Annotated in this window: 78 protein-coding genes and 3 tRNA genes (1 of these 81 running past the window's edge); 52 read left to right on the plus strand and 29 right to left on the minus strand. The window is 34.1% G+C overall.

Annotated features, from left to right (window positions below):
- The 16 genes from DSQ20_RS02250 to DSQ20_RS02325 all read left to right on the plus strand — a co-directional run.
- Window positions 1-437: the 3' portion of a superoxide dismutase gene (locus DSQ20_RS02250; RefSeq protein WP_179365871.1), read on the plus strand. 184 nt of this gene lie to the left of the window's left edge; the window shows 437 of its 621 coding nt (coding positions 185-621); its start codon lies beyond the left edge, outside the window; its stop codon occupies window positions 435-437.
- Between the two features lie 106 nt (window positions 438-543).
- Window positions 544-969 (plus strand): prefoldin subunit alpha, encoded by a 426-nt coding sequence (gene pfdA, locus DSQ20_RS02255; protein ID WP_048109401.1) that lies wholly within the window; start codon window positions 544-546, stop codon window positions 967-969.
- Window positions 970-973: 4 nt separating this feature from the next.
- Window positions 974-2,359 (plus strand): signal recognition particle-docking protein FtsY, encoded by a 1,386-nt coding sequence (gene ftsY / locus DSQ20_RS02260; protein WP_179365872.1) that lies wholly within the window; start codon window positions 974-976, stop codon window positions 2,357-2,359.
- Window positions 2,356-3,267: an ornithine carbamoyltransferase gene (gene argF / locus DSQ20_RS02265; RefSeq protein ID WP_179365873.1), complete on the plus strand. Its 912-nt coding sequence runs from the start codon at window positions 2,356-2,358 to the stop codon at window positions 3,265-3,267. Before ftsY ends, argF begins: the two co-directional genes overlap by 4 nt.
- 36 nt (window positions 3,268-3,303) lie before the next feature.
- Window positions 3,304-3,786: a 50S ribosomal protein L18 gene (locus tag DSQ20_RS02270; protein ID WP_179365874.1), complete on the plus strand. Its 483-nt coding sequence runs from the start codon at window positions 3,304-3,306 to the stop codon at window positions 3,784-3,786.
- Between the two features lie 2 nt (window positions 3,787-3,788).
- Window positions 3,789-4,505 (plus strand): 30S ribosomal protein S5, encoded by a 717-nt coding sequence (locus DSQ20_RS02275; RefSeq protein ID WP_179365875.1) that lies wholly within the window; start codon window positions 3,789-3,791, stop codon window positions 4,503-4,505.
- 6 nt (window positions 4,506-4,511) lie between these two features.
- A complete protein-coding gene (locus DSQ20_RS02280; protein WP_179365876.1) occupies window positions 4,512-4,979 on the plus strand; it encodes a 50S ribosomal protein L30 in 468 nt (155 codons plus the stop codon).
- Between the two features lies 1 nt (window position 4,980).
- Window positions 4,981-5,406 (plus strand): uL15 family ribosomal protein, encoded by a 426-nt coding sequence (locus tag DSQ20_RS02285; protein WP_179365877.1) that lies wholly within the window; start codon window positions 4,981-4,983, stop codon window positions 5,404-5,406.
- Window positions 5,399-6,829: a preprotein translocase subunit SecY gene (gene secY / locus DSQ20_RS02290; RefSeq protein WP_179365878.1), complete on the plus strand. Its 1,431-nt coding sequence runs from the start codon at window positions 5,399-5,401 to the stop codon at window positions 6,827-6,829. Before DSQ20_RS02285 ends, secY begins: the two co-directional genes overlap by 8 nt.
- Entirely contained in the window at window positions 6,807-7,394 is a 588-nt protein-coding gene (locus tag DSQ20_RS02295; RefSeq protein WP_255458301.1) for an adenylate kinase, read from the plus strand. Before secY ends, DSQ20_RS02295 begins: the two co-directional genes overlap by 23 nt.
- 1 nt (window position 7,395) lies before the next feature.
- Window positions 7,396-8,031 (plus strand): EMC3/TMCO1 family protein, encoded by a 636-nt coding sequence (locus DSQ20_RS02300; RefSeq protein WP_179365880.1) that lies wholly within the window; start codon window positions 7,396-7,398, stop codon window positions 8,029-8,031.
- The gene (locus DSQ20_RS02305) at window positions 8,028-8,588 is read left to right on the plus strand and encodes a cytidylate kinase family protein (RefSeq protein WP_179365881.1); all 561 of its coding nucleotides are present in this window, start codon (window positions 8,028-8,030) and stop codon (window positions 8,586-8,588) included. The genes DSQ20_RS02300 and DSQ20_RS02305 overlap by 4 nt, the downstream gene beginning before the upstream one ends.
- Window positions 8,585-9,583, plus strand: a complete 999-nt coding sequence (locus DSQ20_RS02310; RefSeq protein ID WP_179365882.1) for an RNA-guided pseudouridylation complex pseudouridine synthase subunit Cbf5 — start codon at window positions 8,585-8,587, stop codon at window positions 9,581-9,583. The genes DSQ20_RS02305 and DSQ20_RS02310 overlap by 4 nt, the downstream gene beginning before the upstream one ends.
- A gap of 27 nt (window positions 9,584-9,610) precedes the next feature.
- Complete coding sequence (locus DSQ20_RS02315; RefSeq protein WP_179365883.1) at window positions 9,611-10,057, plus strand: hypothetical protein; 447 nt, start codon at window positions 9,611-9,613, stop codon at window positions 10,055-10,057.
- 68 nt (window positions 10,058-10,125) lie between these two features.
- A tRNA-Ser gene (locus DSQ20_RS02320) sits at window positions 10,126-10,226 on the plus strand.
- A 169-nt stretch (window positions 10,227-10,395) separates the two neighbouring features.
- Window positions 10,396-10,536 (plus strand): hypothetical protein, encoded by a 141-nt coding sequence (locus DSQ20_RS02325; RefSeq protein ID WP_179365884.1) that lies wholly within the window; start codon window positions 10,396-10,398, stop codon window positions 10,534-10,536.
- A 25-nt stretch (window positions 10,537-10,561) separates the two neighbouring features.
- Here DSQ20_RS02325 and DSQ20_RS02330 read toward each other — a convergent pair whose 3' ends face one another.
- From DSQ20_RS02330 to DSQ20_RS02345, 4 genes are all read right to left on the minus strand, one after another.
- The gene (locus DSQ20_RS02330) at window positions 10,562-11,086 is read right to left on the minus strand and encodes a hypothetical protein (RefSeq protein WP_179365885.1); all 525 of its coding nucleotides are present in this window, start codon (window positions 11,084-11,086) and stop codon (window positions 10,562-10,564) included.
- 87 nt (window positions 11,087-11,173) lie between these two features.
- Window positions 11,174-11,617 (minus strand): cyclic nucleotide-binding/CBS domain-containing protein, encoded by a 444-nt coding sequence (locus DSQ20_RS02335; protein ID WP_179365886.1) that lies wholly within the window; start codon window positions 11,615-11,617, stop codon window positions 11,174-11,176.
- A 128-nt stretch (window positions 11,618-11,745) separates the two neighbouring features.
- On the minus strand, window positions 11,746-12,288 hold the full coding sequence (locus tag DSQ20_RS02340; RefSeq protein ID WP_007549807.1) for a hemerythrin domain-containing protein: 543 nt from the start codon (window positions 12,286-12,288) through the stop codon (window positions 11,746-11,748).
- A 52-nt stretch (window positions 12,289-12,340) separates the two neighbouring features.
- Window positions 12,341-13,651: an NAD(P)/FAD-dependent oxidoreductase gene (locus DSQ20_RS02345; protein WP_179365887.1), complete on the minus strand. Its 1,311-nt coding sequence runs from the start codon at window positions 13,649-13,651 to the stop codon at window positions 12,341-12,343.
- Window positions 13,652-13,733: 82 nt separating this feature from the next.
- On the opposite strand from DSQ20_RS02345, the gene DSQ20_RS02350 reads away from it, so the two are divergent.
- Together DSQ20_RS02350 and DSQ20_RS02355 are read left to right on the plus strand one after the other, a co-directional pair.
- Window positions 13,734-14,021, plus strand: a complete 288-nt coding sequence (locus tag DSQ20_RS02350; protein ID WP_179365888.1) for a hypothetical protein — start codon at window positions 13,734-13,736, stop codon at window positions 14,019-14,021.
- A gap of 21 nt (window positions 14,022-14,042) precedes the next feature.
- The gene (locus DSQ20_RS02355) at window positions 14,043-14,417 is read left to right on the plus strand and encodes a ChuX/HutX family heme-like substrate-binding protein (protein WP_179365889.1); all 375 of its coding nucleotides are present in this window, start codon (window positions 14,043-14,045) and stop codon (window positions 14,415-14,417) included.
- A gap of 206 nt (window positions 14,418-14,623) precedes the next feature.
- On the opposite strand, the gene DSQ20_RS02360 is transcribed toward DSQ20_RS02355, so the two are convergent.
- Window positions 14,624-15,595 (minus strand): D-glycerate dehydrogenase, encoded by a 972-nt coding sequence (locus tag DSQ20_RS02360; protein WP_179365890.1) that lies wholly within the window; start codon window positions 15,593-15,595, stop codon window positions 14,624-14,626.
- A gap of 53 nt (window positions 15,596-15,648) precedes the next feature.
- Here DSQ20_RS02360 and DSQ20_RS02365 point away from each other — a divergent pair, with 53 nt between their 5' ends.
- From DSQ20_RS02365 to DSQ20_RS02380, 4 genes are read left to right on the plus strand one after another with little or no spacing between them, the layout of a single operon-like run.
- The gene (locus DSQ20_RS02365) at window positions 15,649-15,789 is read left to right on the plus strand and encodes a hypothetical protein (RefSeq protein WP_007549812.1); all 141 of its coding nucleotides are present in this window, start codon (window positions 15,649-15,651) and stop codon (window positions 15,787-15,789) included.
- A 49-nt stretch (window positions 15,790-15,838) separates the two neighbouring features.
- Window positions 15,839-17,749, plus strand: a complete 1,911-nt coding sequence (locus DSQ20_RS02370) for a 2-oxoacid:ferredoxin oxidoreductase subunit alpha (protein ID WP_179365891.1) — start codon at window positions 15,839-15,841, stop codon at window positions 17,747-17,749.
- Window positions 17,739-18,701, plus strand: coding sequence for a 2-oxoacid:ferredoxin oxidoreductase subunit beta (locus tag DSQ20_RS02375; RefSeq protein ID WP_048109417.1), 963 nt, complete (start codon window positions 17,739-17,741; stop codon window positions 18,699-18,701). Before DSQ20_RS02370 ends, DSQ20_RS02375 begins: the two co-directional genes overlap by 11 nt.
- Window positions 18,702-18,755: 54 nt before the next feature.
- Window positions 18,756-19,190 (plus strand): hypothetical protein, encoded by a 435-nt coding sequence (locus DSQ20_RS02380; RefSeq protein ID WP_007549815.1) that lies wholly within the window; start codon window positions 18,756-18,758, stop codon window positions 19,188-19,190.
- On the opposite strand, the gene DSQ20_RS02385 is transcribed toward DSQ20_RS02380, so the two are convergent.
- A complete protein-coding gene (locus DSQ20_RS02385; RefSeq protein WP_179365892.1) occupies window positions 19,191-19,718 on the minus strand; it encodes a hypothetical protein in 528 nt (175 codons plus the stop codon).
- Window positions 19,719-19,819: 101 nt separating this feature from the next.
- On the opposite strand from DSQ20_RS02385, the gene DSQ20_RS02390 reads away from it, so the two are divergent.
- Window positions 19,820-20,149 carry a hypothetical protein gene (locus DSQ20_RS02390; protein ID WP_179365893.1) on the plus strand — a complete coding sequence of 110 codons (330 nt, stop codon included), beginning with the start codon at window positions 19,820-19,822 and terminating at the stop codon, window positions 20,147-20,149.
- Between the two features lie 28 nt (window positions 20,150-20,177).
- Here the strand turns inward: DSQ20_RS02390 and DSQ20_RS02395 are convergent, their stop codons facing one another.
- Together DSQ20_RS02395 and DSQ20_RS02400 are read right to left on the minus strand one after the other, a co-directional pair.
- Entirely contained in the window at window positions 20,178-20,726 is a 549-nt protein-coding gene (locus DSQ20_RS02395) for a hypothetical protein (protein WP_179365894.1), read from the minus strand.
- 49 nt (window positions 20,727-20,775) lie between these two features.
- Window positions 20,776-21,552, minus strand: a complete 777-nt coding sequence (locus DSQ20_RS02400) for a coenzyme F420-0:L-glutamate ligase (RefSeq protein WP_179365895.1) — start codon at window positions 21,550-21,552, stop codon at window positions 20,776-20,778.
- Between the two features lie 91 nt (window positions 21,553-21,643).
- Between DSQ20_RS02400 and DSQ20_RS02405 the strand changes: the two genes are divergently transcribed.
- From DSQ20_RS02405 to leuD (DSQ20_RS02420), 4 genes are read left to right on the plus strand one after another with little or no spacing between them, the layout of a single operon-like run.
- On the plus strand, window positions 21,644-22,915 hold the full coding sequence (locus DSQ20_RS02405) for a 3-isopropylmalate dehydratase large subunit (RefSeq protein WP_179365896.1): 1,272 nt from the start codon (window positions 21,644-21,646) through the stop codon (window positions 22,913-22,915).
- Window positions 22,912-23,397, plus strand: coding sequence for a 3-isopropylmalate dehydratase small subunit (leuD, locus tag DSQ20_RS02410; protein WP_179365897.1), 486 nt, complete (start codon window positions 22,912-22,914; stop codon window positions 23,395-23,397). Before DSQ20_RS02405 ends, leuD (DSQ20_RS02410) begins: the two co-directional genes overlap by 4 nt.
- A 7-nt stretch (window positions 23,398-23,404) precedes the next feature.
- Window positions 23,405-24,820, plus strand: coding sequence for a 3-isopropylmalate dehydratase large subunit (leuC, locus tag DSQ20_RS02415; protein ID WP_179365898.1), 1,416 nt, complete (start codon window positions 23,405-23,407; stop codon window positions 24,818-24,820).
- Window position 24,821: 1 nt separating this feature from the next.
- A complete protein-coding gene (gene leuD / locus DSQ20_RS02420) occupies window positions 24,822-25,406 on the plus strand; it encodes a 3-isopropylmalate dehydratase small subunit (protein ID WP_179365899.1) in 585 nt (194 codons plus the stop codon).
- On the opposite strand, the gene DSQ20_RS02425 is transcribed toward leuD (DSQ20_RS02420), so the two are convergent.
- The 11 genes from DSQ20_RS02425 to DSQ20_RS02475 all read right to left on the minus strand — a co-directional run bounded on the left by DSQ20_RS02425 (window position 25,401) and on the right by DSQ20_RS02475 (window position 29,909).
- On the minus strand, window positions 25,401-26,108 hold the full coding sequence (locus DSQ20_RS02425; protein ID WP_179365900.1) for a nucleotidyltransferase family protein: 708 nt from the start codon (window positions 26,106-26,108) through the stop codon (window positions 25,401-25,403). The two genes, leuD (DSQ20_RS02420) and DSQ20_RS02425, sit on opposite strands and share 6 nt — an antisense overlap.
- 3 nt (window positions 26,109-26,111) lie before the next feature.
- Window positions 26,112-26,561 (minus strand): 30S ribosomal protein S9, encoded by a 450-nt coding sequence (gene rpsI / locus DSQ20_RS02430; RefSeq protein WP_007549830.1) that lies wholly within the window; start codon window positions 26,559-26,561, stop codon window positions 26,112-26,114.
- Window positions 26,558-27,019, minus strand: coding sequence for a 50S ribosomal protein L13 (gene rplM / locus DSQ20_RS02435; RefSeq protein ID WP_007549832.1), 462 nt, complete (start codon window positions 27,017-27,019; stop codon window positions 26,558-26,560). Before rplM ends, rpsI begins: the two co-directional genes overlap by 4 nt.
- Entirely contained in the window at window positions 27,012-27,359 is a 348-nt protein-coding gene (locus DSQ20_RS02440) for a 50S ribosomal protein L18e (RefSeq protein WP_081470630.1), read from the minus strand. The genes rplM and DSQ20_RS02440 overlap by 8 nt, the downstream gene beginning before the upstream one ends.
- A gap of 45 nt (window positions 27,360-27,404) precedes the next feature.
- Window positions 27,405-28,043: a DNA-directed RNA polymerase subunit D gene (locus DSQ20_RS02445; RefSeq protein ID WP_048109427.1), complete on the minus strand. Its 639-nt coding sequence runs from the start codon at window positions 28,041-28,043 to the stop codon at window positions 27,405-27,407.
- Window positions 28,044-28,277: 234 nt separating this feature from the next.
- Window positions 28,278-28,484, minus strand: coding sequence for a hypothetical protein (locus tag DSQ20_RS02450; protein WP_179365901.1), 207 nt, complete (start codon window positions 28,482-28,484; stop codon window positions 28,278-28,280).
- Window positions 28,485-28,501: 17 nt separating this feature from the next.
- Window positions 28,502-28,684 carry a hypothetical protein gene (locus DSQ20_RS02455; RefSeq protein ID WP_179365902.1) on the minus strand — a complete coding sequence of 61 codons (183 nt, stop codon included), beginning with the start codon at window positions 28,682-28,684 and terminating at the stop codon, window positions 28,502-28,504.
- On the minus strand, window positions 28,681-29,076 hold the full coding sequence (locus tag DSQ20_RS02460) for a DUF6659 family protein (protein WP_255458302.1): 396 nt from the start codon (window positions 29,074-29,076) through the stop codon (window positions 28,681-28,683). The genes DSQ20_RS02455 and DSQ20_RS02460 overlap by 4 nt, the downstream gene beginning before the upstream one ends.
- Complete coding sequence (locus DSQ20_RS02465) at window positions 29,076-29,243, minus strand: hypothetical protein (protein ID WP_179365903.1); 168 nt, start codon at window positions 29,241-29,243, stop codon at window positions 29,076-29,078. Before DSQ20_RS02465 ends, DSQ20_RS02460 begins: the two co-directional genes overlap by 1 nt.
- A gap of 112 nt (window positions 29,244-29,355) precedes the next feature.
- Window positions 29,356-29,640: a hypothetical protein gene (locus DSQ20_RS02470; RefSeq protein ID WP_179365904.1), complete on the minus strand. Its 285-nt coding sequence runs from the start codon at window positions 29,638-29,640 to the stop codon at window positions 29,356-29,358.
- A gap of 56 nt (window positions 29,641-29,696) precedes the next feature.
- Entirely contained in the window at window positions 29,697-29,909 is a 213-nt protein-coding gene (locus DSQ20_RS02475) for a hypothetical protein (RefSeq protein ID WP_048109432.1), read from the minus strand.
- A gap of 167 nt (window positions 29,910-30,076) precedes the next feature.
- Here DSQ20_RS02475 and DSQ20_RS02480 point away from each other — a divergent pair, with 167 nt between their 5' ends.
- The 10 genes from DSQ20_RS02480 to DSQ20_RS02520 are packed head-to-tail and all read left to right on the plus strand — an operon-like array spanning window position 30,077 to window position 35,414.
- Entirely contained in the window at window positions 30,077-30,646 is a 570-nt protein-coding gene (locus DSQ20_RS02480) for a ribosome assembly factor SBDS (RefSeq protein WP_255458303.1), read from the plus strand.
- A 25-nt stretch (window positions 30,647-30,671) separates the two neighbouring features.
- On the plus strand, window positions 30,672-30,755 hold the full coding sequence (locus DSQ20_RS10990; RefSeq protein ID WP_370464198.1) for a hypothetical protein: 84 nt from the start codon (window positions 30,672-30,674) through the stop codon (window positions 30,753-30,755).
- Window positions 30,755-31,435: an exosome complex RNA-binding protein Rrp4 gene (gene rrp4 / locus DSQ20_RS02485; protein ID WP_007549844.1), complete on the plus strand. Its 681-nt coding sequence runs from the start codon at window positions 30,755-30,757 to the stop codon at window positions 31,433-31,435. The genes DSQ20_RS10990 and rrp4 overlap by 1 nt, the downstream gene beginning before the upstream one ends.
- Complete coding sequence (rrp41, locus tag DSQ20_RS02490; RefSeq protein ID WP_007549845.1) at window positions 31,435-32,169, plus strand: exosome complex exonuclease Rrp41; 735 nt, start codon at window positions 31,435-31,437, stop codon at window positions 32,167-32,169. Before rrp4 ends, rrp41 begins: the two co-directional genes overlap by 1 nt.
- Window positions 32,170-32,988, plus strand: a complete 819-nt coding sequence (rrp42, locus tag DSQ20_RS02495) for an exosome complex protein Rrp42 (protein ID WP_179365905.1) — start codon at window positions 32,170-32,172, stop codon at window positions 32,986-32,988. It abuts the gene before it with no gap.
- Between the two features lies 1 nt (window position 32,989).
- Window positions 32,990-33,199 (plus strand): 50S ribosomal protein L37, encoded by a 210-nt coding sequence (locus DSQ20_RS02500; RefSeq protein ID WP_007549847.1) that lies wholly within the window; start codon window positions 32,990-32,992, stop codon window positions 33,197-33,199.
- Entirely contained in the window at window positions 33,186-33,428 is a 243-nt protein-coding gene (locus DSQ20_RS02505) for a KEOPS complex subunit Pcc1 (protein ID WP_179365906.1), read from the plus strand. The genes DSQ20_RS02500 and DSQ20_RS02505 overlap by 14 nt, the downstream gene beginning before the upstream one ends.
- A gap of 24 nt (window positions 33,429-33,452) precedes the next feature.
- Complete coding sequence (locus tag DSQ20_RS02510; RefSeq protein WP_179365907.1) at window positions 33,453-33,884, plus strand: prefoldin subunit beta; 432 nt, start codon at window positions 33,453-33,455, stop codon at window positions 33,882-33,884.
- A gap of 51 nt (window positions 33,885-33,935) precedes the next feature.
- Complete coding sequence (locus DSQ20_RS02515; RefSeq protein WP_179365908.1) at window positions 33,936-34,622, plus strand: ERCC4 domain-containing protein; 687 nt, start codon at window positions 33,936-33,938, stop codon at window positions 34,620-34,622.
- 33 nt (window positions 34,623-34,655) lie between these two features.
- The gene (locus DSQ20_RS02520) at window positions 34,656-35,414 is read left to right on the plus strand and encodes a sulfurtransferase (RefSeq protein ID WP_179365909.1); all 759 of its coding nucleotides are present in this window, start codon (window positions 34,656-34,658) and stop codon (window positions 35,412-35,414) included.
- On the opposite strand, the gene DSQ20_RS02525 is transcribed toward DSQ20_RS02520, so the two are convergent.
- Both DSQ20_RS02525 and DSQ20_RS02530 read right to left on the minus strand, forming a co-directional pair.
- Window positions 35,373-35,879: an NOB1 family endonuclease gene (locus DSQ20_RS02525; protein WP_007549854.1), complete on the minus strand. Its 507-nt coding sequence runs from the start codon at window positions 35,877-35,879 to the stop codon at window positions 35,373-35,375. The two genes, DSQ20_RS02520 and DSQ20_RS02525, sit on opposite strands and share 42 nt — an antisense overlap.
- On the minus strand, window positions 35,869-36,684 hold the full coding sequence (locus DSQ20_RS02530) for an NAD(+)/NADH kinase (protein WP_179365910.1): 816 nt from the start codon (window positions 36,682-36,684) through the stop codon (window positions 35,869-35,871). The genes DSQ20_RS02525 and DSQ20_RS02530 overlap by 11 nt, the downstream gene beginning before the upstream one ends.
- Window positions 36,685-36,776: 92 nt before the next feature.
- Between DSQ20_RS02530 and DSQ20_RS02535 the strand changes: the two genes are divergently transcribed.
- The 4 genes from DSQ20_RS02535 to DSQ20_RS02550 are packed head-to-tail and all read left to right on the plus strand — an operon-like array spanning window position 36,777 to window position 41,018.
- Window positions 36,777-37,622 (plus strand): sulfurtransferase, encoded by an 846-nt coding sequence (locus DSQ20_RS02535; protein WP_179365911.1) that lies wholly within the window; start codon window positions 36,777-36,779, stop codon window positions 37,620-37,622.
- 1 nt (window position 37,623) lies between these two features.
- The gene (locus DSQ20_RS02540; protein ID WP_179365912.1) at window positions 37,624-37,935 is read left to right on the plus strand and encodes a hypothetical protein; all 312 of its coding nucleotides are present in this window, start codon (window positions 37,624-37,626) and stop codon (window positions 37,933-37,935) included.
- 36 nt (window positions 37,936-37,971) lie between these two features.
- Entirely contained in the window at window positions 37,972-38,922 is a 951-nt protein-coding gene (locus DSQ20_RS02545; protein WP_179365913.1) for a 4Fe-4S binding protein, read from the plus strand.
- A 53-nt stretch (window positions 38,923-38,975) separates the two neighbouring features.
- Window positions 38,976-41,018: a cellulose synthase family protein gene (locus DSQ20_RS02550; RefSeq protein WP_179365914.1), complete on the plus strand. Its 2,043-nt coding sequence runs from the start codon at window positions 38,976-38,978 to the stop codon at window positions 41,016-41,018.
- Here the strand turns inward: DSQ20_RS02550 and DSQ20_RS02555 are convergent.
- The gene (locus DSQ20_RS02555) at window positions 41,015-42,532 is read right to left on the minus strand and encodes a chemotaxis protein (RefSeq protein WP_179365915.1); all 1,518 of its coding nucleotides are present in this window, start codon (window positions 42,530-42,532) and stop codon (window positions 41,015-41,017) included. The two genes, DSQ20_RS02550 and DSQ20_RS02555, sit on opposite strands and share 4 nt — an antisense overlap.
- A 407-nt stretch (window positions 42,533-42,939) precedes the next feature.
- Here DSQ20_RS02555 and DSQ20_RS02560 point away from each other — a divergent pair, with 407 nt between their 5' ends.
- On the plus strand, window positions 42,940-44,253 hold the full coding sequence (locus DSQ20_RS02560) for a cation:proton antiporter (RefSeq protein WP_218841292.1): 1,314 nt from the start codon (window positions 42,940-42,942) through the stop codon (window positions 44,251-44,253).
- Window positions 44,246-44,677 carry a hypothetical protein gene (locus tag DSQ20_RS02565; protein ID WP_179365916.1) on the plus strand — a complete coding sequence of 144 codons (432 nt, stop codon included), beginning with the start codon at window positions 44,246-44,248 and terminating at the stop codon, window positions 44,675-44,677. The genes DSQ20_RS02560 and DSQ20_RS02565 overlap by 8 nt, the downstream gene beginning before the upstream one ends.
- 1 nt (window position 44,678) lies before the next feature.
- On the opposite strand, the gene DSQ20_RS02570 is transcribed toward DSQ20_RS02565, so the two are convergent.
- A tRNA-Gly gene (locus DSQ20_RS02570) sits at window positions 44,679-44,755 on the minus strand.
- 63 nt (window positions 44,756-44,818) lie between these two features.
- Between DSQ20_RS02570 and DSQ20_RS02575 the strand changes: the two genes are divergently transcribed.
- Window positions 44,819-45,082 carry a hypothetical protein gene (locus tag DSQ20_RS02575; RefSeq protein ID WP_179365917.1) on the plus strand — a complete coding sequence of 88 codons (264 nt, stop codon included), beginning with the start codon at window positions 44,819-44,821 and terminating at the stop codon, window positions 45,080-45,082.
- Here the strand turns inward: DSQ20_RS02575 and DSQ20_RS02580 are convergent.
- Window positions 45,074-45,583: a 50S ribosomal protein L16 gene (locus DSQ20_RS02580; RefSeq protein WP_179365918.1), complete on the minus strand. Its 510-nt coding sequence runs from the start codon at window positions 45,581-45,583 to the stop codon at window positions 45,074-45,076. The genes DSQ20_RS02575 and DSQ20_RS02580 overlap by 9 nt on opposite strands.
- Before the next feature lie 95 nt (window positions 45,584-45,678).
- Between DSQ20_RS02580 and endA the strand changes: the two genes are divergently transcribed.
- Complete coding sequence (gene endA / locus DSQ20_RS02585; protein ID WP_179365919.1) at window positions 45,679-46,242, plus strand: tRNA-intron lyase; 564 nt, start codon at window positions 45,679-45,681, stop codon at window positions 46,240-46,242.
- Here endA and DSQ20_RS02590 read toward each other — a convergent pair.
- Window positions 46,239-46,892: a DNA repair helicase gene (locus tag DSQ20_RS02590; protein ID WP_179365920.1), complete on the minus strand. Its 654-nt coding sequence runs from the start codon at window positions 46,890-46,892 to the stop codon at window positions 46,239-46,241. The two genes, endA and DSQ20_RS02590, sit on opposite strands and share 4 nt — an antisense overlap.
- 123 nt (window positions 46,893-47,015) lie before the next feature.
- On the opposite strand from DSQ20_RS02590, the gene DSQ20_RS02595 reads away from it, so the two are divergent.
- A complete protein-coding gene (locus DSQ20_RS02595) occupies window positions 47,016-48,428 on the plus strand; it encodes an MFS transporter (protein WP_255458304.1) in 1,413 nt (470 codons plus the stop codon).
- Between the two features lie 36 nt (window positions 48,429-48,464).
- Here the strand turns inward: DSQ20_RS02595 and DSQ20_RS02600 are convergent.
- A tRNA-Glu gene (locus DSQ20_RS02600) sits at window positions 48,465-48,540 on the minus strand.
- Window positions 48,541-48,650: 110 nt separating this feature from the next.
- On the opposite strand from DSQ20_RS02600, the gene DSQ20_RS02605 reads away from it, so the two are divergent.
- Together DSQ20_RS02605 and DSQ20_RS02610 are read left to right on the plus strand one after the other, a co-directional pair.
- Entirely contained in the window at window positions 48,651-49,535 is an 885-nt protein-coding gene (locus tag DSQ20_RS02605; RefSeq protein ID WP_179365921.1) for a hypothetical protein, read from the plus strand.
- A 53-nt stretch (window positions 49,536-49,588) separates the two neighbouring features.
- Window positions 49,589-49,732, plus strand: a complete 144-nt coding sequence (locus tag DSQ20_RS02610) for a hypothetical protein (RefSeq protein ID WP_007549872.1) — start codon at window positions 49,589-49,591, stop codon at window positions 49,730-49,732.
- Between the two features lie 35 nt (window positions 49,733-49,767).
- Here the strand turns inward: DSQ20_RS02610 and DSQ20_RS02615 are convergent, their stop codons facing one another.
- Entirely contained in the window at window positions 49,768-49,932 is a 165-nt protein-coding gene (locus tag DSQ20_RS02615) for a hypothetical protein (RefSeq protein ID WP_007549874.1), read from the minus strand.
- Between the two features lie 80 nt (window positions 49,933-50,012).
- Between DSQ20_RS02615 and DSQ20_RS02620 the strand changes: the two genes are divergently transcribed.
- Together DSQ20_RS02620 and DSQ20_RS02625 are read left to right on the plus strand one after the other, a co-directional pair.
- On the plus strand, window positions 50,013-51,524 hold the full coding sequence (locus DSQ20_RS02620; protein WP_179365922.1) for a peptidase: 1,512 nt from the start codon (window positions 50,013-50,015) through the stop codon (window positions 51,522-51,524).
- A 50-nt stretch (window positions 51,525-51,574) separates the two neighbouring features.
- The gene (locus tag DSQ20_RS02625; RefSeq protein ID WP_179365923.1) at window positions 51,575-51,934 is read left to right on the plus strand and encodes a tetratricopeptide repeat protein; all 360 of its coding nucleotides are present in this window, start codon (window positions 51,575-51,577) and stop codon (window positions 51,932-51,934) included.
- Between the two features lie 5 nt (window positions 51,935-51,939).
- Here DSQ20_RS02625 and DSQ20_RS02630 read toward each other — a convergent pair whose 3' ends face one another.
- Entirely contained in the window at window positions 51,940-52,416 is a 477-nt protein-coding gene (locus DSQ20_RS02630) for a hypothetical protein (protein WP_179365924.1), read from the minus strand.
- An 81-nt stretch (window positions 52,417-52,497) separates the two neighbouring features.
- Between DSQ20_RS02630 and DSQ20_RS02635 the strand changes: the two genes are divergently transcribed.
- The gene (locus DSQ20_RS02635; RefSeq protein WP_179365925.1) at window positions 52,498-53,142 is read left to right on the plus strand and encodes a hypothetical protein; all 645 of its coding nucleotides are present in this window, start codon (window positions 52,498-52,500) and stop codon (window positions 53,140-53,142) included.
- Here the strand turns inward: DSQ20_RS02635 and DSQ20_RS02640 are convergent.
- Window positions 53,123-53,437 (minus strand): nitroreductase/quinone reductase family protein, encoded by a 315-nt coding sequence (locus DSQ20_RS02640; protein ID WP_255458305.1) that lies wholly within the window; start codon window positions 53,435-53,437, stop codon window positions 53,123-53,125. The genes DSQ20_RS02635 and DSQ20_RS02640 overlap by 20 nt on opposite strands.
- Window positions 53,438-53,530: 93 nt before the next feature.
- On the opposite strand from DSQ20_RS02640, the gene DSQ20_RS02645 reads away from it, so the two are divergent.
- Window positions 53,531-53,983 carry a PRC-barrel domain-containing protein gene (locus DSQ20_RS02645; protein WP_179365927.1) on the plus strand — a complete coding sequence of 151 codons (453 nt, stop codon included), beginning with the start codon at window positions 53,531-53,533 and terminating at the stop codon, window positions 53,981-53,983.
- The last annotated feature ends 5 nt before the right edge of the window (window positions 53,984-53,988 follow it).

Consider the following 53,988-nt stretch of genomic DNA (forward strand, 5'->3'; position numbering starts at 1 on the left):
ACATCAACCAAGTACCGGAAGCACAACGTGGTGCCGTTAATTTCAATGGTGGTGGTTATGATAACCACAAGCTATTTTGGAACAACATGAAACCAAAAGGAGGCGGTGAACCAGGAGGAGCAATTGCGGATGCAATCAATAATTCTTTTGGAAACTTTGCAGCCTTTAAGGAGAAATTCTCATCCACTACTGCAGTAATTCAAGGAAGTGGTTGGGGATGGTTAGTATACAATCCTTCAACAAAGAAGGTTGAGTACAAATCTATGCCAAACCAAACTAGTCCAAGAACAGAAGGATTAGTTCCATTATTGGGCTGTGATGTTTGGGAACATGCATACTATCTGAAATATCAAAACAAACGACCAGATTACATTTCATCATGGTGGAATGTAGTTAATTGGGATGAAGTAGAAAACAGATACTCCAAAGTAAAATAAAGTTCTATCTTTATTTTTTTTATTATCATCATTTTTTAATCTGATTTATTTTTCAGAGTAATTTCCATGAATGAATTTATAACCATCTCAGGGTTGTTTGTTGTAAATGAGTGAAGAACAGGCCCAACACTTGATGCAGCAACTCCAAATGCTTGAGACTTACTATGGAGATTTATCACAACGTGAAGCTACACTTGTTAACGTCTTACGAGAGGCCATATCTGCAATTGAATCTATCAAAGCACTTCGCGAAAAACCAGATTCTGATAGTTTGGTACCAATTGGAATGGGAACTTATGTACAGACAAAAATTTCATCATCCAATAAAATAATTTTGAATGTGGGAGCTGGAATTGCTATGGAAAAAACTTATGATTCTTCAATAAACTATCTTGAAGCAAGAATAAAAGAAATTGAAGTTGCTATACAAGACACTACTGCGCGAAAACAAGATGCTATGGCTAGATTGGAACAAGGCAAAGAGCAAATGAATCAACTCATGCAACAAACATCAGAAGATCTTTCAGGATAAAATAATGTTTGATAAACTTCGTAATGCATTTTCAAATGCAGCGAAAAGTCTTGGGGAAAAAGAACTAAACGATAAAGACATTGAAGAAATTCTTTACGAATTAGAAATTTCTCTTATGGAATCTGATGTTGCAAGCGAAGTCATCGATACAATAAAATCAGATTTGAAAACTCAGTTACTGGGTTCCAAAGTAGACAAAAAAGAGATTGAAAAGTTTGTCAAAGACAGCTTGATCTCAAATATATCGTCTTTATTTGATGCTGCAGGTACAGTTGATCTCTTTGAGTTGATTAACGAAAAAAAGAAAACTGTTCAGCCGTTTCTGATTTTATTTGTAGGAATTAACGGAACTGGAAAAACTACATCATTAGCTAAAGTAGCTTACATGTTACAACAAGCAAAATATTCTGTGGTAGTTGCAGCTGCTGATACATTTAGGGCAGGAGCTATTGAACAGTTACGCGAACACACTAATCGTTTGAATCTAAAACTAGTTGCACAAAATTACAATTCTGATCCAGCTGCAGTTGCCCGAGATGCGGTTCTTTATGCAAAATCTCACAAAATGGATTGCGTACTAATTGATACTGCTGGAAGAATGCAAACAAGCAAAAATTTAATGGAGCAGATTGCTAAAATTACTAAAGTAGTAAATCCTGATTTTAAAATATTTGTAGGTGATTCTCTGGCTGGAAATGATACTGTAAATCAAGCTAGGGAATTTTTTGAGCATGTCAAATTTAACGGTTCAATTCTCACAAAAAGTGATGCTGATGCACGTGGTGGAGCTGCACTTTCTATTGTTAAAATTACATCTACTCCAGTGTTATACCTTGGAGTTGGACAGGAATATTCTGATCTCAAACCGTTTGACAAAGAAATCTTTCTAGAAACTGTATTTGGTTCCTTATCTGGCGTAGATCGAAAAGAAACTCCAAAACAAGAATTAGTTGAGAAAACAATTGTTGAATCAAAACCAGAACCTAAACCAGAACCAATTGTTGAATCAAAACCAGAACCAATTGTTGAATCAAAACCAGAACCAATTCCAGAATCAAAATTAAAACCAGTTCAAGTAATAAAACCAGAACCTAAACCAGAACCTAAACCAGAACCAAAACAAATTGAATCAGATGATCCATTTGAAGGAATTGCAGACAAAGACATTACAAAATATTCCGACTTGTATGATATTACTCCGCCAGAAAATGATGATGAGGCAACAAAACTTGGCAATGCAATCCGTCAATGGATTAAGCAGGGACGACCAAAACCTGGAGAAGAAAAGAAACAAGAATCAGATCAAGAGACAGATTCCAAGCACAAACAAGATAAAGAAGAAGAAAAGTCTAAAAAGAAAAGAGGTGTATTTGGATTCTTCAAGAAATGAAACTCAAAACTAAAAATTTACTCACTTTGGCAGAATTATTCCCTAAAGAATTTGTCGCATTAATTGATTATTCAATTGTTTTAAAAAAAGAATTAAAAAAAGGCAACAAGCCGTTGCTAAAGAACAAAACACTTGCAATGATTTTCCAAAAGCCATCAACTCGAACACGAGTAAGCTTTGAGACCGGAATGTTTCAACTTGGTGGACATGCTATTAATCTCTCATCACAAGACATGCAGTTATCACGAGGCGAAACAATAGAAGATACTGCAAAGACATTATCTCGATATGTAGATTGTATCATGGCACGAGTTTATGATCATAATTTACTTGAAAAATTATCTAACTCTTCTAGTGTTCCAGTAATTAATGGACTATCTGATTCATTTCATCCATGTCAAATTCTAGCTGACTTTATGACGATAAAAGAGAAGAAAGGAAAATTCAATGGACTCAAGATTGCTTGGATCGGGGATGGAAACAATGTGTGCAACTCTATGATTTATGGATGTGCATTATCTGGTGCAAAGCTGTCTATTGCAACACCTAAAGGATTTGAACCAGACAAATCAGTACTGAAAGAATCTGCAAAGTCAATTGAGATAGATCTAACAACTGATCCAATAAAGGCAATCAAAGATGCTGATGTAGTAGTTACTGATACATACACTTCAATTCATAACAACGATCAGAAACGAATCAAAAAGTTTCTTCCAAAATATCAGATCAACGATTCATTGATGAATCACGCCAATAGTAATGCAATCTTTATGCATTGTCTTCCAGCAAAACGAGATTATGAAGTTACATCATCAGTAATTGATGGACCTCAATCAGTTGTATGGGATGAGGCAGAAAATAGACTCCATACTCAAAAGGCTTTACTTGCTTCAATAATTCGCGCTTAACGTATATAAGAGCAGTTTCAAACTCGTGTTCTATAGATGGCCTATTCAAACATCCTCAGAAGACTGCGAGAGGAAAAAACTAATTATAAAAAACGTTCAACTCTACTGATAGGTAAGCACGATTTTATCACTGTAAATATTACTAATGAAAATACTCAAGTCCAAATTGTAAAGCCTGGCATGACTGGCGATAAGGTAATCGCTTCTGCTCACTCTAATTATTTGCTAAAAAAAGGTTGGAAGGGCTCAAGAAAAAGTATTCCTGCTGCATATCTTACTGGCTATCTTGCTGGAAAGAAAGCAATGGGCAAGGGAGCAAAAGATGCAGTACTATACACTGGTACTAGAAAATATACACAAAGAATGGCAGCTGCACTAAAAGGTGTTGTAGATGCAGGACTTAAAGTGCCTGCAGGTGCAGAAACTTTTCCACCAGAAGAGAGAATCAATGGCGAACATCTTACAGTAAAAAATGACACTTCAAAAATTAAATCTGCTATTGATAGCGAGGTCAAATAAAAATGAGTCAAACTGCACAAACTAAACCTGGTGGCAGAGGTGGACCTGGTGGCAGAGGTGGACAAAAAGTTTACGGTGGTGGAAAACCAACCAATGGACAATCTAGAAGACCAAGAAGAGAAGAAGAAGAAGAAGTTTGGATTCCAAAAACAATTTTAGGAAAAAAAGTTGCATCCGGCGAAATTAATTCTATTGAAGAAATTATTCAAGACGGTTTAAGAATTCAAGAAGCAGGTATTATCAAAAAATTACTTCCTGATTTGAAAAGTGAAGTAATTGATGTTGGTATTATTCAAAAGATGACATCAAACGGTCAATCAACAAGATTCAAAGCTATTGTTGCAACAGGAAATCAAAATGGTTACCTTGGTATCGGTCAAGGAAAATCAAAACAAATGAGAATTGCAATTGAAAAAGCAACAAACCAAGCACTACTAAATGTTAGTCCAATCAAACTAGGATGTGGAAGTTGGGAATGTAGATGTGACGAAAAACATTCTGTTCCATTTAAGATTAGAGGAAAAGGTGGAAGTGTTACAATTGAAATTATTCCAGCACCACGTGGATTGGGATTGGTTGCTGGTGGTAAAATTAAACGATTACTAGAGTTGGCAGGTCTTAAAGACGCATGGACAACTGCAAAGGGTTCTACTCCAACGATGAACTCTACTTCAAAAGCTATTTTGGACTGCTTAAAGCAGACATTTAGTCAGGGTTGATGTTAAATGGGTAGCGCATATCTTGTAGTTCGAATTAAAGGTCAAGCAGACTGTCCATATTGGGCAACTACTACAATGACATTGCTAAAATTAGATAAAAAATATCGAGCAACTATCTTACCTGCAAAAGATAACACATTGGGAATGCTAAACAAAGTAAAACACTATGTTACTTGGATTGAAATTGATGCATCTTTGGCAAAAGAACTAATCGATAAAAAAGCAAGAAAAGAAGGTTACAAGAAAATTACCTCAGCAGATCTTAAAGAATTAGGATTTGAAAGTTCTGATGCACTTGGCGCAGCACTTGCAGAAGGAAAAGCAACTCTATCTAAATTAAAACCATTAAAACCTTGGTTTGCATTATCTCCACCAAGATTTGGTTTCAAGAAAAGTACAAAAAAGATGTATGGACAAAAAGGAGTCTTAGGACACAACAACGATCTTCCAAAATTAGTGAGGAACATGATGTAACATGGCAACACGATTACGAAAGACAAGAAAACTAAGAGGCGGACGTCACATGGGTTGGGGACAAGTAGGTCAACATCGTGCAAGTGGTCACAAAGGCGGACTAGGAATTGCTGGACTACACAAATATCATTTTAGTACTTTGCTAAAAGAGGTTCCAGATCATTTTGGACACGATTCTACTCACCCACCTCATCCAATCATCACGAGAAAATGGGCAAGTGTCCGTGATCTCGATGATCTATTCGCAAAATTTGGTAAAGAAGAAGGAGGAAAGAAAGTCATAGACCTTGAAGCAGCCGGTTATGACAAACTCCTAGGCGGCGGTAAAATATCTAACGCATATACCGTCAAAATAGCCAGATTTACTGCATCTGCAGAAGAGAAAGTAAAATCTGCAGGAGGAGAGGTGTTATCTGAGAATGGCTGAGGGTACGGTAACTAATCTAATTAGAAAAGTTGTTTTCAAGGCAGAACCATATATTCCTCAAGTCCCAAAACCGAAAAAAAAGATTCCATTACAAACTAGATTACTTTGGTGTGGTGTTGCATTATTAATTTACATGGTAATGGGTCAGACTCCATTATTTGGAGCAACTGCACCAGAGTTTGATTTTCTACAATTTGCCCGAGTTATTTTTGCATCACAACAAGGCACACTTGTTGAGTTAGGAATTGGACCAATAGTTACAGCAGGTCTGTTGATGCAATTACTTCGAGGTTCTGATATCCTAAAATTTGATTTTAAGAAACCAGAAGAGAGAGGAATATTTCAAACTGCAACAAAGCTTGTAACATATGTTGTAATTGTTGCTGAATCCATAGTCTATGCTATAGCAGTTTATGGACCAGGTGTTCCAGAACCGTACGTTTTGTATGTAATGATTGGGCAACTTATGGCCGCATCCATCATAATCATGTTCTTAGATGAACTTATCCAGAAGGGATGGGGTATTGGAAGTGGAATTAGTTTATTCATTATGGCTGGTGTAGCTCAACAAATCTTATGGAGTCTCTTCAGTCCTCTACCAGCTGGCGATGGTGGAACTATTGGTATACTTCCATATGTCGGTCAGTCAATTATGAATGGTGATTTATCAAATGTATTTTTCCGTGCAAATCAACTTCCAAGTGTCTTTGGAATATTTTTGACAGCGGGAATTCTTTTGATTTTGGTATTTACCCAAGGAATGAAGATTGAAATTCCAATTGTATCTACAAAGTACAGAGGTTTTTCAGCTGTATATCCGATTAAACTAATGTACGTATCAAACATTCCAGTAATTTTGGCATCTGCACTTACTGCAAACGCGGTATTTCTAGGCCAAATGTTTTGGGCAAACTTTAACCCGCGAAACAATAACGCGTTTATGAACTTTGTAGCACAGTTTGACCCTACCAGTCCGTCTACGCCTATAGGTGGAATTATCTATTACATTACTCCGCCAAGAGGATTAGAAGTTGCAGTTTTAGATCCAACAAGAGCTGTAGGATACGTTTTGTTTATGGTAGGAATTGTAGTTGTATTTGGTAGATTGTGGGTTGAGCTTGGTGGTTTATCGTCAAAGACCGCAGCTCAAAACTTACTTGATGCTGATGTACAAATTCCTGGATTTAGAAGATCAAATGCGCCAGTAGAGGCATTGCTTGCAAAGTATATTCCATCTGTTACAATTATCGGTTCAATAATCTTGGGTTTGTTGGCAGGAGTATCTGATGTTCTGGGAGTTTTCGGTTCTGGAATTGGAATTTTACTTATGGTAGATATTCTCATCAACTATTACACTCAATTAGTAAAAGAACAAGTCGAAGTTGTAATGCCACGTCTAGGTGCTTTACTTGGTAGAAAGTAGAAAAGTCGTAGTGGTAGGGATACCTGGAGTAGGAAAAACTTCTTTACTGCAAAAAATTGTTGAGATTTTACAAAAAAATAACAAAAGTGTAAGTGTTCATAGCTTTGGAAGTATCATGTTTGATGTTGCAAAAGAAAATGGTGTTACAGATAGAGATGAGCTAAGAAAATTACCACTATCTCAACAAAAAAATCTACAAAAAATAGCTGCAGAAAAACTTGCAATACTAAATGAAGATATTGTAATTATCGATACTCATGCTTTTATTAACTCTCCAGAGGGATACTATCCAGGATTGCCAGAACATGTTTTGCAGATTCTTAAACCATCCAATTTTGTATCAGTTTCTGCAAAACCTGAGGAAATCTATAATCGAAGAATGAAAGATATCACTAGAACTAGAGATAATATCTCAATTGATAATATTAAAAAGGAATTAGACGTTCAATCTGGTATGATATCTGCGTGTGCTGTAATCTCAGGCTCCCCAGTAAAACATGTGCTCAACAGAGAAGGAATGATTGATGAAGTTGCAGAAAAAATAATCAGGACTATAGGATTGTAAAATGGCTCTAGATTCTGTTTTATTATTTTTGAATTCAGTATTTCTTCAAGAAGGTGGTATGTTTGATTTTCTTGGCGGAGGTCATGGTGCATTGGGAAGCGATGATCCTATTATCAAAGGATTAATTTTATCAGCATTTTGCGTTGCTGGATTTGGAATTATTTTAAATGTCTTTAATGCTGGAGTTAGAAAAAAGATGGTTGATCAAACTAAATTAAAACGAATCATGAAAGAGACACGTGCTTGGCAAAAAGAGAGAATGGCTGCAATGCGTTCAAAAGATCAAGCAAAAATTAACGAGCTAAGCAAAAAATCATCTTACATGAACAAGATGTCAATGGAGATGATGCAGATGAACATGAGACCAATGATGATTACATTTGTTCCATTAATTTTGATATTTTACCTAGTACTTCCAGTTCTATTCTCACACATTGTTGCATTATCTCCAATATCACTAAACGTTATACCGGGAGAATTTTTTCAGCTTACATGTACTGCTGAACAAGCAGCAGATATAGAAAACATATGTACTAAAGAAAACGCTTTGTATCTTTGGGCTTGGTATTTTCTTTCATCAATTGCTTTTAGTGGCATTATTATGAAACTAACAAAAACATCAATGGATCTCAGTTGACCAAATCAATTGTAATCTCTGGTCCGCCAGCTGTCGGAAAGACAACTGTTGCCAAAGGATTGGCTAGTGAATTCAAATTAACATATCTTAGCGGTGGTGACATTCTAAAAGAGATGGCAAAAGAGGAAGGTTTTGATGCAGTTGGTGATGATTGGTGGGATACTGAAAATGGAATGAAATTTCTCAGTCAAAGAGAGAATAATTCCGAATTTGATAAGAAAGTTGATAATAAACTAATTCAGCTTTTCAAGAAAGGTGGGATGGTAATTACAAGTTATACTTTGCCATGGCTAGTCGATGACGGCATTAAAATCTGGTTATCAGGCTCACATGATAGCAGTTCACAAAGAATGCAAACTAGAGACAACATGACTTCAAAGGAAGCATATGAGATTACAAAGATAAGATACGACAAAAACCGTGCATTGTATAAAAAATTATATGATTTTGATTTTGGAAATGATATCTCTGTATTTGATAAAATTATTGATACTGACAATCTTAATGCGACTCAAGTAATTAATATTGCAAAAGAAACTGTAAGGGAATTATTATGACTCTAAAGCAACTGGAAAACTTGGTTGTAATTGATCAGGATATTACTGATGATGCATATGGAACGTATTATGATAAAAGAACTTTACAACAATTACTTGATTACGGTCTGATAATTTTAGATAAACCACCCGGACCTACTAGTCATGAAACTGTTGCATGGACTAAACGAATCTTAAAAATTCCAAAAATTGGTCATAGTGGTACACTTGATCCTCAAGTTTCTGGAGTCTTGCCTTTGGGACTTGGGGAGGCAACAAAAGCACTTGGTGTTTTACTTTATGGACCAAAAGAATACCATGCTTTAGGACGATTTCATTCTCTTCCATCAAAACAAAAACTAGATGAAGTACTTGAAATGTTCCGGGGAGAAATTTTCCAAAAACCTCCACAACGTTCAGCAGTTCTAAGACAAACAAGAACTAGAACAATTTATGAATTAGAAGTACTAGAGCAAAAAGAAAGATTACTTTTAACACGAATTTTATGTGAAGCAGGAACTTACATTAGAAAACTATACTATGATATCGGAGAAATTTTAGGACCAGGCGCTACTATGATTGAACTACGAAGAACAAAAGTTGATCAATTTCATGAAGCAGATGGTCTTGTAACGTTACATGAGCTTGCAAATGCTTATGCCCTTTGGGAAGAAAAAAAAGATGAAACAAAACTAATGTCTATGATCAAACCTATAGAATATGCATTAAGTGAACTCAGATCTGTTGTAATTCGTGACTCTGCAGTTGATGCATTATGTCATGGTGCACAACTCGCAATGCCTGGAATTTTGCAAATCTCTCCAAATCTGAGAAAAGGTGACATTGTTGCAATTTATACACAAAAGGGCGAAGCAGTCGCTTTAGCAGAATCACTGATGTCAGAAGAAGAGATACGTGATGCAACAAAAGGATATGCCTTTGAAACAAAACGAATTATCATGGCTCCTAACATATATCCAAAAAAATGGAGATCAAAATCCGTTCCAAAGGATTAAAAAATCAAATAAAAAACTTAATCATAATTGTTAGCAAAAAGTCTTGTGATTTTTATCAGTGTTGGTGTCATAGCTGGTTTTTCATTTGGGTTTTATTTGCTTGAAATAAAAAGTACCAATCAACTCGTGTATGTGGACGGTTCTTCACTTTCTTTGGTTACTGAAAAATCCGATTTTAAGCGAGGCGAAGAAATAAAAATTATTTTAATAAATTCTGGAACAAACCCCTTAACATTTTCAGATACCTCTTACGGTTTGAAGATTAGCGGATTATTTGGTATTGCAAAATATTCTCCTCCTGCATCTCCAGTAATTTCGACACTAAACCCAGGAGAAAAAATTGAATTCGTTTGGAATCAAATGAAAAATGACGGTCTTCCAGTAATTGAAGGTCTTTACAAAATTAATGTAGATGGAATTGATTCTATGGGAATCAAAGTAGAAAAATCAATTACAATTAACATTTGGAAGTAATTTTTTATAATTTCAAGTAACACAATATATAATCAAATTTTCCCAAACAAATCTGTCGTAAGACATGTGCCGGGGTCGCCTAGCCTGGTAGGGCGCGCGCCTGGAAATAATTAACCATAAAGCGCGTTCTCGCAAGGGAACGGGAGTTCAAATCTCCCTCCCGGCGCCATACTTATTTTTTTGAAATTAATTTATCCAAATTAAAACAAATAGTTCAGTTAATGTAAAAGGCATGCCACAATCAAAAAATTATAGTCATATATTGATAAACAAAATAACTTTTTGATTATGATTTTGAATATGTTCCAAAATACACTAAAAAATTATGGAGAGTACAAATGACACCTGGACAAATGGATGCAAGAAAAAGAAAAATGGCGAAAACCATCGAAAATCCACCAAATTATCTTAGTCAGAATACCATTTCTGATAAAAAGAAATGGAAGAATCTTAAGAATGATGGATTACCCCGATACTAATTATTTTAGATTGTTTTTCTTATTTTTATGGTGCTTCATTATTTTTGTATGCAATTAAAAATCCTAAACCGCCACATACAACTCCTATTGCAAGAAAAGCAATAAATCCTCCAATTGGTTCAATAAATGAATCCATAATTGCTGGATATTTTGGACCAAGTTTTCCTTCAGTAAAAATTGAAAGTAGTCCTGTTCCTGCCAACCCTGCATATGTCATAATCATCATTGCACCTGCACCACCTACATTCATTCCAACAAGATGTATTCCAGCTAGTATGTTTGATTTTTTTGTAAATTTTTTCCCCAAAGTGATTTCAAGATGACTGTAAAATAATGCAGTAACTGCAACTGCAACTATGATTATTAAATGAAATATTATTCCTAAAAAGAACCATTTTGCAGTTCCATCAAATGACAGTGATAAGTACTGAATTATGTTAATTTGATTGTTCATCATTTGTATTGTGACAATTACTAGGGCCATAACTGTGATTAATGCCCCTTGAATTATTGCTGCAATTATGAATCTGTCAACCCATCTTAGTTTCATGTTTTGCATCTATCTGTTATTGTACTATCTTTAATTTATATCCCATAGATTATTTTACTAGGCCATTTCTGAGATAAATCAATTATCTTATTTTTGAAATTTTGATAACTGTCTAACTATATCGCTGGTGGTAATTATCCCAATTATTTTGTTGTTTTCAGATACTGCCAGTTTACGAATTTTTTTTGCAGCCATTTGTTTTGCAGCTTCTAAAATTGATTTGTTTGGACTTATTGTCTCTAAAGGAAACGATGCTACCTTTTCTACCGTCATATCTAATGAATATTTGTTTGCTGCAACTTTAATTGCAAAATCTCTATCTGTGATTATTCCCATGGTCTCTGCATCTTTTTTTACAAAAACTGAACCTATTCCTTGCTCCATCATTTTAGAAATTTGATATATTGTCGTAGATTGTGGTGCTATGATCAGTTCTTTTGCCATTATTTCTTTGACAAGAATTTGCGATAGTTCTTTTTCTAAATTATTGTTTGATGCTTCTTTATTTTTCTTTGATCCGAAAAATCCCATCGCATAACTTTAATGAACAAAAACTTAAAGATTTCTAAATTTCATCTGTTCTTATTTGCTTAAAATCATTAATTTTAACGATTCATGCTGAGATTATTATAGGAGTTTTTGATAATTTTTCAAATAACTTATTTCATATACCATGGTCTTGTCTCTAACCAATCAATTTCAGCAATCATCTGTTCTACTTTTTTCACAATTGCTATTACTGATCTGTACTGTTCATACATCTCAGTCTCCTCCTCTTTTGATAACACGTTTGCTTCTGCATCATCAAAGAATTTGTTTTCTTTATTGAGATGATCAAATAGAAATATCGAATATGTTCGTAGGTATCTGGCAACTGGCTCTCTTGCATCTTGACCACTTTTCCATTTTTTCAGATATTCTGAAATTTTTCTGGCTATGTTTCTTCCAAATTCATGCTCTATCATGAATTTTCTAATTTCCTCTTTTAGATTATCATAGCTTGCAACACATGGAAAATACGAATCCTCCTCTCTTGAGTGGTGAATTGTATCTACAAATTCTGATATTACGACAGTGATCTTTTCAAGGTCTAAGAATGGAATTTCAGTTCCTTTGTAAATCTCGTCTGCACATTTTGCAACTATTTTTTCTAGACGTCTAACTTGATCATGATCTGCTCGTAATTGATTTGTTGCACTCACAATGCTTTAGTGTTTTCTTCGTTATTTTAGTCATTTCGATAAAAACTAAATCCTACAATGCCATTTTTTCAATTATTTTACTAAATCTCCACGGACCACACTGTGCGTCTGAACTTTCACTTTGAAACAATCCTTGTTTGTTTAAGTGATTAACAACGTGCGCTGAAAATGGTAATGCCCCTGTAGCACCAGGAGAGTTATAGTTCAAAATGTGAAAAGACATAGAATCTTCTTCTAAAATCACATCCGGAACAAACTGACCTTTTTCATTAATCACCGATGATCTAATTCCAGCAGTTCCTTTTTCTGTTATTTTTTCAACATCTATTTTTGGCAAGAATCGCCTAACCCTGTTTATCATTTTTGATTTTGACATTGAAGATTGAATTTCATTTATTGCAAGTTCCTGAAATTGTTTATCAAAAATCGCTTTTCTTGCGCCTGAATTTAACATCTCTAATAATTTTGGAATAAACTCCTTGATGTTCTCTACTTTGTTGTATCCATATGGGCTAAACACTGGTACTGCATTTGGTCCAATCTCACAGCTTCCATCAACTCTGATAATCCAATGTGGATCTAAAAATGGGTAATCTGGATATTCTGGTACAGAATACACGCTTGTTTTTGTCAAGTTGCTGTACTCTTTTGGTGCCTTCCAATATTCTCCTCTAAAGTGTACATCTGTGAATTTCTTTGCAATGCCCATTTTGTGAGCAATGTCTATTGACTCACCACCTGCAGCATTTATAATATAATTTGCAAAAATCTCATGTTCATTATCTAGCATAATTTTCCATTTGTTTTTGATTTTTTTTATTTGAGTTACTTTGGTATTTGTAAGTAATTTTATTCCGTTATCAGTACTGTCTTTAATCACAGCATTTGTTAATTTGGAATAGTCAGTAGACCCATCTTTGTATACATAAAGTGCCGACTCACATTTTATCTCTGGTTCAATTTTTTTTAATTCATTTTTTTCCATTAATTTTATGTCGTTATCTTGTAATCCGTTTTGTTTACCCCATTTCAGATACTTCTCTAAAACTTTGTGTCCTTTCTCATCAAATGCAACTTCAATCACCCCATCTTTTTTAAATGGTAAATTTTTCAATTTTGAATATTCTTCCCACATCTCATATCCGTTAAAAGATGTTTTTGCAAACATCTTTTTTTTCTCAGGATTATACAAGTATGGTGCGTGAACTTTTCCCGTGTTTCTGCCACTTGTATGAAATGCAACATTGTGAGCTTGTTCAATTATTGCAATCTCTTTTGTTTTGTTTAGAAAACTAAGAAAATACGATATTGAAGTTCCAAGAATACCGCCGCCTATAATTACGAGATCAAAATTATGTGTCAATACTTTTCCATTTTACATCGCTCAGTATTAAATTAAATATATTATAATCAAGATTAATATCTTATAAAATTAGAGTTTTAGTATGCTACCTGATAGATGTTCTATAATGGAAAATGGAAAGCAATGTGTTAACCCACCAGAATTTGTAGTTTCAGTTGTTGTAGAAAAAGACGAATACATGGTTGGAGTTACATGCAATAAACATAAACAAATAGTCTCAGGAAAGATACAATCTCTTCAAACCGAAGAAAAAATACCTCGTGGAAAAATAAGTTTTTCAGCATTAAAAGCAGTTGGAACTGACTGCATTCATGCTGATACCGATGATTTTGTTCAATTAGATACACAATTATCCAAAAAATTGAAATAATTTCTTTTTCTTTGCATTGTAATGCTTTTTAATGTATTATCTGATCTAGTGAAAATTGACAATATTTTATTAATTATAAAAAATGCAGGAGCGGTTTCTGAAATAAGAAGCAATTCTTTGAGTATCAAGCAAAAAGAAAAATGGATTACAATTGGTGACAATGATGGACCGGCACACATGCACATTAATAGTGAATCGATTCAAAATGCAGAGTTTATTGAGGAACAAAAGCCAGAACGTACTAGTTTTAGCGTACAGTTTTTTGATAAAGATAGAAATCGTATCTTGGGTGCATTTTTTACAAAAATGTATGATCAAAGTATGACTCTTGATACTGAAAGAAAAAAAACTTATGATAATTTACGTAAAAAATATGGTATGAATATTAAATTTTAAAAAAAACCTTGTCTGAAAATGACAAGGAGAAAAATTTTATTATTCTTGTAATTGTTTTTTCTTCTTTTCTTTTTCAGATTGTTGTTTAGCTAATTCTAATTCTTCGTTTGTATGCTTGAATTTTTTCAATCTGAAATGAATTTACATTCTATGTATAAAAACTGCACAGTTTTTCATGAATAGTTCTAAGCGTAAATCCAGGCATGTCAATATCCTACCGAGTAAATGGGTTTTTTTCCATTGATGCCAAGTTCTAAATTCTTTATTGTGATCTTTGCCATCTTTGCCCTTGTTTCTTTGGTCGAACTTCCTATGTGTGGTACTAGTACAATATTTTGTATCTTTGTCAATGGATGCTTTTTTCCAATAGGTTCATTCTCATAGACATCCAAAGCAGCACCTGCAATGATCTTTTTCTTTAGTGCTACTGCAAGATCTTTTTCATTAATTATTTTTCCACGTGCTGTATTGATCAAGTATGCCGTTTTTCTCATTTTTCTAAAGATTTTCATGTCAAATAGCTGATCTGTTTCTTTAGTGTGCGGAACATGGATTGAAATAATGTCACTCTGTGTAATCAGTTTGTCTAGTGTAACATATTTTACTCCAAGTGATTTTTCTTTATTTTTTGATATGGATTTTCTATTATGGTAAATTATTTTCATATCAAATGCTTTTGCTCGCTTTGCAAGAGTACTTCCTATTCTGCCTAATCCCAAAATTCCAAGTGTCTTTCCTTGAAGATCAATCCCCACATAGTCATATGCACCATAAATTTGTCTCCATTTTCCTTCTCTAATTGTTCTGTCTCCTTCTGAAACTCGACGTAAAATGTCTAGTATTAATGAAAATGCTAAATCTGCAGTTGCATCCGTAAGAACTTCTGGAGTATATCCTACACGAATTTTCTTTTTTATTGCATATTGTGTATCAATATGATCATAACCTACACTGAATGTGCTGATTACTTTGAGATTTTTTGCAGCATCTATCATTTCTTTGTCAATCTTGTCATATGGAAAGCAAATCAACCCCTCAACATTTTGAATTTTTTTCAATAGTTTTGTTTTTGGAATTGGGATTTCTCCTGAATGAATCTCTATTTGATATTTCTTTTTTAATTCATTTAATGCAAAATTATGTAATGTTCTGGTGAGAAAAACTCGCTTTTTTTGCAATATTTGTGATATTTGTCTCAAACCATTTATACGATTTCTTTCTAAATAATTAGATGCCAAAATCCGAAACTGAGGAGTTTGCTATTTGTATTGAATGTGGTAATTCTATTGAAAAATGTGTATGTGTATGTCCTTATTGTGGTGAACGAGATAAATGCGAATGTGTGTTATTTGATTCAACTACGGGTGGTTAGCATAATTTATCCATCATATTATTAATGCCTAAAAAATAGAATAATCAGTATGAGTTCTGTTGATTTTACTTGGTTAATTGGTGGTCCTCAGGGAAGCGGAGTGGACTCTGGTGCTAATGTTTTTTCCAAAGTTTGCGCCGAGATGGGTTATCATATTTTTGGTAAGAGGGAATTTTACTCTAATATCAAAGGTGAGCACAGTTATTTTGCAGTTAGAGTCTCTGATCATGAAATTCGTTCAAATGTAAATGACGTTACACTGATGGCATCATTTGATGCTGAAACAATTTTCAGACATTTTGATGAGGTTGCAAGTGGTGGTGGAATCATCTATGATTCTGATCTTGATAAAATAACTACTGATGAAGTACATACCCTTGATAATTATTTTAAAGAACGATTACATCAAGAACTTGAATCAAAAAACAAACCATTTACAATTGCAGGTGTTCTTGAGATTGCAAAGGAGAAAGGTGTTCATCTATACCCTGTATCTTTTAGGGAAATATTGACAAATCTTGCTGAAAAAACAGAGAATCCTAAACTTCGTGGATTAATTCGAATGTTTAACGTCATTGCAGTTTCATTATCTCTAGGGTTAATCAAAATGCCACTTGATCCTCTGCTTTTATCAATTGACTCTATATTTTCAAAAAAACCTCAGATAGCAGAGATTAACAAACAGGCAGCAAATTTCTCGTATGATTATGCCAAGTCAAACTTTGGTGCTTTTCCATATTCTTTAACAGGAACTGAAAAACAACCTGACACAATTCTTGTTCAAGGTCACTTTGGAACCTCGATTGGAAAAATGGTTAGCGGATGCAGATTTCAATCATACTATCCTATCACCCCAGCTTCAGATGAAAGTGTATATCTTGAATCAAACGAACTTTTAGAAATCCAAAATGATAGACCTGGTTCAACTATTGTAATTCAAACTGAAGATGAGATATCTGCAATGGGTATGATGATTGGTGCAGCACTTACTGGTACACGTTCTTCTACATCTACTTCAGGTCCTGGGTTTGCATTGATGACTGAAGCATTAGGTTGGGCAGGAATCAATGAAGTTCCAGTTGTTATTACTTTGTATCAAAGAAGTGGTCCATCAACAGGTCTTCCTACACGACATGGCCAAGATGATTTATTATTTGCAGTTAATGCAGGACATGGCGATTTTCCAAAAATTGTTTATGCATCTGGAGATATTGAAGAGAGCTTTTATGATACAGGTCGATGTTTCAATTATGCAGATGTATATCAAATCCCTGTTATTCATATGATGGACAAGTTTCTATCTAGTTCAGTTGTCACATGCAAAAGATTTGATCCAAAGAAAATTTCCATTGATAGGGGTTTATTGTTAGATAAAATAGATGGCGAGTATAGGCGATTTGCATTTACTGAGGATGGAATATCCCCACGTTCTAAATTGGGTCTAGATAATGGCGTTTTTTGGAATACTGGAGACGAATCTGATGAATTTGGTCATATTACAGAAGATCCTCAACTTAGAATCAAAATGATGGATAAAAGAATGTCTAGATTGGACCTTGTGTTACAGCGAGTTCCACAGGAAGAACAAGTTGTTTCATTTGGAATCCATGATATTACGATAGTTTCTTGGGGTTCTACCAAAGGTCCTATCTTAGATGCTCTTTCTGTGCTTAAAAAAGAAGGAATTGATATCGGATTTATTCAAATGAAACTGATTCATCCTTTCCCAGCTGAATATGTCAAGTCACTTCTAAAAGATGTAAAAATCATCATTGACATTGAGGCAAATCACTCGGGACAGTTAGGTAAGATCCTAAAGCAAAATGTAACAAGAGAAATTGATTATTTTATTTTAAAATATACTGGAAGAGGAATGACCAGCACTGAAATTTATGATTCAATAAAAAAGATAGTTGGAAATAAGGCAAACAAAAGAGAGGTACTAAGTCATGGCGCTTAAATTAGCAGATTACAAAACTGATGTACATAATGATTGGTGTCCTGGATGTGGGGATTTTGGAATTGTTAATGCATTACAAATGGCATTGGCAGAAATGGGAATAGAACGTGATAAGGCAACAATTTTTTCTGGAATTGGTTGTTCTGGAAAGACATCTCATTTTATCAACACTTATGGCGTTCATACATTACACGGAAGAGTTTTGACTTTTGCTCAGGGAGGAAAACTTGCAAACCCAGAGATGACAGTGGTTGCAGTTGGCGGTGATGGAGATGGATTAGGAATTGGTGCTGGTCATTTTGTTGCAGCTGGCAGACGAAATGTTGACATGACTTACATAATATTTGATAACGGAGTTTATGGATTAACTAAAGGACAAGCATCTCCAACGCTAAAACTTGGTGAGAAAACAAAATCACTTCCTTCACCAAATACTAATTATAATGTAAATCCAATTGGGTTGGCAGTAGCTAGTGGTTTTACTTTTGTTGCTCGTGGTTATTCGTATGATGTCAGACATCTCAAAGATTTAATCATAAAGGCAGTTCGTCATAAGGGACTCTCATTTCTTGATGTATTGCAACCCTGCCCAACTTACAATGATATCAATACAAGAGACTGGTACGCAGGAGTTGATTTGGCAGAAGAATCAATGGAGAGACACGCTAGAATATACAAGCTTGAAGATACTCATTTTGACTATAGTGTACATTATGATGATGAAACCGAAGTCAATGAAAAAATATCTCAGGCAATGATCAAATCTCTAGAATGGGGAAATAAAATCCCGATTGGAATATTTTACCAAAATGAAATAATTTCTGAATATTCTACCCGTCTGACTGATAAAATCCCAAATTACCTTGAAAACCCCCCATCAAAACAAAAAATATCAGAAAACGGTTTACCTACCACTGATGTTTCATCCATCCTTGATTCCCTCAGAGTTTAGCAAGTCTGAAACCTAATAAGTTATAGACTAGTTTAATTTTAGATCACCTTACTGTTGAACATAAACGAAGCAAATAAAATATTTAGAAAATCTATCATCAAAGGTTTCTTTGAACCAGAGCTTGTCAATCTTGATTTTAAAAAATCATCAGTCAAACATCCGTCCATAAATGATGATGGTTTAATGCAGTCTGATCTACTTCATGTGTTTTTTGATGTTGATACCGGCTCAGATTATCCTGATGCTGATGAATGGTTCATTGTGGAATTGCTTTTTCCACATGATGTTAAACTACCTGATAATTTGAAAGGAACTGATTACTTTACAACCATTTCAGTTGAAAATGGAAAAACATTTTGGCATCATCGTGAACTCATTCGTTACAAATATGGTAAATCAAAAAAACTTGATGACGCTTTAGAATTTTTAGAATCAAAATACAAAGAACTGCACAGTTTACTTGAACCACTTCAAAAAGATCTCAAATAATTAATTCCATCGATCTCCACTAAACGAGTATGATTTATTTTCAGATTTTGCAGTTTTTAGACGCCATCTTGCTGTTTGAGGATCAAACTTGTAGCTTATTTCCAAAACGTTTGGTGGTAGCTTCTCTGGGTCTAAATGATATGGAAGTAACTCTAAAACAAAATCTATCTTTTCAATTGCATTATCGTATAGCTGTTTATCATCTGTATCTATAACAAAAATTATTTTTGGATTTCCAAAAAAATTAATGTTAATCTTTAATGCATTTCCTGCACCTCTGCGTCTTTTCATCTCTTTGAATACTGCCTTCATTTTTTCCCAGCGTCTAAAATCAAACCATTGAAAAAATTCCTCATTAAAAGCAAGTGGTATGTCTATATTTAAAAAACTGACAAAATTTTCATCGTTTGCTTCAATCTCTTCTTGACTGATCATGAATCTGGAATTCAAATATCCGTAAATTACTTCAATCTCCCAAGGCGATATTCCATAATATTGTAACGATATTTTCAAATTCTCATTACTCATCAACTGTAAATCGTGAAAATTGTAATTAAAGCTTCAAATCAAGACTGGATGTGTATATATTCTCATCAAAATTAAAATTATAGCGTAAAAAATACCCCATTATGAAAAAGGAATTTGTAGTAAGAAGTATTGATTCTGCTCCTGATGGCGCACCATATGTCGTTGTCTCTCTTTCTTCGGTTAAAGATCTAAAAGAAGGAACGATGCAATCACCTCAATCTCCTTTTGGAGCTCCAAAGGTCATGGGTTTTACCAACATGAATGACATGATGAAGGATCTCAACAAAATGTTCTCAGGAATGGGTGGAATGGGTATGCAAAGCGGTGTTACCCAACTTAAACTTGAGATGCATGAATACAAAGAGATGGGTTTGTCTGTAGGTGATAAAGTCTATCTTGAATTAACCAAAGAAGAAACTTTGGGCATATAGTAAATCCACTTTTTATTTTTTGATTATCTCAGATAGTACTGACAAATTTCCACAGATAAAATATACTTACAGTTCCAATTACAAATAGCATTGGTTTCCATGCGAATACTGGAATACTAGGTGTTGCAAGTTTTACTTTATAATTGTCAAAAATTGTGTGAACATTCTTTTTAATTTTATCGTGCCATATTTTGTAATCTACTTGGTATTTTTTCATTATTTCCTCTACTTCGTATATTACAGGTGTTCTTTGTGATACAAGGTGTTGAAGATAGTCTCTTGAAACTTCAACTTCTGCATGTATTCCTATCAATCCTTTTTTTAGATCTACCATTCTAATATGCATCTCCCAAGGCTTCTTTAGTTTAAGGTTCAAACCGTTTCCAATTTGATTTGGTTGTTTATGTTCTAATTTGACTTTGGTAAATCCTTCAGATGTGAAAATTTTCATTAAATCTTCAAAACTTTTCTTAACTACGATATGGAGCTGTTCTACACCTTTACTGTCTACGTTAATACTGTGTTTTAATCCGTCCAAAAATGAAATTGTTTTGGGATATTTTGTTAGATATTCCATTAATTCTGTGCTGAAAAAACCTCTATTTAAAGCAGAACCAATAAAATTTCTAGCGATTCGTTGGATTTGTTAAACCTCTAACGTATACACATTGATCTGGAGATATAGCCATCTCAGTAGGACTAATTTTTCTATCTGTGAGTTTAGCTCCGGAGTTTCTAACAATCGCAAATGGTTTTGATTCTGCGGCTTCACCCATCTTGTGATTTGCAATTGTTGCAAGATTATCTACAACTGCTTGGAATGTCACCTTCAGTGGATTTCCATCAAGGTCTTTTTCTGCTCTCATGTCTAATACTGGTTCAATACCTGCACATGCTATTGCTACACCAGATGTCCCAATACGTGATGGCATTAATCTACTATCTACTAGAATAATTCCAACATGGATTAAAAATTTTAAAAAAATCTTTCTTCTAATTTGTTCAGATATGATGTAGGGGTTATTTGGATATAGAATTATTTTTCCTTTTTTAGCATTTGATTTATCAATTCCTGCATTTGGAGCCATTATGTTATCTGCTGACGTAATGACAAATCCTGAAATTCCGCCAAAAATTTTATCTGATTCTCTTAAAATTATCTCTGCAATTTCTGCTTTCATTTGAAATTTCTTGGATACTCCAATTCCTTCTTTTGATGCTTTTATCGTGTTAAGATCAACTAGTCTTCCTTGAGAATTGGAAATGAATTTAGTAGATATTACTATGACATCTCCATCTTGTAGTTTTTCATCATTTTTTTCTAATGTTTCTAATAATGTCTCAAAGACATCGAATTCTTCTTCTTTTCTTTCTGAAACCAAGGGTGATACAGTTAGAGACACATCTACGTTGTTCTTTCTTTTCTTTTTTATTGTTATGCTACACCTAATACGTCTGAAAAGCTTTTAATCTGTATGAAGGGCTTTTTCGATTATGAATATTACCGAGAAGATACTTGCTCGTGCTTCTGGCAGACAACGGGTTGCTCCAGATGATGTAATATTTGCAAATGTGGATAAAGTAATGGTCCATGATGTATCTGGACCTGGCGTGATCAAAGTATTTGATAAATTAAAAAAACAAGGAATTAACGTTGACAAATTATGGGATCCAACAAAAGTTTGGGTAGCTGAAGATCATTTTGTTCCTTCAGCAGATAAAATGTCTGCTGAAAATGTGGTTAAACTATCTAACTTTACAAAAAACTATGGAATTGAAAAACACTTCAAGTATGGTATGGGTCAATACGGAATTTGTCACACCCTTTCTCATGAAGAGGCACTAGTATTACCTGGTGAGGTGTATGTTGGAGGCGATTCTCATACAAATACTACCGGTGCACTTGGTTCTTTTGCATGTGGATTGGGACATACTGATGTAGCATACGTATTACTAAATGGAAAGATTTGGTTTAAGGTTCCTCAAACATTATACTTTAAGCTAAATGGAAAACTTCCAGATCATGTGATGGCTAAAGATTTTATTTTAAAAATTATTGGTGATATTTCCACTGAAGGCGGTGCATACAAAACAATGCAGTTTGGTGGAAGTGGAATTAGTGAAATGTCCGTAGAAAGCAGATTGACAATGTGTAATATGACTACAGAGGCTGGAGCTAAAAATGGGATTGTTGAACCAGATCAAAAAGTTGTTGATTATCTTACAAGCAGAGGAGCTAAGAACATTACGCTAGTTCATGGTGATGCTGATGCTGAATATGAAAAGATATACGAATACGAAGGTTCTGAAATGGAACCGCTTGTTGCAAAACCATTTTCTCCAGAAAATATTGCAATCGTAAGAGAAGCTCCATCTGTTGAATTGGATAAATCATACATTGGCTCTTGCACTGGTGCAAAGTATGAAGATTTAGAAGCTGCTGCTAAAATTCTCAAAGGGAGAACAGTTAAGATTAGAACTGAAATCTTGCCTGCTTCTATCTCTATTTACAAACGAGCAATGGAAAATGGGTTACTCAAAATATTCTTAGATGCAGGTGTTACAGTAGGACCACCTACATGTGGAGCATGTTGCGGTGCACATATGGGAGTCTTGGCAAAAGATGAAATTTGTATAAGCACTACAAACAGAAATTTCCCAGGAAGAATGGGTCATGTTGAATCTCAAACATATCTTTCATCACCTCTTGTGGCAGCAGCATCTGCTGTAACTGGAAAAATTACTGATCCGAGGGATTTGAAATGAAAGGTAACGTCATAAAATATGCAAGAGACAATATAGATACTGATGTAATAATTCCCGGTCAATATCTCAAAGTACATGACTATGCCGAGCTTGCAAAACATGCTATGGAAGGACTTGATCCTGATTTTCATTCTAAAGTAAAAGAAGGTGATTTTATTTTATCCGGAAGAAATTTTGGATGTGGATCATCACGTGAACATGCCCCGATCGCACTTGCTCATTCTGGAATAAAGGCAGTACTTGCTTTATCATTTGCAAGAATATTTTATAGAAACGCAGTTGATGGTGCATTTTTACTTCCTATAGAAATTGATCAGGATGCATACTCTGATATCGCTGAAGGTGATCAGATTGACATTGATTTAAAATCAAATCAAATCAATAATCTCACAAAAAACAAGACCTACAAAATGAAACCTTTCTCTGACATTATTGGAAAAATAATAGAAGCTGGCGGTTTATTCAAATACAAACCAGATTAGGATTAAAATGGGAAAAACACTTTTTGAAAAAATTTGGGATGCACATGTTGTTGTCGAAAAAGAAAACAGTCCCTCACTAATCTATATTGATAGACATCTTGTTCATGAAGTTACATCTCCTCAAGCTTTTGATGGCCTTCGTATGAATAATAGAAAAGTACGAAGACCTGATCTGACAATTGCGACAATGGATCATAATGTTCCTACAAATAATAGGGGACTTCCAATTTTAGATCAAACATCTTCTGTCCAAATACAAACTTTAGAAAAAAATTGTAAGGATTTTGGGATTAAACTATTTGATATTAACAGTCCTAATCAGGGAATTGTTCATGTCATCGGACCTCAATTAGGAATTACTCTACCTGGAACAACTATTGTCTGTGGTGATAGTCATACATCAACTCATGGTGCTTTTGGTGCACTAGCATTTGGGATTGGAACTAGCGAAGTTGAACATGTCTTGGCATCTCAAACTCTTTGGTTAGAAAAACCAAAGCCATTTGAAATTAAAGTAGAAGGAAAACGAAAAAACCCTCACGCTGTTACTGCTAAAGACATCATACTATCCATTATCAAAAATATTGGAACTTCTGGTGGTAATGGGACAGTAATTGAGTATAGGGGTGAAGGCATATCTGATCTTTCTATGGAGCAACGAATGACTATTTGCAATATGTCCATAGAAGCAGGAGCCCGTGCAGGTTTGATTGCCCCTGATGAAAAGACCTTTGAATATCTTAGAGGCAGACAATACACTCCAAAAAACTATGAATTCCTAGTTGATTATTGGAGAGAAAATCTAAAAACTGACAGCGATGCAAAATTTGAAAAAAATTATACTTTGCATATTGATGACATTGCACCTCAAGTAAGTTGGGGTACAAACCCTGGAATGACAGTCGATGTAACTGAATCTGTTCCATCTCCAGAAGATTTTGCTAAAGGTGATCAAAATCAAAAGAAGGGTGCAGAAAAAGCACTTGAATACATGAATCTAAAATCAGGAACACCTATGACTGAAATTAAAATTGATAGAGTGTTTATTGGTTCATGTACAAATGCCAGACTAGAAGATCTAATTGAAGCATCAAAAGTTGTTAAAGGTAGAAAAGTATCTCCTAATGTCAAAGCTATGATTGTTCCTGGTTCTCAGATGGTAAAAAAACAAGCAGAGGAATTAGGTCTTGATAAAATTTTCATTGACGCTAATTTTGAATGGAGAGAATCTGGATGCAGCATGTGTCTTGGAATGAATCCAGATATCTTATCTCCTGGTGAAAGATGTGCAAGCACTTCAAATAGAAACTTTGAAGGCAGACAAGGAACTGGTGGTAGAACTCATTTAGTAAGTCCTGTTATGGCAGCAGCTGCTGCAATATTTGGACACTTTGTAGATGTAAGAGAAATGGATTTGAATTGAAATGCAATCTTTTAAAAAAATTAAAACTATTATCACTCCATTAGATAAGGTAAATGTAGATACTGATCAAATTGTGCCAAAACAATTTCTAAAACTAGTCCAAAAGTCTGGATTTGGAAAATTTCTTTTTTATAATTGGCGATACAATGATCAAGAGCAACTAAAATCTGATTTTGTATTAAATGAGTCTAAATACAAAAATTCCAAAATTCTTGTTGCTGGGGATAATTTTGGGTGTGGTTCTAGTAGAGAGCATGCAGTTTGGGCATTGCTAGACTATGGATTCTCAGTAGTTATTGCCCCTTCATTTGCTGATATCTTTTATAGCAATTGTTTCAAAAATGGACTATTACCCATTGTTTTAGATGAAAAAATAATTGAAAAGCTACAACTAGAAACTGGAGATGTAGAAGTAGATCTAGAAAATCAAATAATCAAAACAAATTCCAAAACAATTCCATTTGATATTGATTCACACAAGAAAAAAATTCTTTTAGAAGGTCTAGATGATATTGCTCAAACTTTATTTTATGAGAAAAAAATTACTGAATTTGAAAACCAGTCTAAAATCCCATCTGTTTTATGATTTTTTTACCGTAGTTTCGTTTCTTTCTAAAACCATCGGAGATTCTGCATCTATCCATTCTCTGTCTTCTATGTCATAGGCGCTAATTTTTCCTTCTTTAGATAATTGTTGTAAAATATCAAATGAAAGATTGATCTCTTTTTGTTTTTTTGTTTTAATTCTTTTAATGATGTCTTTTCCTAAAATGTAAACTCCTAGACATTCAGATAACTGTAGTTTCATAGTTGGTTTTTCTTTAAATTCTTTAATTATTCCGTCTTCTACCACTGCAAACCCTGTCTCTTCTTTTCTCTTTGTTCTTGTTGCAATACATGCTATGCTATTTTTTTCTTTGAAGATCTTTCTCATCTTGACTAAATCTATGGCGCATAGATTGTCTACAAACCACAAAACAAACTCGTTTTCTCCTTTGAGATTATTCTCAATGTGTAATAGATCTCCACCAGTTCCACTTTGTGAGTCTTGTACAAATGTGATTTTTTTTCCTTTATTTGTATGGTTAAAATAATTTTTAATCTGACCGCCCAATCCTTGATAGTCTGAAATTATGATGATCTCTTTGATAAAATCAAATGAACTTAGATATTTTGTAATATAATCAATTAACGGTTTACCCAATATTGGCGTCATTGCCTTTGGAAAATATTCTGTATATGGCTTGCCTCTTGTTCCTTTGCCACCAGCTAAAATTATAGCCTTCACAGCCTAACGGTATGATTTTTGCTTTCTTCTTCTTGCGCCCGGTCCGCCAAATTTCTTTGGTTCTTTTCTTCTGGCATCACCGCTAATCAGATATTTGTCAAAATCTGTAATTCTTTGTCTAAGATCTTCTCTTGTTGATTTTGGAAATGGGTGGTCTTTTGGATCTTTTTTAGATTTAGTCCAACCTGTGAGTGCTCTTGAGATGCCAGTAGCTGCTGCACTAGCTTGTCCCATGAATCCACCGCCTCTTACTCTAACTGAAATATCTATTTTATCTCTCAAGTCTCCAGTAATTTCTAATGGAGCTAACATGACCTCTCGAGCAGTCTCTTGAGGAATCATCTCAATTGGTATGTTGTTAATTCTAATTTTACCACGTCCTTTTGTAATGTATACATGTGCACTAGATGTTTTTCTAGTTGCAAAATAAATTTCAGTTTTTGGTGTTGTCATTCAGTCCACCCAATTATTTTTGCAATGTCCCCAATAGTTGTATAGTTTGCTGCAGATTTTGTAATTTTTGCTTGTTTGAATTGAATTTTTTCAAATCCACTTAGTTCTCTTGGTGAACCAATGTATGTTCTTAGTCTTTTATGTGCTAATAATCCCGATGGCTTTTTCTTTGGTAACATACCTCGTACCATTCTTGTCATCATTGTGTCTGGTCTTCTTGCATGAACTGGACCATGTTTTGGATGAATGACACTGTTTACCTCTAAAAATTTCCTGTAATGATAAATTATGTTTGTTCTTGTTCCACTTAACATAATTTTTTCACAATTTACAATTGAAACTCTGTTTCCATTTAACAATAATTTGGCAACATTTGATGAGAGTCTTCCTGCAATGTGATCTGTTGCATCAACTACAATTGGTCTGTCTGTTGATATGACGTTTTCTTGACTAGCCAAGTAGTACAACTCCTTTTCCTGTTGGATTCTTTTCAATTAATTCTGAAAATGTAATGACTTTTCCACCTTTTTCTAAAATCTTTGCTGCGGCGGTATTTGAGATTGAAAATGAGCAAAGTGTAATCTTATGTTCAATATCTCCAGTCCCTAATACTTTACCTGGAAATACAACGGTATCTGCATCTTTAGTTAATTGAGCAATTCTGTTTAAATTGATAAATCGTCTTGCAATGGATGGTTTTAATGCATATTTTGCCATCTTTGCCCAAATTGGAGCATCATTTTTGGTAGATGCCTTCTTGAGATCCTTTGCCATGCGTATGACGACTTGATTAGTCATGTGAATAATCCGGTTTAAAACCCAAATATAATGTGTATGCTTAGTTTATTCTTTTATTTCGTTAATCATTTCTTTAAACTCTGATAATCTATTGCTTAACTCGTCTACTCCTGCAAGGATTATCTGTTCTGGCTTTAATGCTCCTGTTGATTCAACTGTTAGTATTCTCTCATTTTCTTTATCTGTCTCAGTTAAAACTGAAATATTTGCTGAATTCCATTTAGCATGTTCTGTTCCACGGCCAAGTCTAGCATAGCATTCGACTTTAATTCTTTGACCTGCAGCTAATTGAACAATTGGAATTTTGTCTGAAGTTGCCTTGACAGATTCATCTTCTGATGTAAGATCACTTGATAATATTGTTCTAGTTGCATCTGAATCTCCTGAATCTAAAACAAACATTACTTTACAATTAGAACAACCTGTCTCACTTTTACAATCGCATTTAGATGGTTCATTGAATCTTGATAGATCTGTCTTAATTGGAATCAGTCCTAATCTGTGTGCTAATCCCTCGTCTGGTAGTACAGAAGAATTTTCAATTATATCTACAGTATCAATGGCAAATACTGGAATACCATTTAGACAAATCCGTCTAAGTGCATTTGCATACTGTAATGGAACTCCTTTGAGCTTGATTGATATTTTTTGATTTTCCTTGTTAATTACCTCTAAAGAAGACAAATCCTAGAAGAAAATTTTCAAAATCCACATAAAAATCTAGCTGGAATTAGGTATGGGATATGGGCTTTATTGAGATTTGAGACTGAATTATCCCATTGCGATTATATTTCAAAATTAGATTGCCGTTTAGTTTAAAGTGCATCATAAAACCTCCTATCTGGATTCGAGGGTATTCTTATGACTTGCTGTTTATGTCGCACTATTCTATTTTGTAAGATTTACTTTTTAGAATGTTCACTGTGCTGTAGCATGCTTTGTTAAAGGATATGTGATTCTTTTTTCATCATATCCAATTATGTTAAAGCAGATAAATTCATGAAATTGTTCAAGAGTCACCCCTCCACAAATTCTACAAATAAACCGTGTTGGTATTCTACATTTTCCACATAATGAATAATTTAGCAATGTGCCTCCACATTTTCTACATGACTCATCAGGCAAACTAATCCCCAAAAAAACTATACTGCCTGTCCTATCTTAATTCTAAAATTCTCTTGATGATTTTTTGAAGTATGTAATTTATCTTCAATTGAAGAACAATATCCACATAAAGGATTAATCATGGTTGAATCAAATTCAATTTCTCCTATTGCTTTTTGACAGGCAATACAAGCCACAATTTTTGTGTCGTAGATATTCAATGATTTACTACCTCTAGAATTTTAATAGGTCTTAAATTTCGGTGTGCCATGCTAATCACTTTGTTTGGATCTAGTTCTGGTTCTGATGATATCAGCATTAATTTGTCCTCATGAGGAACTGTGATGATATTTGTTTTATTTCGATATGATACTATTGCATGTATGTTTCCAAGTGAATCATCAAATTCTTTTCTCATTGACAAGTCAAGTGCTACTTCCATAAACAACATTTCCATTTTTTGTTTATCTTTTTCTAATGGTATGATATTGGAACTAAATCCACCAGCAATCTTTCTTCCCTTGTTATTGATTATTGCTACAAATCTTATTCCTTTGATTTGACACATCTGATTGCAAGTGTAATCATAAATGTAGACTTGATTACTTTCCATCAATACTCATCTCCTTTATCTAACAGAATCCATGATAAACCAGCTAGATCTTCCCATTTGAATTCCGGATTTTGTATTTTTTGAAGTGTTTTACCTTTTTTTACTGGGACACTTTTTACCAGCATTTCTGAAGGCTCAGGTTGCCTTTGTATCACGATTGTTGACATGATATGTTTTTGATTCACAAATATATTGTCATAGATACTAATTTGTGGCATGCCTTATTTTTGATTTTATTTTCTATGAAAAATTAAAAATACGTAATCTTAATTTTTTTAATTACTGGGAGTATGAGATATTGTAATGATACATTAATTCTAAAGTGACACAAAGATTTCTTTTCAATATTCTTATTTTGATTAGTTCTGATGCTAGCATTGTACTTTGAGTACTATCGTTTGTTTTGATAGCCATTACAATTCTATTGAAAATTATATTTTCTCTTCGAAATAACCTCTGTAGTACAATCTCTGCATCTACAGTTTTTGTCTGCATCTGTACAAAATATGGTTTGATAACTGTAAAATTCAAACCATTATTTTCAAACGATTCTATTTGACTCATGGTTTGTTATTCTCTTGCAAATACTTAGTTTTGGTTTCTTGATTGTGGCATGCCTTTTACTGTGTTGCCCAAGATTTGCATCCGCACTTTGTGCATTTTAGAACTAGTGGAGTGTACGTGTTTGTATCATATACACTTGGTATTGATGGCGCAAAACAAATTTTGCATAATTTTGTTGTTTCAAGTTTTTTACCTTTTATTACTGGAAATCTTTGAACCAGTATTTCTGAAGGCTCAGGTTGCCTTTTTTGGATTTGGATTTGACTCATGGTATAGTAATGTATGAACAAATATTAGACAATGGTTAGTGATTTGTGGCATGCCTTGTTTTTATGATAATTTTGAAAATCTGACAAAGAACGTATTGTTTACAGCAAAATTGTATTTGTTAGAGATAAATACCAAATTAACATAGGATATTTCAGAAATGACTGATGTGACTGTGGTTAGATATTCTTATGAGGGCGAAAAATTTGAGATCTTAGTAAAACCTGATCCTGCCTTGGATTACAAAATGGGTAAGAAAAAAGATATCTCTTCAATATTGATTGCAGATGAAATCTATACTGATTCTGGTAAGGGTACTAAACCATCAACTGAAAAATTGCTCAAGGCTTTCAAAACTGAAGACGTAATTGAGATTGCAGAAATTATGCTAAAAAAAGGTGAACTGAATCTCACTACTGATCAAAGACGCAAGATGCTTGATGATAAGAGAAAACAAATTGTTGCATTTATTGCAAAAACATACGTCGATCCTAGAACTCATTTACCTCATCCTCCACTGAGAATTGAACAAGCATTAAAGGATGGACGAATTACAATAGAACCACAAAAAAATGTTGAAGAACAAGTTCCAGACATTGTAGAAAAATTACGTTCTATCATAGCTTTGAAATCCGAAAATCTAGATCTTGAAATTACAATACCTGCACAGTATGCATCACAATCATATGCTGTTTTGAAATCTGTCGGAGTTTTAAAAAAAAGAAGAATGGCAAAATAATGGTTCTTTAAAAGCAATACTTGAAATACCCGCTGGAGCAAGGCCAAATGTGATTGATAGATTGGGTTCTATAACCAAAGGTTCTGCAACAGTTGAGGTTATGAAGTAATGGAAAACAAAAGAAAATACGTTATACCTGGCGATGTAATCACAACTGGCCCTTTCAGACCAGAACAAAATGTAATTTTAGATGGAAACAAAATTATTTCTACGGCTATAGGAATTTCAGAAATTTTCGATGATTCTATTAAAGTAATTCCATTGACTGGAAAATATATCCCAAAAATCGATGATCTTGTAATTGGCAAAGTTGTATCTCATACCTCGCTTTCTTGGGAATTAGATATCAACTCATGTTATGTTGGATTTTTACCTGCTCAAGATGTATTTGGACGAGATTTTTCTGCACATGCTGATGAACTTTCATCCAAGCTAAAGGCAGGCGATCTAGTCGCAGCCAGAATTGCTAATTTTGATAGAACCCGAGATCCACTTGTAACAATAGCTGATAGAGATCTTGGTAAGATTGACTCTGGTCACCTAGTTTCAATATCTACTAGTAAGGTACCACGCTTAATTGGAAAAAGAGGAACTATGATCCAAATGATTGAAATGGCTACAAATGCAGCTATTACGATTGGCCAAAATGGTTGGATTGTTGTCTCCTGTGAGACTCCCGAGGGATTATTAAAGGCAAAAAAGGCAATCAAAATGGTTGATGAAATGGCACATGTTGCTAATTTGACAGACCAAGTGAAAGAAATGTTAGAATCAAAAGGTGAATCATAATGGGCGGAAGAGAAGCAACCCTAGTTCTACTAGATGAAAATGGAATTCGTTGTGACGGTAGAAAAGTCGACGAACCAAGACGAATCATGATTAAAGCTGGCGGATTGAAAAATGCTGATGGTTCAGCATACATTGAATTTGGCGATAATAAAATTTTAGTTGGAGTATTTGGACCACGTGACGTTCATCCAAAACATATGTCAAACACTGATACTGGTATTTTACGAGTTAGATATCATATGGAGCCATTCTCTGTAACTGAGAGAAAAAATCCCGCTCCGTCAAGAAGAGAAATTGAAATTTCCAAAGTTATCAAAGAAGCTTTAGAACCTGCAGTTATGTTGGAAAAATTCCCAAGAACTGCAGTTGATGTATTCATTGAAGTTCTTCAAGCTGATGGTGGTACTCGATGTGCTGCCCTTTCTGCAGCATCAGTAGCATTGGCTGACGCTGGAATTCCAATGAGAGATATGGTAGCAGCTTGTGCAGCAGGAAAAGCAGCTGACACAATTATTCTTGATGTTAATAATGAAGAAGACCAAGCAGGACAAGCAGATATGCCTATTGGATATATGCCAAGTCTAGAAAAAATCACATTACTTCAATTAGATGGTGTGTTAACACCAGAAGAATACAAAAAATGTGTAGAGACTGGAATTAAAGGCTGTAAAATTGTTTATGAATTACAAAGAAAAGCACTTACTGACAAATATTTTGGAAACGGGGAAAAGTAAATGACATCGACTAGCGTACTTGATGATCTAAAGAAATCTCAAATTCTAGAATTATTAGAACAGGGAAAAAGGGTTGACGGAAGAGCACTAGATGAACCACGAAATTTGATCATTGAAACAAATGCAATTCCAAAAGCAAATGGTTCTGCAAGAGTTCGATTAGGTGATAGTGAAGTAATCTGTGGTGTTAAAATTCAACCAGATAGACCTTTTCCAGATATGGGTGACAAAGGAATATTCATTTGCACTGCTGAGCTTTTACCACTTTCTCATCCAACTGTTGAAACTGGACCACCAGGCCCTGATGTAATTGAACTAGCAAGAGTAGTAGATAGAGGCATTAGAGAAAGTCATATGATTGATTTAACTCAATTAGTAATTGAAAAAAACAAATCTGTAGTTGGAGTATTTGCTGATAATGTTGTAGTTGATTATGATGGCAATTTGTTTGATGCATGTGCTTATGCTGCAACAGCTGCAATTCTCTCATCGAAAACTCCAAAATGGGAGATGAAAAATGATGTGCCAACTTTAGTTGAAGGAGAAGAATCCGATGTTCCAATTTCTACTATTCCAGTTTCTGTAACTATGGGCAAAATAGGAAACCACATAATCGTTGATCCAAACGGTGATGAATGGAGCAGTATGGATGCAAGAATTACAATCACTACTGATTCTAATGGAAACATTTGTGCTTTACAAAAAGGAGGAAATGATGGATTTACTTTTGAAGAGGTAATAAAATGCGGTGAATTATCAGTCAAAGTAGGTGCAAAAATAAGAGAAAAGTTAAAACAAGCAAAGGAATCTGGTCAATAAAATGGCAAAACAAAAATCACTAAAAGGCTTGGGCGCACGATATGGTATTAAAATTAGAAAACAATATTCAAAAATTCATTTTCAACTAAAAGAAAAAAGACATTGTCCTGAATGCGGTTCTCAACAGTTTAACCGAGATGCAGTTGGCATATGGTCTTGTAAAAAATGTAGTTTCAAAGTAGCTGGAACAGCATACGATGTCAAACTTTAGTGCTAAAATTATTGTTGACGCAAAAGAAAAAACAAAAGCAATTTTTGATTCAATAAACACTGATAATGATTTTTACCCAGAAAATCCTACAAAAACTAGTATATCATTTGATAAAAAAATTACAATATCTGTAGAATCTGATCATATGCCTCATTTAAGAGCAAATCTTAATTCAACTTTGAGATTAATTCAGGCAAGCTATGATTCTATTGAATCGGTAAAGATATAATGAAATCCCGGAATTTGTATTAACATGTCAGCAGGACAAATGCCACCTTGGCTTCAAGAGCAGCTCATGAAGATGCAACAATCACAACAAAATCTTCAATCTATAATGACACAAAAACAACATCTTGAAATGGAAAAAGTTGAAACTGAAAAGGCACTTGAGGAATTAAAAAAAGCAGCTGACGATGATAATGTATACAAACATGCTGGTTCTATTTTGATAAAGTCTACAAAAAAAGAACTAATCGATGAATTAGAAGAACGAAAAGAAATGGCAAAAACACGTGCAACTGTTCTTGAAAAACAAGAATTAAGAATTAAAGAATCACTCAAAGAACAAGAAGCAAAAATTACTGAAATGATGCGAGGCCCATCTGCTGGTACTCAGTCACCAAAACCATCATCTGGAAGTACACAAATTCCAAAACCACAACCAGACGATAATCCTAGAAAATAACCATTATGTTCATTTCAAAAGGATATTAACAAATTAAGAAAATTACATTTAGTGAAACTAGAAAATTTACGAATCATAGTAGATGAACGAGAACGTAAGAGTGGTATCCCTGACTTGCTAAAGTCTGTAGGTCTTAATCTTGAAATGAAGACTTTACCAATTGGAGATTATATTGTTGCACCTGAAACTGTGGTGGAACGAAAAAGTATTCGTGATTTACTGTCTTCTGTTTTTGATGGTAGGCTTTTTGATCAATGCTCTAGACTAAAAGAGCACTTTGAATTTCCAATAGTACTGATGGAAGGAAATGTCGATGAAATTGAAGAAATTACCGATAACCCCATGATCTTTTATGGTGCATTATCGACAGTTGCTTTAGATTTTAAAATTCCAATAATTCCTACCCCCAGTGCAATGCATACTGCAAAATTGCTTGTTTCATTATGTTCTAGAACTGATGCGATTAAAGGACCATATCTAAAAAAAATAAAAAAATCAACTGATCTAGAAAAACAACAATTATCTTCTCTTTGTAGTTTGCCAGGAGTTGGAGAGAAATTTGCAGTTAGGATGCTTGAGAAGTTTGGAACCCCGTTGAAAGTATTTACAGCTACTACCAATGAACTTGCAAAAGTTGAGGGATTAGGGGATGCAAGAGCTAAAAAAATAAAAAAAGTACTTGAATCTCAAAGTAAACATCTAAAAAAATCAGATCAAAAAACTTTACATGATCCATGATACTGTTAAATAAATTAACAAATCTGTGTCGTTATGCTAGTCTCAATAAGTTGGTTAAAAGATCATCTTTCTGACCAAGACATCATACTTTTAGACACTCGTCCAAAAACTATGTTTTTGTATGGTCACATACCAAAATCTCAATCACTTACAATAGATCAAGTAATTCAATTTGATCAATTCGGTTCTAATTTGGTCGCTGATGAAAATAAAATTGCTGAACTTTTTGGCTCACTTGGAATTGATGATTCAAAGACTGTAATAATTATTGGAGACTCTATGGATCCATCTGCAGCTAGAATTGCATGGACTCTGCTTTATTTTGGACATGAAAAAACATTTTTGCTTGATGCAACTATTATGGACTTGCAAAAAAATGGATTTGAATTAACAAAGAAACCATTTACTTCACAACCTGCAAAATTTATTCCAAAAATTAAATCTGAAATTCGTGTAGATGCTATACAACTTAAAGATAATTTGAGCAAATTTACAGTATTGGATGCAAGAACTCCTCAAGAGTTTATGGGAGGTCATATTCCACATTCAAAATTAATTCCATTTACTGATGGGATAGCATACGATGGAAAGTTGTTTCAAACAAGGGATTTTTTGGAAAATCTTTTCTCTCAAAGTAATGTGTCAAAAGAGAATGAAATTGTATGTTATTGCATGCATGGACACAGGGCGTCAAGTTTGTTTTTACAATTAATGATTGCAGGTTATCAAAACATCAAGTTGTATGATGGATCATTTGTTGACTGGTATGGAAGGAGACTCCCCCTTGAGTAATTTTCTCTTTAGAGGAGTGCCGCACATTGGACACTCTTTTCCCGAAGTATGATTTGTGTGACATCCTGGGCAATAATGAACCCATTTTCCAACATCTTGAAAAGTATTTGTCATGATTGGTGATATCTTCAAACCAATGTTTTTTGCAACATTTGTAATTGCAAAATCGTCGGAAATAATCTCACCTTGCAAATTGATACACAGTGCAATTATTGAAATATCTTGCTTTGATAGCTGCGGAAAGTCTCCTGTTTCTTTGGCAGATGCAATTGCCGTATTTGTTGATTCTTTATCTGGATCCATTATTTTTAATCGATTAGTCTCTAAGAGAGTTCCAAGTGCATCCTCATTTTTTTTGATATGTTTTATCTCCTCGTATACTAGAGATGTTGTATAACAATCACTTGCCGACCCAAACGGGACTCCAGCATAAAATGCACTCGCATCTAATATTCTAAAATCCAAGTTTACTCATCTGTCTCAGTCCTCGTTTCTTCAATCTAACAAAGACTGCTGGTTTTCTATATTTCTTTATAGTTATCGGTTCTCCATATCCTGCCGATTTTACTACCTGTGCATCCATTACTATACTACAGTCATGAGATGATATTATTTCTATTTTTTCATCTGGCACTACTATTGATTCTAATCTGTAAACTGGGGCTACTGGTGTAATGATCAAAACATCCAAACTCTCATGTAGAATTGGACCGCCCAATGAAAAAGAGTGTCCAGTTGATCCACTTGGAGTGGCAATTATTACTCCATCCATCTTCTGCTTTACAGTATCGTTTTGAAATTTGATCTCAATCTCGGCAGTTTTTGTAAGGTTTGTCCTACAGATGTATATCTCATTTAATGCTGGTGGAAATTCTTTACCACCACTTGAGGCCACTACTCTGGTTCGCTTATCTAAGAAGAATTTGTCTTTTAGAATTTTATCAATTGCGTCATCTATCTCATCTATTGTTATCTCCGAAAGTATTCCTCTGTTTCCTCCTACGTTAATTGTTAGAATTGGAGTTTCATTTTCAAGATATCTAAAAACTCTAAGAGTCGTACCATCCCCACCCAGAGTAACTACTAGATCGAGATCTTCTTTTTTTAATTCATCTAATGCCTCTACTTTTTTTGCACCTTCTACTTCTACTGGTGCAATTGTGTAAACTTTGGATTTTCTTGCTAGAAACTTTTTTGTAATGATTCTTGCAGCATCTTCAGACTCTTTTGAACCTACTTTACTTACCACTGCTACTTTCTGAAGTTTCAACTAGTTCTACTAAATCTCATTTAGTTAAAAAGATATTTTTTATTTAATTTGCTGCAAAAACAAATAAGTATGAATCCAATTTGTACAATAGCATGAATTACGCACATCCTGAAGTTTTAGTAGATACAGAGTGGATATCAAAAAACCCCCCAAATACAAATAGAAAATTAGTTGAAGTTGATTATGATCCTGTTAACGGATATCAAAAAGGACACATTAAAGGCGCATCTCTGATTTGGTGGAAACGAGACATAAACGATCCTGTTACTAGAGATATTATTAATAAAAAACAATTTGAAACACTAATGTCAAAAAATGGAATTACTGAAAACTCTGAAGTTATTCTTTATGGAGATTTCAATAATTGGTTTGCAGCATTTGTTTTTTGGGTTTTCAAATACTATGGCCATGAAAATATAAAAATCATGGACGGTGGTCGAAAAAAATGGGAACTGGAAAGCAAAGAATACACTACAGAAGAACCACCGATTCCTCAATCAACATACAAAGCACAACCTCCAGACGAAGGACTCCGAGCTTATCTGTTTGATGTTAGCAGAGCATTAGGACGAGAAGATACTGTCATGGTGGATGTAAGATCTCCAAAAGAATTCTCTGGAGAAATTACAGCACCTCCAGAATATCCAATGGAGCATGCACAACGTGGTGGACATATCCCAAAGGCAAATAACATTCCTTGGGCAACTGCTGTAAACGATGCTGATGGCACATTCAAATCTGTAGAACAACTCAAACAAAATTATGAATCAAAAGGAGTCACTCCAGACAAAGATGTTATCTGCTATTGTAGAATTGGAGAGAGATCATCTCACAGTTGGTTTGTCTTAAAATATCTACTTGGATACTCAAAGGTTAGAAATTATGATGGCTCCTGGACTGAATGGGGTAACATGATCGGAAATCCTGTGGAAAAATAACTTGTCACTAGATCTCCCAATACTTCAGAAAGGATCATTTTATTTCATAAAAGATGGAGTTGGTAATTTTATTTTAGAAGACAAAACCAAACGAGGACTAACAGTAAAGGAGACATCCATTGATGAAAAACTACATGTCACAGCCGATAAAGGCATGATTCATGACATGGATGGAATCGGACATTGGGTGGCTATTAGATGGTATTTTCCAAAAACCCAATTTAATCTCGTTAAAATTTCCGAGTACGCTGAAGCAATGGAAAAAAAGTATACTGAACTAAGAGAGCTTACTTGTCCTGACGACAGTGACTGATAACCTTTTTAAAGAAAATCAATTCATAAAAACCAGATGTCATTACTTTTAAAAGATCGCGTTTGGTCAATGGAAGCACCAACTGCAAAACGTGGGGTGTATCCTCTTCATGGATTCAAACTTGGACTTTATAGATTACCAATTAAACTAGAAGACCCATTAGAGATTAAATCTGTACATGATGGTCTGAAAAAGGCATTTGAAATGGATGCATATGCCGATAGAATCTTTGCAACATATCGATGGAAAGAACAAAACATGAAAGATTCTGATGCAAAGGGATACGAAGAAGTAGAATTGTCTGTTACCGTTGAAATTGTTAGTGGCGAAGTGGTTGATATTATTTATCAAATTTTCCCAATTGAGAAATTTGGTGATCCAAATTGGGTTAAAGATTATAGAAAAAAAGCAGATCATTTTGCAAAAATGGTCATTGATACTATCTTGCGTAATACTATCTTGGCAGATAAGATGATTTCATATCTTGCAAAAGCTGAGAAACTTAATCATGCTCAAGCAACACAAAGACTAGAAGATCTTACTCCTCTTGCAAAAATTGTTCTTAATGCTAAACCAAAAGCAACAGAAGCTAATGAAGATGAAATCGAAGAAGATGATGGTGCTGAAATTGAAATTCCAGATGGAGCAAAGCCTGGACCAATTGATGTTGCTTACAAATCAAAGATGAAACCATCTACTCCTTTTGATGCTAATGGGTATACAATCAAGACTTGGGGCCGAAAAGGAGCTAACAATGGAATTCTTGGTGTATGGGGAGAGTTTGTCTCTGTTGATTATGATATTTGTATTGCCGATGGTGGATGTATAGAAGCATGTCCTGTTGGAGTCTATGAATGGTTTGATACCCCTGGTAATCCAGCCTCTGAGAAAAAACCACTCATGTCAAAAGAACCCGATTGCATATTTTGTCTTGCATGTGAAGGCGTTTGTCCACCACAAGCAATTAAGATCTTTGAGCAAAAATAAGTAAATTATTTTGCAACTATAAATAGCGACTAAACATTTTGTCAAATTAGAAGATGGTCCTTAATCCATTTAACGTATTTGTTTTTGATCTGTTTATAATATCTGCCATTATTATTACTGCATATACTTGTAACTTTTACTATCTTACATATCTCTCAATAAAACGAAAAGTAAATCCTACAACAATAGAAATAGGAACGCCTACAATTACTATTCAACTACCAATCTATAATGAAAAATATGTTGCAAAGAGACTAGTTGATGCAGTTTGTGCGATGGATTATCCAAAAGACAAGATGGTGATAATGGTTCTTGATGATTCAGATGATGATACTGTAGAACTTTTGTTTGATGTCGTTAATACATACAAAAAACAAGGATTTCAAATTGAACACATTAGACGTGGTACAAGAAAAGGGTACAAGGCAGGTGCTTTGAAATACGCAATGGAGATTACTGACACTGAATATGTGGCAATCTTTGATGCTGATTTTATTCCACCAAACTGGTTTCTTAAAAAAGCAATTCCTCATTTTGTAAAGCCCAACATTGGACTAGTTCAATGTCGTTGGGGTCATGTAAATGAAAATTATTCTGCAATTACACAAGCGCAAGCCCTTAGTCTTGATTTTCATTTTCTAATTGAACAAAAAGCAAAAAGCAATTCTAATTTATTTATGAACTTTAATGGAACTGCAGGAATTTGGAGAACTGATTGTATCTCTGATGCAGGAGGATGGCATACTGCCACACTTGTTGAAGATCTTGATTTGAGTTACAGAGCTCAAATGAAAGGTTGGAAATGTCTCTTCTTGCCAAACATTGTAGTTAACGCTGAACTACCAGCTCAAATGAATGCAGCAAAAAGGCAACAATTCCGATGGGCAAAAGGCTCGATTCAATGCGCCATTAAATTATTGACAGACATTGCACTAAAACGAAAAATTGGAATCGAAGCAAAAATTCAGGCATTTGTACAGCTAACTCGTCACATTGTTTATCCTTTGATGCTTATTCAATTTCTCACATTACCTGTTCTTTTAGCTTCTAACATGAATCTCTATTTGGTTAGTTTTATTCCCGCTTTGACCATTGCTACATATCTTGCAATGGGTCCAGGTGCGTACATTATGATAATTCAAAGTATGTACCATAAATCTTGGAAATCAAAAGTGAAAATTTTGCCAGCACTACTTGTTTACAATGCAGGAATGTCTGTCAATAATAGCGTAGCAGTGTTTGATGCTATCTTTGGAAAAAAGAATGAATTTCTAAGGACTCCTAAATATGGAATTGTTACCAAAAAAGACAACTGGAAAGACAAGTCATACAATTTACCATTTACAAAAACAACACTTCTTGAGATATTTTTTGGTGTTTATGGTCTGATGGGAATTTTAATTTCAATTTTTTCAAACAACCCTGTATTTGCTCCTATCATTGGGTTGCAAACCGTCGGATTTTTCTACATCTCTTTTATGAGTCTCTCTCATACAAGTTTTAAAAGAAATAAATCACTCAACGTTCCTGCTTTAACCAAGAAAGAGAAAATGGAAAAAAGAACATACCAATTAGCAATGATTGGAGTACTTGGAATCATAGTCTTTGGAGCGTTTATGTCAATTAACGGCTACCATGCCGATGTTTATCCACTTGATAGGATACGTGGAAACTTGGATGGAATAATCGGCTCAGCTGATCCAGAGGCCATTAAAATTCATTTAACTGCCATTAAACAAGACCTGGCAATTGTTATGGAGAAATTACCTGAAAGTAAAAACCCAGTCTGGGTATTTCCAACAGAATCTACAAACTTCCTTCGAATAGATCGTGATGTTGAAAACATGCTTGCAACTGCTCAAACACTTACAACCGTTTCTCCAGATAGTGCAGCATTTCAAACTGGTATGACTAACATAGGTGAACGCTCTTTATCTATTCGTCAAAATATTATGGATGCAACTCCGTACATGTTTGTCAGCATTTCTAATATCATATTTAGTACAATGTGGATAGCTGCAATTTTAGGAATATTTGCAATTCTTAAACGAAAGAAAGATCAACTAAATACATTTGATGAAGTACCAGGCGTCTAAGAAATATTTAATTCGGTTCTAATTTCATCTACAGCTCTAATTCCGTAAATATCTCTAATTTGTTGAATTCTAATTGATTCTTTTAGCAGATCTTTACCAATTGCATTTGTTAGAATCGTAAAGATGTCACTAAATCTTACTTCCCATTTATCTGCACAATCTAAAATTTTACTTACTGCCCACTGTCTTACTTCATGTGGTAATGGAATCTTTTCTCCTGCTTCTATTGACAATCTATCAAATAAATTGATTATCTCGGCAGTTTGTGTTGCCATATTTTCAAGATCTTTTGAATCCCCATACTTTGATTCTGCATGCATTCTGATATTTGATTGATATTCTGACAGCTTTAGTAATGCCATCACTTCTTTTGATGATTCACTAGATGCTTTACTTGTAGTGCTTTTTACCTGTTGCATCTCTTCAAAGATCTTATCTGATTTTTTATGAAACTCTGCAGTTGATGCGTCTTGTCGTTTTAAAATATCTGAGACTGAAGAAATTTTTTGTTCTATTTTATCTGTCTTTTCAAAAACATTCTTTTTGAAATTTGAAAAATCTTCTTGGACTGATTTTAATCCCTCTCCTACAAATGCCGTAGAATCTGCTCTATGTGATAATGAATTAATTTCAGTCTCAATTTTATCTATTTTTCCAGATATACTTTTAATAGAATTTATGCTCAAATTAGACGCAGAATCAGCATTTCCTGCAATAGTGGTGAATTGTTGCTTTAATCCTTCGATGACTCCTCCCAAAGAATCAATCTTGGCAGCTTTGCCTGCAACTGCATCAATTGCAATTTTAATTGCATCTAACTCTGTTCTGAGTTTTGATGCCGAATTTATGTCATCTTTTATTTTTCCCAACTCTTGATTCAAGCTGGATATTACTTGTGATGATACATCGATATTTCCAGTTTTTTTGGTTACTTCCTCAATACTGTTTTTTAGATTGTCAATCTCATTACCGATGTTTGATAATGAATCTGTTTTCCCAGCTACTTTTCTAAGATCATCTCTTACTTCGTCAATTCTTTGTGCAATTTTTATTATCATCTGTGAATTATTTCTCATCGAATTCATACTGTCTTCTACTTGCTGGGCTAACTCTAGAGTTTTTGGAGATGATTTTTGTAATTCATTTATTTTGTGTACTTCTTCTTGGAGTCTAACTGTTTGCTCGTTAATTTTTGTAACTATATTAGCTTGAGTTCTTACTTGATTTAATCCTGCGAAAAGTTTCTGTGTATCATCTTCTAAAATGTTAATTTGTTTTGATTGTTTTTGTATATTTTCTAATGTCTGTGCTAAAGTGTCAATCATTCCTTTCATTGATACAAGTACCTTCTGATTATCGCCGAAAATTTTTGACATTACTTTGATTTCTTTTTGTAATGCTTTACTCGAATCTGTCACCGATGCTACTTTCTTTAAAATGGCTGCCGGTGTCGGTTCACGTTTTACGGCTTTTTTTGAAACTTTATCTGCTTTCTTTGCATCCTTTGCAGCCATATCAATTAACATTGCAATATGATGTTAAAAAAGTTAGGTGTAAAATAAAAAATGTAATGAGTTACTTGTTGACAACTTCTGGCTCATGTAGTAACTCATGAAATGTTTTTTCTGCTAGCCCATTTGAAGTCTCGATAAACCCTCTTGGGCAATATTCACATTGAATCATATAGTACGGTATGGTACCGTACTATTAATGCTTGGGTAATTGTGATGTTACCAGTTATGCAGTCAGATACCCCAGGTCATTTCTCTACATTATTTTCAGTTGACCTACTCATCATTCTGCAATTAGACTAATGAACATTAAGCATAAAGAGGTTCAAAATATAACCAATTGAAAAATATTGTTGAATTCTTTTTGCTGTATGCGCAACTGTTTTTAAACAAATTTGTTCAAGTCTATTGTGGATATCTCTTTTCTTCAGATTGACCTGTCTGGAATTTCTACAATATTTGAACAGTTTGTATCTGTCTTTAATCCAATTACTGACTTTCATAGATCATTTGTCACAGATTTAGCTTTTATCATGATTATTGGGGCAATTGTGACTCTTGCTTTCTTTAAAATTAAACAACCTCTGATCATTGGATATCTTTTTGCTGGTATGTTGTTGGGACCTTTGTCTCCTCTTTGGTCTTGGCTTATTCCTCCTGTGGGTATTCATGATGTGATGAAAGGCGTGGGAATTTTAACTGATTTATCAGCACTTAATCTTTTTTCAGAAATTGGAGTCATACTGCTTCTTTTTGTAATTGGAATTGAATTTCCTTATGCAAAAATCAGAAGCATTGGAAAAATGGCTATTGGGGTTGGCACAGTTGGCCTGTTTATGACACTTGGTGTAATCTTTTATGCTGCAAGCATGCTTGGACTAAATTCAATGGATTCATTATTTATTGCTGCAGCACTTTCAATTTCCAGTACAGCTGTTATTGTAAAAATTTTAGAAGAGATGGGACGAATAAAACGAGAATCAACCATTCTCATATTGGGAATCTTAATTGTAGAAGATATTATCGCAGTCATTTTAATTTCCTCTCTGCAATCAATTGCGTTAGTTGGAACTGTATCTATAGAATCTGTTTTGATTGTAGTTATTGTTGCAACAGGTATGATTGCAGGAACATTTACTCTTGGAACTAGAATTATCACACCTCTAATAGATAGAGTGGCAGCAACTGAGCATCGTGAAATTTTGTTACTTAGTGTATTAGGTGTATGTTTTGGTTATGCTTTATTGGCAAACCTTGTTGGTTTGTCCGTTGCTATAGGGGCATTTCTTGCAGGAGTGTTAGTTGCAGAATCTAAATCATCTGAAGTTTCAAAACTTTTGGCAAGTCCGATTAAAGATATGTTTGTAGCCATATTTTTCATATCAGTTGGTGCCCTGATGGATGTTTCTCAACTTCAAAACTACATTATCTTGGCAATTGCACTAATTGCAATTGCAATTGGTATGAAATTTGGAGGAAACGTTGTTGGCAGTATTATATTCCGTCAAAAACGTGGAAAGGCAATTCGCTCTGCATTCACATTAGCTGCTCCTAGAGGAGAATTTTCAATTATTATAATCAAAACTGGAGTTGATATTGGTGCTGTAAGTACATTTTTGTTCCCATTGATTGGTGTGATATCTATTGTTACTACGTTTATCACACCATTTATGGTACGTGCCAGTGATAAGGTAATACCAATATTTGAAAAGAAAAATGTCTGATGAACTAAAAAAATTATCTGAACAAGTTCATGATGGTGTAACCACATTTGATTTTGAAGGAAAAGATGTTCCTTGTATTATTTTAGAAGAAAGAAAGTATGACGAAATAATTTCTAAAGTTGCTGGAAAGTCTCTTGCAATTAATACTGATCTTAACATATTGCAAGATGGGCTAGGTCATGTTTTTGTAGAGGTTGTCTTAACATTTTCTCAAGACGGAATTGTTGAAAAACTTTTAATCAATGCAAACAAAGATTTGTTCTTTTTTGAGTCTCTTGCAAAAACTTCAATGATTGCACTCTCCTCCCCAAAATCTACATATGGAAAAGATAATGTCTTTATGATTCAGATACCCAAGCCTGAAAAAGCTGAAAACGCGTTAGAAATCATACGACGCGGGTTGGAACAAAATAATCAAAGATAGATGGTGCAGTTACCGGGATTTGAACCCGGGTCACGAACTTGGCAAGCTCGAATATTAACCAAACTGTACTATAACTGCAACAATCCTAAGGGATGAATTTGGATATTAAACTGTTTTTAACTAATGTAACATAGTTAACTTATGGATGAAATACTAATGGGGAAAATTAAGCAAAAGATCCATGATACTATTTCAAACAAAGAGGAAATACAACAATTAATTCAATTCCTTTCTAATATTGATGATTCAAAATCATTTGCACTTGGTATTGTTGTTGGAAGACTATACAACGCATTTTATTATCAAACAAAAAGAATTTTAGGTCGTGAACCAACAGATGTTGAATTTGCAGAATTTTTAGAATTTGTTAAAAGTAGAAAATCTGATTTAGAAAATTTATGGTGACATCTTTTTTTGCCAGTCAATTACATTGATTTTTGGTGTTCCTGGTATTTTGACACATGCACTTCTGAGAGCTTCTTTTGCTTTTTCTAGGTGTGGTGCATTAACATAAAATTCCATAATGCATTGATTACGTGCAACTCTTGCTCCCAAGCTTGTAGCTTTACCCCAAGCTCTTCTCATTCCTTCTGAAATTCTATCTGCACCTGCAGTTGCAACCATTTTATTTTCTCTTAATAATACGTGAGGGTAAATTCTTAGTCTACCAAAATAACCTGTTTCACCAGTAGCCTCTTCGAGTTTTTTACTTGCTGATAATCTGCATGATTCAATTGCCATGTGTCTTATCTGGACTTTTTCGTTTAAGAGTAATTGGACACAATAATCATAGTTTGCTCTCTTTCCTCCTTGAAATTTTGCAATTTTTATCTGTGGATTACCTTTGATGAAGTCTTTTCTACAGAATGGTTGTCCCTTTCCAACTCTATAATTAGCGCCATGCATGATAATTCAACCCTGAATGCCCATATTTTAACGGTTAGACAACCTCCATTCGTATCTCCAATGCTTATATGGAAAACCATCGACCTTCTCTCATTATGGAAGAAACCCCTTTAGTGAAAGGTGAATTGGTCTCAGAACAAACTTGTGTCACAGATAAAGAAATGATTCATGAACTTCAACTCAAAGGATTTGGAGAAATTGAAAAAGAAAAATTATTTTTAAAGTCATTTGAGTCTCTTTATCTGTTATATTCAGATAAACTAATTCTTCGTAAGGGCAAAAAGCAAATTAATTTTGATGACTTGTTGAGTGTCTGCCAAAAAAATGATCCTGAAACCCTAACAAAATTTTTGATCTATCGAGATTTGAAAACCAGAGGATATGTCGTAAAAGATGGATTTGGATTTGGTTCTGACTTTAGAGTTTATGAAAGAGGACAATTCGGTGAAAAAGGAGCAAAATTTCTAATTTTTGGTCTAAATGAAGGTCAACAAGAGAAAATGGGTACTCTTCAGAAAAAGATTGAACAAATAACTCAGATGGGTAAAGAACCTGTAATTGCTGTTATTGAAAGACGTGGAGAAGTAATTTATTATAAAATTAATCGAATGAATTTTTATGAAAACAAAGCAGGTTTAGAAGAACTATCTCAACTTTAAACTTCAAACACCCATTCAGGTGAATATTTCAAAAGATTGTTTCTTTCTGCTTCCATAAAGTCATGAACTTGAACAAATTTTGTTTTGTTTTCCCACAAGTCTTCGAAATCTTTAATCTTTCTCTCTATTCGTGATTTATCATTCCATGATGTAAATACATCCACTGATTCAAAATCTCTAACGTTGGTAGAAAGCGATGATGAAGTTCCAGTAAATGCCACTGCATCTCCAGTTCCATCTTTGAATATCCCAATTCTTTCTGAAAATAAATTGGAAACCATTTCTGAATTTGTAATTGCTATTTTTAATTCAATTTGGCCATTATTTATGAAATCTTGCAGCTTTTGAATTTTGACATCTCTGATTAACTTTCCATCAAAACGTTTGGTGTATTTTTCATTGAAGAGTTTTGTTAGTAGGTTAAGATCTCCTATTTTGAATTTATTGCCTGTAATCATTCTTAATCTTGCTTTCCCTGAAGTAAAATTATCAAAACCCATTGCAATACCTGTTAGATTTCGGATTGACAAATAATCAACACATCTATCATATTCTGTACATGTAGATAGACATGGAAAGAAAAATTCTGCAACTATATCATTTCTATCTGAACGGTACTCTTCTTCAAACTTGATATCTCGTAATTGCAATATTTTTTTAATATGATTTTGTTATTTAAACAAACAATTCTTTGCCAACTATGATCAAATCCTGTCTTTCTTTTTCATGTAAAGATATTTTAAACTTGAAAATTGGATTTTGTTGCTCATAAATTGACAGTAGAAAATGAAAAGATTACTCGTTCAGCTTGGTTTATCCTTGGAACCCTCAGTTGTTTGGGACTAATTGCCATGTATGCTGAAACGATGATCTTACCAGCAATACCTACACTTATCGAAGAATTCGATATGCCCTATAGTACATCGTCATGGATTTTATCCTCATACATGATTGCAGGTGCAGTTGCAACCCCAATTGCTGGCAAGTTATCTGATGTGTATGGCAGAAAGAAAGTCTTGCTAATTGTAATGTCTATTTACTCTGCAGGAATTTTAGCTGGAGGATTTGCAGATAGCTTACCGTTTATGATTGTAGCAAGAGTAGCTCAAGGAATAGGCATTTCCATGTTTCCAATCGCATTTGGAATAATTAGGGAGGTGTTACCTGAAAAGAAATTAGCAGTTGGACAGTCTATCTTTACTGCAACATTTCCAGCTGGTGCTACATTAGGTTTGTTGATGGGTGCAAATATTATTCAACACTATGGCTGGCATGCAACCTTCTTTACCGTTTTTCCTATTGCAGTGTTACTTGGTTTGTTCATACTAAAATTCATTCATGTAAAATCATTATCAAATATTTCAGAAAATAAAATTTCTTTAGACATCAAAGGCTCCATCTTTCTTGCCATTACAATAATTTCATTTCTAGTTGGTATTTCTTACTTGGAAACCAACACTGGAGATGTCTTTGAATCCATCATCTTTTTTGCATTAACTATTACATCATTAATGATATTTGTTGCAATAGAGAAGAAAGTACAATCACCATTAATTGACATGAAACTCTTGAAAAACAAAATGCTGCTTTTTGGAATGCTAATTTTGCTTATTGCAGGATTATGTACTTTTATGGTGTATCAAACAATTCCAATTATGATACAAAGCCCACAACCATTAGGTTTTGGAGGTTCTGAACTAACAACTGCTACTGTCCAGATGCCGTTTATGATAATCTTTCTAGTTGGTAGTATTCTCTCAGGTTTTGCACTAGAGAAGATTGGAAATAAGAGGCTCACTGTAATTGGAACAGTAGTAGGTACTATTGGATTTTTTAGTCTTCTCATGTTCCATTCTACAGATTACATGGTAACAGTAACGCTTTCAATAATTGCTGCAGGGTTGTCGCTTGCATTTATTGGTGGATTTAACATTGTTTTGTTATCTACTCCAATTCAATTTGCAGGAATAGCACTTGGCATGACATTGCTTTTTAATTTGATTGGTCAATCCATCGGGCCTTCTATTGCAGGAATGTTTCAGCAAATGCATCGAGGTACAATAGAGGGAATTTCAGGTAGCTTTCCAACCCATGAGGCATACACTATGATTTTTGTTACAGCGTTTGCAATATCACTTGTATCAGTCGCTTTTGCCATTACGCTAAACCGAAAAATTACTACATAAATCGAACCTAAAATTAATGGATTATCAAAAATTAAATGCTCCCGTCGGGATTTGAACCCGAGATCACTGCCTTGAGAGGGCAGTATGCTTAGCCGGACTACACCACAGGAGCTTGTTCCAAAACAATCTCCATCTCAATTTAAAGGAAATGTTTTGACAATGAGTCTTTGGTAAAAATTAGTAAGTACGTTGCTTTATACAAAATTCTAAATTAATAATTTCATGGACTTGAAAAAATTTATCGAAGATCAATCTTTGACAAATTTCCCTGTTGGTTTTGGAGGATGTAGAGCAATTAATTCATTTTTTGATTCATGTGACTATGATATTACAATATTTGACAATAAATCTGAGACAGAAAAAATTATCTCATATGATAATAACTTTATAAAAATTCATCATGGCTCATTAAATGAAACTAATTCTAACATTCTTGTAAAATATGATGGAATGCAAATTATTCATGATGAGTCATGGGAACTTCGAATGTTTCTTTCAAAAATAAAAGAGAAACGTTCTATTCTTTACAAGGATAATGCAAAAAATTGTCTGTTTAATTCTCTTTTTTGTTGTGAAAAAACCAAAGAAGGAATTAACACTTCAAATGTGTTTTCATCTTGTTGGCAAATCTGCGCCTCTTATTTTTTAGCTGATGCAATTTATTCTCTAAATCTATCTGCTCCAAATCCTACTCATATGTTGGATATGATGCGAAAATTCAAGAAAAATCAAATTAATGAGCATATCTCAACTGTGACTCAAACTGTCGGAATTGAAAGAGCCACTCTTCCTCTTTTAGACAGGATGATCAAATCTACCATCGGTTTTTCTGATAAAGTAGAACAAAATAATCACTCAAAAATAATTCAACAAAAATCAGACTATTTCATAAAAAATTCAATGCTCTCGGATTGCTATTTTTACTTGGGATACATAAATCGAGATAATTTTGAAAAGATCAAAGACAAAATTGACCATCAGCCAGATCTAATCCATATCCTTAGAGTCGCCTTTGATATTGAAGCTGACTCTAATCTGCTTGAACAGCAGGCAAAACTCATTCAAAAATCATGCAATACTGTTCTAAGCCTTGTCTCTGGTGCGTAATTTTCCACAATCTTGTACTAACATTTTAAAATAAGTAATTACATTGCGTATCTATGACAGATCAAGCATGTGGATGCGAAGCAGATAGCGGCGATCCAACTTACTCATGTGATTGTGATATGCAAGGTCATTGTATATGCAGCGCAGATTGCAAATGTAAAACTGACGTTTGTAAAGAAGCAGTCAAACAACTGTAAATCAAAGTTGTTTTAATTTTATTTTTTCTTTTTAATTATTCTTCTTCCTCTAATCCCCAAGATTTTACCAGTTCTTTTTGGAATTTGTCGGATTGTTTTTCATCTAATGAAAATCCACAATTTTTATGAGTTGGAACTACAGTCATTCCATCAAGCTTAAACTCTACTTCATACAAGTGAACTTTTGAGCATTCACACATTCTGTAAATTCTTGATTTTTCCTCTATATTTGCTTATTTGAATAACGTTTAACTATCCGTAATGTGCATTTTTTTGTGAAATGAAGGCATTGTTTTTAGTTTTAACTATTTCTTCAATTATGATTCTAGGTTCATTTCATATTCCATCTGCGATGGCACAAGTTCAAGCAGGTGGTGTTGAATTGCCTGGTGATCCAACCTGGTTTGTTGGAGAAGGTCTCAAAAAAGGTGATTTCTTTTCATATTCAATGTGTCATGTAGATTATAGAGAATGTGTTCCTTTTGAAATGGACATGTGGATTAAAGGTGATCAAAAAACTGGTTCTGAAGACAAATGGCTTGTAGATGTTGTTGTTTATGATGGAAATAAAGTGATTAAAGGAAATATGGAAGTTGGAAAACTAGCTCCTGAGCCATCAGGCGGTACTGATAATCTATCGGTGTATAGAGGTGCATACAAATCATCTATTGCGTGGTTGTCTGCTTTTGCAAATGGATATGATGAAGGTGGTGACAAAGGTCCAAAAAAATTCTCTGCTAAATCTTGGGGTAAAATTGCAAATATTGGTGGCGAGCAAGTAATCCCATTTGCTATTGAGAAAGTTACTGTCAAAGCTGGAACATTTGACACTGTTGATATCTCTTGGAAGACAGGTGGCGTTAGAAGTCATGTTTGGGTTGTTGATAATTTCCCATTTCCCGTTAAAGCTCACACATACACTCATGTTTCATCTGGAATTCCACCCACAGAATACCAGTTTGAATTATTAGATTACAAAGAAAATATTGTCAATGATCCATTTGCAAAAGTTATTTCTACTGAAGATACTTCTGATTTTAAGGGATGTCCAAGTACTGATTCTCTGAATAAATCCATAAAGAGACCTACCAAAAATTTTGAATATCAAATCCATGCTTACTATAGTCCCGATTTCCCAGTTGAGGGATGTCCAATGAAATGGCAGATAAACTTCCTTAGTAAATTTCACGACACTGAATTTTTGAATCAAGTTCAGTTTGATCTTATGGTTGTAGATGACAAATTCACTTTGCCGCCATTGCGTTCTGTTGCACAAGATCAGGGATATCAGTATCTGTATTCTCCATCTGGACTAGCTACGATCGACATGACTGTTAACCATGAACCTGGTATTGCTCATTTTGTTGTCTATGTTTATGGATTGGCTCCTCAGGGAATTGTACCATCAAATCCTATTGATTATCTTGTAATTGATCTTCCAATATCTGCAAAGACTGGTGGTACTACCTCAAACATCCCATCTTGGATTAAAAACAATGCAGGATGGTGGGCTGATGGCTCAATTGATGATAACTCCTTTGTACAAGGCATACAATTTTTGATCAAAGAGAACATAATTAAAATTCCACCCACATCACAAGGCACTAGTTCTACTAAGCAAATTCCATCTTGGATTAAAAACAATGCAGGATGGTGGGCTGATGGCTCAATTGACGATAAATCCTTTATCGAAGGACTCCAGTTTTTGATCAAAGAAGGAATCATGAAAATTCCTCGAGCAGCTTCAACCTCTAGCTCAAGTAGCTCTGGCCCTGCATCATGGCTTGATTAAAAATACTTTTTTCATGTACATTCAAATTGTTTGATTTTAAAGTTGATTAAATGACAGGATTATTCAGCTATCCAAAACGACGTCTCAAAAAACTAGTTAAAGATGGAGATTATTCAGAGGCACTTGAATTTGGAAAAAGTTTGGAGGAAAAATTTTCAAAAGATCCTGATTATATGTTTATGATGGGAAGCATCTATTTTATTTTAGAGGACGCAAAAAGAGCGATTCCATATTTTGAAAAGGCGGCTCAGATGACACCTAATGATGTTGAGACTTTGACTTTAAAGACAAATGTTCATCTTGCATTACAACAAAAAGATGAAGCAATTGATTGTTGCAAAAGAATCATAAAATTAGAACCAGAAAACTATGAAGCACATGGCCTGCTTGAAAAATTAGAATCTCTTTAAAACATTTAATCTATTTTCATCTCATATGCATTTTCTAATAGCCAATCACAAAATTTTGTAACGTTTTGATCAAATTCAGTCCAGATGTGAACTGAATGAGGCAAAATGTCAATCTTCCAGTTATCTGTAAACACTCTAACTCCTTCTTTGTTATCATACATGTAAGCGTCTTCCACTTTGATATCTCCTAAAACTTCCTTTGCTTTTTCTTTAATCAATTCTCGGTTAATTGGAAATCTCTTTTTATCATAATCTACAATCAAGCTAAGATCTCTTTTTCCATACATCTCAAATTCTTCAATTCTTCCTTCTTTTGGAAAATTAACAACTAGTTTGATGTTGTATTTTTTGCCAACTTCCTTGCCAATCTCTACTATTCTTGCATATGCCATGCCTGGATTTTTCTTTAACATGAAGCGAATTTGTGGTAGATTGGATTTTAGCTGTTGTTGAAGATCCGTTACTATTTCTGTGAATAACATGATATTATTAATTTGAAACCGGTTATATTCATTAATCTTGTGACCTGATTAGTTTTTTTAGATGTAAAAATAATTGTCATTATGGCAATGCCAATGGATTACAACGGTGTACGAATCGATGATGGTTCTGAAAGAACAGACAATGTAAATGATTACAAAATAACTTGCATGGATTTTATCAAAGAAATATCTCATGATTATGAAGCATGGGTTGATTATTACAAACTTCCAGAAGATGAAGACAAAATTAGGCGAAATGGAATTCGCTCAACCATAGAAAGAACAAATGACTGGATTGCTAAAGTTGCCCAAACAATCAAAGCAGTTGATGTTGTCATGAATGATGGAATTCAAAAGATGGCAGAATCCACAGCAGGAAAGCCGCTGGAGTTTGGTGTTTTTGTAAATGGCAAATCAAGCTATACTATGGCAAAACCTGGAATTATAGATGTAAATGTAAAATCAAGCGGTAGACAGGGAAGAAAAACAAAACTAGGATTTCATTTTAAAGATGATAGATTTAGAATTGAATCTACATGTGGGGCATTTTTAGATGAAACTGATTTGCCAACAAAAGACTTTGATTTAATGGATATTCATCTAAAACTACATGCAGAAAATGCAAAACAACGTGATGTCATATCCTTTACTGTTACTGTTAGTGAAATGGAAAATGATGTAGAGTTTGAACGAAGGGGATTAACCACTATTGTTCATATAGTGTAATCTCTATTGCAACTCTTTTTTCTTCTGCTCTTTTTTCGCCTGGATACTTTAATTGAGAAATTTTTTGCTCTAGTTTTTCATCATCAACTACTTTTGCCTTGCCCGTATACCTTGAATTATCAAATTCTATGATTACATCAGGATTTGCCACTGCATTTTTGAACCAGTCTCCGTCTGGTCTATGTCTTGAAAAATAGATTTTTTCATTATACTTTACAGCACGAAGCATTACCGAATGTATTCTGCCTGTCTTTCTGCCTTTTGTGCTTAATACCGCACGAAATACTTGGCTCATCACCATTAGGCAATACTTCTGTCAAGTAATTTAACCTCATTGCTAGAAAATTATGATATTTGGTATGATAAGCAAATCTGACTACAGTAACTCATGTCAGTTAAACTCGAAGATATGCCTGAAAATACCGCCACAGCAGATGACTTTGTTGGGAAAAAAGTCATAGACAGAGAAGGAATTTCTTATGGTAAAGTCAAACATATTCACATTAATCAAAAAACCCTAATTGTATCCGGAGTTACCATTCATCAAGGATTTAACAAAGACTATTTCCTTGGTGCTGATTACATTGACAAATTTACAGAGGAAACTTTGTTGCTTGGTAGACCTCCAATTAGAACTGGAATTCCTGTAGTTGACATTGATGGTCACAAAATAGGCAAAGTAAAACGATTACACAAAAACCCAGATACTCATGAACTAGAGTCTATTGAAATTGGAGATGGCCTATTACATTCAAAAATAATCTCTAAATCTGAAATTTGGGGAATTGGCGAAAAACTTATTCTTAAAGTAACAAAAGAAGGATACAAAAAACTAGAATAATTTAT

The organism is Nitrosarchaeum sp. AC2 (genome assembly GCF_013407385.1).
Lineage (GTDB): Archaea > Thermoproteota > Nitrososphaeria > Nitrososphaerales > Nitrosopumilaceae > Nitrosarchaeum > Nitrosarchaeum koreense.

Excerpts from the sequence above, each read along its gene's own strand:
- rrp41 (WP_007549845.1), top strand. The coding sequence starts at position 31,435 with ATGGGCGGAAGAGAAGCAACCCTAGTTCTACTAGATGAAAATGGAATT.
- DSQ20_RS02370 (WP_179365891.1), top strand. The coding sequence starts at position 15,839 with ATGAGTTCTGTTGATTTTACTTGGTTAATTGGTGGTCCTCAGGGAAGC.
- DSQ20_RS02620 (WP_179365922.1), top strand. The coding sequence starts at position 50,013 with ATGAAGGCATTGTTTTTAGTTTTAACTATTTCTTCAATTATGATTCTA.
- DSQ20_RS02475 (WP_048109432.1), bottom strand. The coding sequence starts at position 29,909 with ATGAGTCAAATCCAAATCCAAAAAAGGCAACCTGAGCCTTCAGAAATA.
- DSQ20_RS02580 (WP_179365918.1), bottom strand. The coding sequence starts at position 45,583 with ATGCATGGCGCTAATTATAGAGTTGGAAAGGGACAACCATTCTGTAGA.
- DSQ20_RS02615 (WP_007549874.1), bottom strand. The coding sequence starts at position 49,932 with ATGTGTGAATGCTCAAAAGTTCACTTGTATGAAGTAGAGTTTAAGCTT.
- DSQ20_RS02270 (WP_179365874.1), top strand. The coding sequence starts at position 3,304 with ATGGCCTATTCAAACATCCTCAGAAGACTGCGAGAGGAAAAAACTAAT.
- leuD (WP_179365897.1), top strand. The coding sequence starts at position 22,912 with ATGAAAGGTAACGTCATAAAATATGCAAGAGACAATATAGATACTGAT.
- DSQ20_RS02375 (WP_048109417.1), top strand. The coding sequence starts at position 17,739 with ATGGCGCTTAAATTAGCAGATTACAAAACTGATGTACATAATGATTGG.
- DSQ20_RS02335 (WP_179365886.1), bottom strand. The coding sequence starts at position 11,617 with ATGGGATTTTTCGGATCAAAGAAAAATAAAGAAGCATCAAACAATAAT.
- rrp42 (WP_179365905.1), top strand. The coding sequence starts at position 32,170 with ATGACATCGACTAGCGTACTTGATGATCTAAAGAAATCTCAAATTCTA.
- DSQ20_RS02520 (WP_179365909.1), top strand. The coding sequence starts at position 34,656 with ATGCTAGTCTCAATAAGTTGGTTAAAAGATCATCTTTCTGACCAAGAC.
- DSQ20_RS02390 (WP_179365893.1), top strand. The coding sequence starts at position 19,820 with ATGAAAAAGGAATTTGTAGTAAGAAGTATTGATTCTGCTCCTGATGGC.
- DSQ20_RS02330 (WP_179365885.1), bottom strand. The coding sequence starts at position 11,086 with ATGAAACTAAGATGGGTTGACAGATTCATAATTGCAGCAATAATTCAA.
- DSQ20_RS02355 (WP_179365889.1), top strand. The coding sequence starts at position 14,043 with ATGCTTTTTAATGTATTATCTGATCTAGTGAAAATTGACAATATTTTA.
- ftsY (WP_179365872.1), top strand. The coding sequence starts at position 974 with ATGTTTGATAAACTTCGTAATGCATTTTCAAATGCAGCGAAAAGTCTT.
- DSQ20_RS02640 (WP_255458305.1), bottom strand. The coding sequence starts at position 53,437 with ATGAGCCAAGTATTTCGTGCGGTATTAAGCACAAAAGGCAGAAAGACA.
- DSQ20_RS02605 (WP_179365921.1), top strand. The coding sequence starts at position 48,651 with ATGGACTTGAAAAAATTTATCGAAGATCAATCTTTGACAAATTTCCCT.
- DSQ20_RS02610 (WP_007549872.1), top strand. The coding sequence starts at position 49,589 with ATGACAGATCAAGCATGTGGATGCGAAGCAGATAGCGGCGATCCAACT.
- DSQ20_RS02460 (WP_255458302.1), bottom strand. The coding sequence starts at position 29,076 with ATGGAAAGTAATCAAGTCTACATTTATGATTACACTTGCAATCAGATG.
- secY (WP_179365878.1), top strand. The coding sequence starts at position 5,399 with ATGGCTGAGGGTACGGTAACTAATCTAATTAGAAAAGTTGTTTTCAAG.
- DSQ20_RS02395 (WP_179365894.1), bottom strand. The coding sequence starts at position 20,726 with ATGGAATATCTAACAAAATATCCCAAAACAATTTCATTTTTGGACGGA.
- DSQ20_RS02630 (WP_179365924.1), bottom strand. The coding sequence starts at position 52,416 with ATGTTATTCACAGAAATAGTAACGGATCTTCAACAACAGCTAAAATCC.
- DSQ20_RS02300 (WP_179365880.1), top strand. The coding sequence starts at position 7,396 with ATGGCTCTAGATTCTGTTTTATTATTTTTGAATTCAGTATTTCTTCAA.
- pfdA (WP_048109401.1), top strand. The coding sequence starts at position 544 with ATGAGTGAAGAACAGGCCCAACACTTGATGCAGCAACTCCAAATGCTT.
- argF (WP_179365873.1), top strand. The coding sequence starts at position 2,356 with ATGAAACTCAAAACTAAAAATTTACTCACTTTGGCAGAATTATTCCCT.
- DSQ20_RS02470 (WP_179365904.1), bottom strand. The coding sequence starts at position 29,640 with ATGAGTCAAATAGAATCGTTTGAAAATAATGGTTTGAATTTTACAGTT.
- DSQ20_RS02645 (WP_179365927.1), top strand. The coding sequence starts at position 53,531 with ATGTCAGTTAAACTCGAAGATATGCCTGAAAATACCGCCACAGCAGAT.
- DSQ20_RS02310 (WP_179365882.1), top strand. The coding sequence starts at position 8,585 with ATGACTCTAAAGCAACTGGAAAACTTGGTTGTAATTGATCAGGATATT.
- DSQ20_RS02575 (WP_179365917.1), top strand. The coding sequence starts at position 44,819 with ATGGATGAAATACTAATGGGGAAAATTAAGCAAAAGATCCATGATACT.
- DSQ20_RS02385 (WP_179365892.1), bottom strand. The coding sequence starts at position 19,718 with ATGAGTAATGAGAATTTGAAAATATCGTTACAATATTATGGAATATCG.
- DSQ20_RS02350 (WP_179365888.1), top strand. The coding sequence starts at position 13,734 with ATGCTACCTGATAGATGTTCTATAATGGAAAATGGAAAGCAATGTGTT.
- DSQ20_RS02625 (WP_179365923.1), top strand. The coding sequence starts at position 51,575 with ATGACAGGATTATTCAGCTATCCAAAACGACGTCTCAAAAAACTAGTT.
- DSQ20_RS02565 (WP_179365916.1), top strand. The coding sequence starts at position 44,246 with ATGTCTGATGAACTAAAAAAATTATCTGAACAAGTTCATGATGGTGTA.
- rpsI (WP_007549830.1), bottom strand. The coding sequence starts at position 26,561 with ATGACAACACCAAAAACTGAAATTTATTTTGCAACTAGAAAAACATCT.
- DSQ20_RS02635 (WP_179365925.1), top strand. The coding sequence starts at position 52,498 with ATGGCAATGCCAATGGATTACAACGGTGTACGAATCGATGATGGTTCT.
- DSQ20_RS02465 (WP_179365903.1), bottom strand. The coding sequence starts at position 29,243 with ATGTCAACAATCGTGATACAAAGGCAACCTGAGCCTTCAGAAATGCTG.
- DSQ20_RS02325 (WP_179365884.1), top strand. The coding sequence starts at position 10,396 with ATGACACCTGGACAAATGGATGCAAGAAAAAGAAAAATGGCGAAAACC.
- DSQ20_RS02440 (WP_081470630.1), bottom strand. The coding sequence starts at position 27,359 with ATGACTAATCAAGTCGTCATACGCATGGCAAAGGATCTCAAGAAGGCA.
- endA (WP_179365919.1), top strand. The coding sequence starts at position 45,679 with ATGGAAGAAACCCCTTTAGTGAAAGGTGAATTGGTCTCAGAACAAACT.
- DSQ20_RS02405 (WP_179365896.1), top strand. The coding sequence starts at position 21,644 with ATGAATATTACCGAGAAGATACTTGCTCGTGCTTCTGGCAGACAACGG.
- DSQ20_RS02505 (WP_179365906.1), top strand. The coding sequence starts at position 33,186 with ATGTCAAACTTTAGTGCTAAAATTATTGTTGACGCAAAAGAAAAAACA.
- DSQ20_RS02550 (WP_179365914.1), top strand. The coding sequence starts at position 38,976 with ATGGTCCTTAATCCATTTAACGTATTTGTTTTTGATCTGTTTATAATA.
- DSQ20_RS02275 (WP_179365875.1), top strand. The coding sequence starts at position 3,789 with ATGAGTCAAACTGCACAAACTAAACCTGGTGGCAGAGGTGGACCTGGT.
- rrp4 (WP_007549844.1), top strand. The coding sequence starts at position 30,755 with ATGGAAAACAAAAGAAAATACGTTATACCTGGCGATGTAATCACAACT.
- DSQ20_RS02545 (WP_179365913.1), top strand. The coding sequence starts at position 37,972 with ATGTCATTACTTTTAAAAGATCGCGTTTGGTCAATGGAAGCACCAACT.
- DSQ20_RS02535 (WP_179365911.1), top strand. The coding sequence starts at position 36,777 with ATGAATTACGCACATCCTGAAGTTTTAGTAGATACAGAGTGGATATCA.
- leuC (WP_179365898.1), top strand. The coding sequence starts at position 23,405 with ATGGGAAAAACACTTTTTGAAAAAATTTGGGATGCACATGTTGTTGTC.
- DSQ20_RS02285 (WP_179365877.1), top strand. The coding sequence starts at position 4,981 with ATGGCAACACGATTACGAAAGACAAGAAAACTAAGAGGCGGACGTCAC.
- DSQ20_RS02365 (WP_007549812.1), top strand. The coding sequence starts at position 15,649 with ATGCCAAAATCCGAAACTGAGGAGTTTGCTATTTGTATTGAATGTGGT.
- DSQ20_RS02510 (WP_179365907.1), top strand. The coding sequence starts at position 33,453 with ATGTCAGCAGGACAAATGCCACCTTGGCTTCAAGAGCAGCTCATGAAG.
- leuD (WP_179365899.1), top strand. The coding sequence starts at position 24,822 with ATGCAATCTTTTAAAAAAATTAAAACTATTATCACTCCATTAGATAAG.
- DSQ20_RS02280 (WP_179365876.1), top strand. The coding sequence starts at position 4,512 with ATGGGTAGCGCATATCTTGTAGTTCGAATTAAAGGTCAAGCAGACTGT.
- DSQ20_RS02555 (WP_179365915.1), bottom strand. The coding sequence starts at position 42,532 with ATGGCTGCAAAGGATGCAAAGAAAGCAGATAAAGTTTCAAAAAAAGCC.
- DSQ20_RS02500 (WP_007549847.1), top strand. The coding sequence starts at position 32,990 with ATGGCAAAACAAAAATCACTAAAAGGCTTGGGCGCACGATATGGTATT.